This is a genomic window from Parasphingorhabdus sp. (assembly GCF_036963805.1).
GTDB lineage: Bacteria > Pseudomonadota > Alphaproteobacteria > Sphingomonadales > Sphingomonadaceae > Parasphingorhabdus.
In genome coordinates this window covers 576716-634386 of record NZ_JBALUN010000002.1, presented here as the reverse complement: position 1 = coordinate 634386, position 57671 = coordinate 576716, and the positions used below count along the sequence as shown (strand labels likewise).

58 protein-coding genes and 2 tRNA genes (2 of these 60 running past the window's edge) are annotated in these 57671 nt (G+C 50.4%); 37 read left to right on the top strand and 23 right to left on the bottom strand.

The annotated features are described in order from the left end of the window. On the bottom strand, positions 1-38 hold the 5' portion of the coding sequence (locus V7676_RS09725) for an HPr-rel-A system PqqD family peptide chaperone (protein WP_335659486.1). Its footprint begins 241 nt before the window's first position; only the first 38 of its 279 coding nucleotides appear in the window; it begins with the start codon at positions 36-38; its stop codon lies beyond the left edge, outside the window. A 122-nt stretch (positions 39-160) separates the two neighbouring features. Continuing rightward, complete coding sequence (locus V7676_RS09720) at positions 161-589, bottom strand: hypothetical protein (RefSeq protein WP_335659485.1); 429 nt, start codon at positions 587-589, stop codon at positions 161-163. A gap of 235 nt (positions 590-824) precedes the next feature. On the opposite strand from V7676_RS09720, the gene V7676_RS09715 reads away from it, so the two are divergent. The 7 genes from V7676_RS09715 to phoB all read left to right on the top strand — a co-directional run bounded on the left by V7676_RS09715 (position 825) and on the right by phoB (position 8314). Beyond that, positions 825-2060: a sensor histidine kinase gene (locus V7676_RS09715; RefSeq protein ID WP_335659484.1), complete on the top strand. Its 1236-nt coding sequence runs from the start codon at positions 825-827 to the stop codon at positions 2058-2060. 169 nt (positions 2061-2229) lie between these two features. Beyond that, the gene (locus V7676_RS09710; protein WP_335659483.1) at positions 2230-3273 is read left to right on the top strand and encodes a substrate-binding domain-containing protein; all 1044 of its coding nucleotides are present in this window, start codon (positions 2230-2232) and stop codon (positions 3271-3273) included. A 91-nt stretch (positions 3274-3364) separates the two neighbouring features. After that, positions 3365-4747: a phosphate ABC transporter permease subunit PstC gene (gene pstC / locus V7676_RS09705; protein ID WP_335659482.1), complete on the top strand. Its 1383-nt coding sequence runs from the start codon at positions 3365-3367 to the stop codon at positions 4745-4747. Beyond that, on the top strand, positions 4740-6008 hold the full coding sequence (gene pstA / locus V7676_RS09700; protein ID WP_335659481.1) for a phosphate ABC transporter permease PstA: 1269 nt from the start codon (positions 4740-4742) through the stop codon (positions 6006-6008). Before pstC ends, pstA begins: the two co-directional genes overlap by 8 nt. Before the next feature lie 53 nt (positions 6009-6061). Beyond that, positions 6062-6859: a phosphate ABC transporter ATP-binding protein PstB gene (gene pstB / locus V7676_RS09695; protein WP_335659562.1), complete on the top strand. Its 798-nt coding sequence runs from the start codon at positions 6062-6064 to the stop codon at positions 6857-6859. A gap of 29 nt (positions 6860-6888) precedes the next feature. Continuing rightward, positions 6889-7614, top strand: a complete 726-nt coding sequence (gene phoU, locus V7676_RS09690; RefSeq protein ID WP_335659480.1) for a phosphate signaling complex protein PhoU — start codon at positions 6889-6891, stop codon at positions 7612-7614. Between the two features lie 4 nt (positions 7615-7618). Beyond that, complete coding sequence (gene phoB, locus V7676_RS09685) at positions 7619-8314, top strand: phosphate regulon transcriptional regulator PhoB (RefSeq protein ID WP_335659479.1); 696 nt, start codon at positions 7619-7621, stop codon at positions 8312-8314. A 78-nt stretch (positions 8315-8392) separates the two neighbouring features. On the opposite strand, the gene V7676_RS09680 is transcribed toward phoB, so the two are convergent. The 3 genes from V7676_RS09680 to epsC all read right to left on the bottom strand — a co-directional run bounded on the left by V7676_RS09680 (position 8393) and on the right by epsC (position 10937). Beyond that, positions 8393-9748, bottom strand: a complete 1356-nt coding sequence (locus V7676_RS09680; RefSeq protein WP_335659478.1) for an OprO/OprP family phosphate-selective porin — start codon at positions 9746-9748, stop codon at positions 8393-8395. 128 nt (positions 9749-9876) lie between these two features. Next, positions 9877-10233, bottom strand: a complete 357-nt coding sequence (locus tag V7676_RS09675; RefSeq protein ID WP_335659477.1) for a DUF2794 domain-containing protein — start codon at positions 10231-10233, stop codon at positions 9877-9879. Then, positions 10233-10937 carry a serine O-acetyltransferase EpsC gene (gene epsC / locus V7676_RS09670; RefSeq protein ID WP_335659476.1) on the bottom strand — a complete coding sequence of 235 codons (705 nt, stop codon included), beginning with the start codon at positions 10935-10937 and terminating at the stop codon, positions 10233-10235. The genes V7676_RS09675 and epsC overlap by 1 nt, the downstream gene beginning before the upstream one ends. A gap of 153 nt (positions 10938-11090) precedes the next feature. Between epsC and V7676_RS09665 the strand changes: the two genes are divergently transcribed. Further along, positions 11091-12014: a hydrogen peroxide-inducible genes activator gene (locus V7676_RS09665; RefSeq protein ID WP_335659561.1), complete on the top strand. Its 924-nt coding sequence runs from the start codon at positions 11091-11093 to the stop codon at positions 12012-12014. On the opposite strand, the gene V7676_RS09660 is transcribed toward V7676_RS09665, so the two are convergent. The 3 genes from V7676_RS09660 to pgsA are packed head-to-tail and all read right to left on the bottom strand — an operon-like array spanning position 12011 to position 13278. After that, complete coding sequence (locus V7676_RS09660) at positions 12011-12454, bottom strand: molybdenum cofactor biosynthesis protein MoaE (protein WP_335659475.1); 444 nt, start codon at positions 12452-12454, stop codon at positions 12011-12013. The genes V7676_RS09665 and V7676_RS09660 overlap by 4 nt on opposite strands. Continuing rightward, positions 12451-12714: a MoaD/ThiS family protein gene (locus V7676_RS09655; protein WP_335659474.1), complete on the bottom strand. Its 264-nt coding sequence runs from the start codon at positions 12712-12714 to the stop codon at positions 12451-12453. The genes V7676_RS09660 and V7676_RS09655 overlap by 4 nt, the downstream gene beginning before the upstream one ends. Before the next feature lie 12 nt (positions 12715-12726). Continuing rightward, complete coding sequence (gene pgsA, locus V7676_RS09650; RefSeq protein ID WP_335659560.1) at positions 12727-13278, bottom strand: CDP-diacylglycerol--glycerol-3-phosphate 3-phosphatidyltransferase; 552 nt, start codon at positions 13276-13278, stop codon at positions 12727-12729. A gap of 175 nt (positions 13279-13453) precedes the next feature. Between pgsA and V7676_RS09645 the strand changes: the two genes are divergently transcribed. Then, positions 13454-14740, top strand: coding sequence for an MFS transporter (locus V7676_RS09645; RefSeq protein ID WP_335659473.1), 1287 nt, complete (start codon positions 13454-13456; stop codon positions 14738-14740). Between the two features lie 17 nt (positions 14741-14757). Here the strand turns inward: V7676_RS09645 and V7676_RS09640 are convergent, their stop codons facing one another. Next, on the bottom strand, positions 14758-14913 hold the full coding sequence (locus V7676_RS09640) for a hypothetical protein (RefSeq protein ID WP_335659472.1): 156 nt from the start codon (positions 14911-14913) through the stop codon (positions 14758-14760). A 325-nt stretch (positions 14914-15238) separates the two neighbouring features. Between V7676_RS09640 and V7676_RS09635 the strand changes: the two genes are divergently transcribed. The 5 genes from V7676_RS09635 (at position 15239) to V7676_RS09615 (ending at position 18684) form a co-directional block, all read left to right on the top strand. Beyond that, entirely contained in the window at positions 15239-15487 is a 249-nt protein-coding gene (locus V7676_RS09635; RefSeq protein WP_335659471.1) for a hypothetical protein, read from the top strand. Positions 15488-15645: 158 nt separating this feature from the next. Continuing rightward, entirely contained in the window at positions 15646-16188 is a 543-nt protein-coding gene (gene hslV / locus V7676_RS09630) for an ATP-dependent protease subunit HslV (protein ID WP_335659470.1), read from the top strand. Positions 16189-16245: 57 nt separating this feature from the next. Continuing rightward, positions 16246-17547, top strand: a complete 1302-nt coding sequence (hslU, locus tag V7676_RS09625; protein WP_335659469.1) for an ATP-dependent protease ATPase subunit HslU — start codon at positions 16246-16248, stop codon at positions 17545-17547. Between the two features lie 32 nt (positions 17548-17579). Then, positions 17580-17981: a GFA family protein gene (locus V7676_RS09620; RefSeq protein ID WP_335659468.1), complete on the top strand. Its 402-nt coding sequence runs from the start codon at positions 17580-17582 to the stop codon at positions 17979-17981. Between the two features lie 76 nt (positions 17982-18057). Continuing rightward, complete coding sequence (locus V7676_RS09615) at positions 18058-18684, top strand: peroxiredoxin family protein (protein ID WP_335659559.1); 627 nt, start codon at positions 18058-18060, stop codon at positions 18682-18684. Between the two features lie 12 nt (positions 18685-18696). Here the strand turns inward: V7676_RS09615 and V7676_RS09610 are convergent, their stop codons facing one another. Further along, complete coding sequence (locus V7676_RS09610) at positions 18697-21708, bottom strand: M16 family metallopeptidase (protein ID WP_335659467.1); 3012 nt, start codon at positions 21706-21708, stop codon at positions 18697-18699. A gap of 56 nt (positions 21709-21764) precedes the next feature. Here V7676_RS09610 and V7676_RS09605 point away from each other — a divergent pair, with 56 nt between their 5' ends. The 10 genes from V7676_RS09605 (at position 21765) to V7676_RS09560 (ending at position 29332) form a co-directional block, all read left to right on the top strand. Next, positions 21765-22337 carry a NifU family protein gene (locus tag V7676_RS09605; RefSeq protein ID WP_335659466.1) on the top strand — a complete coding sequence of 191 codons (573 nt, stop codon included), beginning with the start codon at positions 21765-21767 and terminating at the stop codon, positions 22335-22337. A gap of 149 nt (positions 22338-22486) precedes the next feature. After that, positions 22487-23113 (top strand): tRNA (adenosine(37)-N6)-threonylcarbamoyltransferase complex dimerization subunit type 1 TsaB, encoded by a 627-nt coding sequence (gene tsaB, locus V7676_RS09600; protein WP_335659465.1) that lies wholly within the window; start codon positions 22487-22489, stop codon positions 23111-23113. Between the two features lie 3 nt (positions 23114-23116). Continuing rightward, positions 23117-23629, top strand: coding sequence for a ribosomal protein S18-alanine N-acetyltransferase (rimI, locus tag V7676_RS09595; RefSeq protein ID WP_335659464.1), 513 nt, complete (start codon positions 23117-23119; stop codon positions 23627-23629). Positions 23630-23754: 125 nt separating this feature from the next. After that, positions 23755-24168, top strand: coding sequence for a MucR family transcriptional regulator (locus V7676_RS09590; RefSeq protein WP_335659463.1), 414 nt, complete (start codon positions 23755-23757; stop codon positions 24166-24168). Positions 24169-24284: 116 nt separating this feature from the next. Then, positions 24285-24707: a Fur family transcriptional regulator gene (locus V7676_RS09585; RefSeq protein WP_335659462.1), complete on the top strand. Its 423-nt coding sequence runs from the start codon at positions 24285-24287 to the stop codon at positions 24705-24707. After that, positions 24679-25479, top strand: coding sequence for a lysophospholipid acyltransferase family protein (locus V7676_RS09580; RefSeq protein WP_335659461.1), 801 nt, complete (start codon positions 24679-24681; stop codon positions 25477-25479). Before V7676_RS09585 ends, V7676_RS09580 begins: the two co-directional genes overlap by 29 nt. 9 nt (positions 25480-25488) lie before the next feature. Beyond that, complete coding sequence (gene miaB, locus V7676_RS09575; RefSeq protein ID WP_335659460.1) at positions 25489-26826, top strand: tRNA (N6-isopentenyl adenosine(37)-C2)-methylthiotransferase MiaB; 1338 nt, start codon at positions 25489-25491, stop codon at positions 26824-26826. Continuing rightward, positions 26826-27854: a PhoH family protein gene (locus V7676_RS09570; RefSeq protein ID WP_335659459.1), complete on the top strand. Its 1029-nt coding sequence runs from the start codon at positions 26826-26828 to the stop codon at positions 27852-27854. The genes miaB and V7676_RS09570 overlap by 1 nt, the downstream gene beginning before the upstream one ends. Continuing rightward, positions 27841-28350, top strand: coding sequence for an rRNA maturation RNase YbeY (gene ybeY, locus V7676_RS09565; protein WP_335659458.1), 510 nt, complete (start codon positions 27841-27843; stop codon positions 28348-28350). The genes V7676_RS09570 and ybeY overlap by 14 nt, the downstream gene beginning before the upstream one ends. Positions 28351-28372: 22 nt before the next feature. Continuing rightward, on the top strand, positions 28373-29332 hold the full coding sequence (locus V7676_RS09560) for a hemolysin family protein (RefSeq protein ID WP_442955425.1): 960 nt from the start codon (positions 28373-28375) through the stop codon (positions 29330-29332). On the opposite strand, the gene V7676_RS09555 is transcribed toward V7676_RS09560, so the two are convergent. After that, positions 29329-30009 (bottom strand): MOSC domain-containing protein, encoded by a 681-nt coding sequence (locus tag V7676_RS09555; protein WP_335659457.1) that lies wholly within the window; start codon positions 30007-30009, stop codon positions 29329-29331. The two genes, V7676_RS09560 and V7676_RS09555, sit on opposite strands and share 4 nt — an antisense overlap. Before the next feature lie 37 nt (positions 30010-30046). On the opposite strand from V7676_RS09555, the gene V7676_RS09550 reads away from it, so the two are divergent. Then, positions 30047-31228: a glycosyltransferase family 4 protein gene (locus V7676_RS09550; protein ID WP_335659456.1), complete on the top strand. Its 1182-nt coding sequence runs from the start codon at positions 30047-30049 to the stop codon at positions 31226-31228. A 6-nt stretch (positions 31229-31234) separates the two neighbouring features. On the opposite strand, the gene V7676_RS09545 is transcribed toward V7676_RS09550, so the two are convergent. Beyond that, positions 31235-31696 (bottom strand): hypothetical protein, encoded by a 462-nt coding sequence (locus V7676_RS09545; RefSeq protein WP_335659455.1) that lies wholly within the window; start codon positions 31694-31696, stop codon positions 31235-31237. Between the two features lie 117 nt (positions 31697-31813). On the opposite strand from V7676_RS09545, the gene V7676_RS09540 reads away from it, so the two are divergent. The 8 genes from V7676_RS09540 (at position 31814) to V7676_RS09505 (ending at position 41095) form a co-directional block, all read left to right on the top strand. Then, positions 31814-33133, top strand: a complete 1320-nt coding sequence (locus V7676_RS09540) for a replication-associated recombination protein A (protein ID WP_335659454.1) — start codon at positions 31814-31816, stop codon at positions 33131-33133. A gap of 12 nt (positions 33134-33145) precedes the next feature. Continuing rightward, positions 33146-34138, top strand: coding sequence for an NADPH:quinone oxidoreductase family protein (locus tag V7676_RS09535; protein WP_335659453.1), 993 nt, complete (start codon positions 33146-33148; stop codon positions 34136-34138). 118 nt (positions 34139-34256) lie between these two features. Beyond that, positions 34257-35507: a mechanosensitive ion channel gene (locus V7676_RS09530; protein WP_335659452.1), complete on the top strand. Its 1251-nt coding sequence runs from the start codon at positions 34257-34259 to the stop codon at positions 35505-35507. 99 nt (positions 35508-35606) lie between these two features. After that, on the top strand, positions 35607-36479 hold the full coding sequence (locus tag V7676_RS09525; RefSeq protein ID WP_335659451.1) for a hypothetical protein: 873 nt from the start codon (positions 35607-35609) through the stop codon (positions 36477-36479). Between the two features lie 41 nt (positions 36480-36520). Next, positions 36521-36596 (top strand) — tRNA-Thr (locus tag V7676_RS09520). 90 nt (positions 36597-36686) lie between these two features. After that, positions 36687-38423 carry a hypothetical protein gene (locus V7676_RS09515; protein ID WP_335659450.1) on the top strand — a complete coding sequence of 579 codons (1737 nt, stop codon included), beginning with the start codon at positions 36687-36689 and terminating at the stop codon, positions 38421-38423. Positions 38424-38586: 163 nt separating this feature from the next. Further along, the gene (locus V7676_RS09510; RefSeq protein WP_335659449.1) at positions 38587-39336 is read left to right on the top strand and encodes a nucleotide-binding protein; all 750 of its coding nucleotides are present in this window, start codon (positions 38587-38589) and stop codon (positions 39334-39336) included. Continuing rightward, the gene (locus V7676_RS09505; RefSeq protein ID WP_335659448.1) at positions 39323-41095 is read left to right on the top strand and encodes a hypothetical protein; all 1773 of its coding nucleotides are present in this window, start codon (positions 39323-39325) and stop codon (positions 41093-41095) included. Before V7676_RS09510 ends, V7676_RS09505 begins: the two co-directional genes overlap by 14 nt. Before the next feature lie 280 nt (positions 41096-41375). Here V7676_RS09505 and V7676_RS09500 read toward each other — a convergent pair whose 3' ends face one another. The 6 genes from V7676_RS09500 to V7676_RS09475 form a co-directional block, all read right to left on the bottom strand. Continuing rightward, a complete protein-coding gene (locus V7676_RS09500) occupies positions 41376-41540 on the bottom strand; it encodes a hypothetical protein (RefSeq protein WP_335659447.1) in 165 nt (54 codons plus the stop codon). A 300-nt stretch (positions 41541-41840) separates the two neighbouring features. Continuing rightward, positions 41841-44378, bottom strand: a complete 2538-nt coding sequence (locus V7676_RS09495; protein ID WP_335659446.1) for a TonB-dependent receptor — start codon at positions 44376-44378, stop codon at positions 41841-41843. A gap of 93 nt (positions 44379-44471) precedes the next feature. Next, positions 44472-44780, bottom strand: a complete 309-nt coding sequence (locus tag V7676_RS09490) for a TonB-dependent receptor plug domain-containing protein (protein WP_335659445.1) — start codon at positions 44778-44780, stop codon at positions 44472-44474. A 220-nt stretch (positions 44781-45000) separates the two neighbouring features. Next, on the bottom strand, positions 45001-47586 hold the full coding sequence (locus V7676_RS09485) for a TonB-dependent receptor (RefSeq protein ID WP_335659444.1): 2586 nt from the start codon (positions 47584-47586) through the stop codon (positions 45001-45003). A 189-nt stretch (positions 47587-47775) separates the two neighbouring features. Then, positions 47776-47860, bottom strand: a tRNA-Leu gene (locus V7676_RS09480). 93 nt (positions 47861-47953) lie between these two features. Next, entirely contained in the window at positions 47954-48715 is a 762-nt protein-coding gene (locus tag V7676_RS09475) for a prepilin peptidase (RefSeq protein WP_335659443.1), read from the bottom strand. 151 nt (positions 48716-48866) lie between these two features. Between V7676_RS09475 and V7676_RS09470 the strand changes: the two genes are divergently transcribed. After that, a complete protein-coding gene (locus V7676_RS09470) occupies positions 48867-50057 on the top strand; it encodes an acetyl-CoA C-acyltransferase (RefSeq protein ID WP_335659442.1) in 1191 nt (396 codons plus the stop codon). A gap of 90 nt (positions 50058-50147) precedes the next feature. On the opposite strand, the gene V7676_RS09465 is transcribed toward V7676_RS09470, so the two are convergent. After that, positions 50148-50669 (bottom strand): SH3 domain-containing protein, encoded by a 522-nt coding sequence (locus tag V7676_RS09465; RefSeq protein WP_335659441.1) that lies wholly within the window; start codon positions 50667-50669, stop codon positions 50148-50150. Positions 50670-50748: 79 nt separating this feature from the next. Between V7676_RS09465 and V7676_RS09460 the strand changes: the two genes are divergently transcribed. Both V7676_RS09460 and V7676_RS09455 read left to right on the top strand, forming a co-directional pair. Further along, positions 50749-51762, top strand: a complete 1014-nt coding sequence (locus V7676_RS09460; protein ID WP_335659440.1) for a 2-hydroxyacid dehydrogenase — start codon at positions 50749-50751, stop codon at positions 51760-51762. Positions 51763-51886: 124 nt separating this feature from the next. After that, positions 51887-53200 carry an ammonium transporter gene (locus V7676_RS09455; RefSeq protein WP_335659439.1) on the top strand — a complete coding sequence of 438 codons (1314 nt, stop codon included), beginning with the start codon at positions 51887-51889 and terminating at the stop codon, positions 53198-53200. A 69-nt stretch (positions 53201-53269) separates the two neighbouring features. Here V7676_RS09455 and V7676_RS09450 read toward each other — a convergent pair whose 3' ends face one another. The 4 genes from V7676_RS09450 to V7676_RS09435 all read right to left on the bottom strand — a co-directional run bounded on the left by V7676_RS09450 (position 53270) and on the right by V7676_RS09435 (position 57243). Continuing rightward, positions 53270-53599, bottom strand: coding sequence for a PilZ domain-containing protein (locus V7676_RS09450; protein WP_335659438.1), 330 nt, complete (start codon positions 53597-53599; stop codon positions 53270-53272). 83 nt (positions 53600-53682) lie between these two features. After that, entirely contained in the window at positions 53683-55086 is a 1404-nt protein-coding gene (locus tag V7676_RS09445) for an NAD(P)H-dependent flavin oxidoreductase (protein WP_335659437.1), read from the bottom strand. Positions 55087-55186: 100 nt separating this feature from the next. Further along, complete coding sequence (locus tag V7676_RS09440) at positions 55187-56323, bottom strand: glycosyltransferase family 4 protein (RefSeq protein ID WP_335659436.1); 1137 nt, start codon at positions 56321-56323, stop codon at positions 55187-55189. A 56-nt stretch (positions 56324-56379) separates the two neighbouring features. Continuing rightward, a complete protein-coding gene (locus tag V7676_RS09435; RefSeq protein ID WP_335659435.1) occupies positions 56380-57243 on the bottom strand; it encodes an alpha/beta fold hydrolase in 864 nt (287 codons plus the stop codon). 64 nt (positions 57244-57307) lie between these two features. On the opposite strand from V7676_RS09435, the gene V7676_RS09430 reads away from it, so the two are divergent. Beyond that, a protein-coding gene (locus tag V7676_RS09430) for a protein adenylyltransferase SelO family protein (protein ID WP_335659434.1) crosses the window boundary here: on the top strand, positions 57308-57671 show its beginning. Its footprint extends 1031 nt past the window's final position; the window shows 364 of its 1395 coding nt (coding positions 1-364); the start codon lies at positions 57308-57310; its stop codon lies beyond the right edge, outside the window.

Genomic DNA, 57671 nt, shown 5'->3' with positions numbered 1-57671 from the left:
AGCCCATCAGGTGCTGTGGCGCGATAAAGCTGGCTCATTGGCGGTTACACTATTCCTGATCACGGCCATTGGTTACGGCAGGGCATATAAAACGAGCCCGACTGGTAACATGAATATGTTAATAAGCCTTGGCTTTGAAGCCAAAAATCCGCGACATTTGCTATCGCGGCATTTGCAGGGAAGCGTAGCAGGTAAAACCGCTTTGGCCGGATTGCAGCCGGCGAATATAATTCACATAGGCTTTGGACTGGTCATAGGATGTACCCGGCAAGGACCGGCCATTCATCGCCCGTTTCACTTCTTCGCCAGTGAAATTACGACCTGCGGGCGGGAATGCGCCCGGTGTGTCTGGTGATACGATTTTGCCATCTGCGCCAATATAACCACCAGCGGCGTGATTGCCCGGCACCGGAATTTCGCAGTTTAACACGGAACCGGCAGTCTGTGCCAAAGCTGGCTTGATACTGATCACCGCCGAAGCTGTTACCGCACCCATCATCAAGGCGCGACGACGGGTTACAATGGCTGCATTATCGGAATCACTTGCGGATTCTGAAGGCTGGTCATTCGGGGTTAGGCTGTCCGTCATCGCGTAAATTTCCTCTGAATATCGCCCTTAAAGGGGAAAGTGATTAAATGCGAGTAAACAGTCATGCAAGAAAAGGGTCGTCCATAAACGGGACAAATTGGCCGTGATACTTAACAGTTCCGATCAAAAACAAACATCAACGGGTAAGCGAGCCACTGCAAATTCGACATAGTCATTGCTGTTTATGTGCAAACCCGCCAAAACAAGGCTACCGGATATTATCGCGACAGCAAACATGAACACAATTTCTCCATTTCGCCTGATTTTTGCGATCCTCCTCATTGTCGGAGGGTCGGTTCTTGCTACGCAAACCTCCGAACTCATGATGAAAATCATCATCACGTCGGTTTTTGGCATCATCGCACTCGCGATTATTGCATTGGAAGAGCATCCCCCCCAACAGCCAGATTTCAGCGCATTGGAACGCCAACGGAAACGAATATTATATCAAGGCCGATCCGAGGCCTACCAAGATGTCATAGACCCGATTACCGACCCGATTCTGCTTATTCGCAATGCAAAAGTCGCGGCAGCAAACCCATCAGCGAAAAATTTTCTCGGCAATCATATTATCGGTGAGGATGTACGCGTCGCCATCCGCCATCCCGCTGCCGCAGATCGGCTTGCTAATCCTAATGCCGAACATACCGGGGAACCCATTTTACTGGTCGGCGTAGGTAGCGCGGAGCAACGTTGGGAATTGCGCATCCATGCGCTTGATGACGGATTAAAGCTGGTTCAGCTGTCGGACCAAAGCAGCCGCTATGCAGCGGAACGTATGCGCACCGATTTCGTCGCCAATGCCAGCCATGAACTCCGAACGCCGCTCGCTGCGATCAAGGGATTTATCGAGACTCTAGAAAACCCAGAAGCGGGTAAAGACGAGAAAACGCGCACGAGGTTTTTGCAGATCATGTATCAGGAAGCTGATCGCATGCAGCGTTTGATCGAAGACTTAATGTCATTGTCCCGCATCGAAGCGGAAAAATTCCAATTGCCCTCCGAACCGGTCGATCTCGCCAAATTAGTCGCGGATGTGAAGGCTGATTTTCTTCACGGACGCGTCAAAAAAGACGATAATATTATAATTTCGATTCCCGATGATTTGCCGTCCATCCATGGCGATTATGCGCAGTTGTCCCAGCTGCTTCATAATTTGGTGAGCAACGCCTATAAATATGGACGCCGCGGTGCACCCATTACGATCACGATCAAACCCAATCGGAACGGCGCGATGCTGCGCTTATCTGTCACCGATCAAGGCGATGGAATAGCCGCAGACCATATCCCCCGGCTGACCGAACGATTTTACCGCGTCGACAAGGGACGCAGTAAGTCCATCGGCGGCACCGGTCTGGGCCTTGCGATTGTCAAACATATTACAGAGCGCCACGGCGGCAGGATGGAAGTGACGAGCGCGCTGGGCGTTGGCACGACGGTGGCGATCTTCTTACCCGTCATAAAGATGTAGAGTGATAACTCTCGACATGGCCAACGCGGCATGCTCAATGTCATATATCTGTCATAAAAATGTAATCGTTAGGACGCTGCTGAACTTTAAACCCCTGTTCAAGCGGTCGAAGATCAAACTCGATTCTTGACCAAGATTTTAACACTCCACAGAAAACGGGGACTATATAATGTTTAAGAAAATCGCTCTTTTGGCGGTAACCACACTTGCCTTGGCGGCTTGTCAAGATGAGGCTTCCGGCGGACAAGGCGGAACGCGCAGCGAAATTCGGATCGTCGGTTCTTCGACCGTATTCCCCTTTGCCAAAGCGGTATCCGAACAGTTTAGCGCAGGCGGCGCGAATACATCACCGATTTTAGAATCGACCGGTACCGGCGGCGGAATGAAATTATTCTGTGCAGGCGTTGGCGCAAGCACACCCGATGTTGCAAATGCATCGCGGCGGATGAAGGCCAGCGAATTTGATATGTGTAAAGAAAACGGTGTCACCGACATTGTTGAAATTCAGGTTGGCATTGATGGAATTGCAGTTGCTCAGGCTAATGAAGGTCCGGCAATTAAATTAACTCCAACGCAAATATACAAAGCCATTGCAGAACGCCCATTTGGTAAAAAGAATGAAGCGAAAAACTGGTCCGATATTGATCCATCGCTCCCTAAAATTGCGATTAGCGTTTATGGTCCTCCATCAACATCAGGCACACGCGATGCGCTGACCGAACTTATTATGGAAGTGGGCTGTAAAACAGACGCCACCACCAAGGCATTAAAAGACAGCAATGAAGACGAATATAACGCTATTTGTCACGATGTTCGTGCGGATGGTGCTTATATTGATGCGGGCGAGAATGACAATCTGATCGTCCAGAAGCTCAAGGCCAACCCAAACAGCGTCGGAATTTTTGGATATAGTTTCCTAGAAGAAAATACCGATTCTGTTCGTGGTATCAGCATTTCCGGCATTCAACCTGCTTATGATGCGATTGCATCCGGTGAATATCCCGGTGCGCGACCACTTTATATCTATGCAAAGAAACAGCATGTTGGTGTCATTCCGGGCCTACAAGAATATTTGGCTGCCTTCGTAAAAGCTGGCGGAAAAGACGGATATCTGGTGAAGGCGGGACTAATCGCATCGCCTGACGATATTCGGACAAAAATGGAAGCAACTGCGAAAGATTTGCCGACCCTAAAGGGTACGGAACTGAAATAACGACCTATCGGAATGAAAGGGGGGCCGCGCTAATGCGTAGCCCCTCCTTCCCGCTAATTTATTATTCTAATCTAGGATCAGTTATTTTACCGTGACAAACTCCATCCTCTTCTTACTGATCTTCTTTCTGGGGGCAATTGCGTGGTTTTTCGGCCGCGTAAAAGCAACCCGTTTTGTTAAGAGCAACACAAAAAAGGGCGGTGTTCATTCGCTTCCCAATTATCATGGTTGGTATGTTGCCTTATGGGCAATTGGCCCTGCCCTTTTATTTCTTTTGATCTGGAGTGCGGTTAGTCCGGCCCTGATTACCGATGCGGCATTGGTCAGCCCGGCCGCAGAGCAGTTGCCCGCAGATCCATTTGCGCGCGGTGCTATTCTTGCCGAAGCCCGTTCTATTGCATCGGGGCATCAAGTCCGTGCGTTTAACCCCCTCTCCCAGTCAATGGTTGAACCTTATAGAGCTGCGCTATCCTATTATCGCATGCTGGGAATGATTACGGCTTTGCTGCTAGTGTTTTCCTGCGGTGCTTTCGCGTGGTTGAAGCTAAAACCGGAACTTCGCGCGCGGACAAAAATCGAGCGCATTACCATGATGGCACTACTGCTGGCGTCGCTCATCGCGACCATTACCACTGTCGGTATATTTGCATCGTTGATCTTTGAATCAGCGCGTTTCTTTTCGATGGTATCTCCGATAGACTTTTTATTCGGAACCGAATGGAATCCAAAAGCCGTTGCCGGACCACGCGGAGAGACCGGTTTTGGTGCTATTCCGCTGTTTTGGGGCACCGTGTTTATCGGTGCGATCATCGCCATGATCGTCGCCATCCCGCTGGGATTGATGAGCGCCATCTATCTGACCCAATATGCCGCACCGAAATTCCGTGCATGGATGAAACCGATATTAGAGGTACTCGCAGGCGTTCCAACTGTTGTTTATGGGTATTTTGCAGCGTTGACCGTTGCTCCTGCATTACGCGACTTTGCAGTGTCGATCGGCCTTTCCGGTGCATCTTCGGAATCTGCGTTGGCCGCCGGTGTGGTCATGGGAATCATGATTATTCCTTTCGTTTCTTCTATGGCCGATGACAGTATCGCCGCCGTGCCTAGCGCAATGCGCGATGGATCTCTGGCTATGGGGGCAACCAAAAGCGAGACCATCAAAAAGGTTTTAATCCCTGCAGCTCTCCCCGGTGTTGTTGGCGGCGTATTGCTGGCCGTCAGCCGCGCAATCGGCGAAACAATGATCGTTGTCATGGCTGCCGGTTTGGCCGCAAATATGACAGCCAATCCGTTTTCCAGTGTCACCACAGTTACCACCCAGATCGTCCAGTTGCTGACCGGCGATCAGGAATTTGACAGTCCGAAAACACTCGCGGCCTTCGCACTTGGTTTAGTTCTGTTCATCGTAACCCTGCTGCTCAATCTCATCGCCCTCAGGGTCGTCAAAAAATATCGGGAAGCTTATGAATAGCACCACCGCCATTGAAAAAGACCGCAATCCAACCGATTGGCAGGGTGACGTGATGCAAAAGCGCATCCGCAGACGCTATGCCTCTGAGCGACGCTTTAAATATTTAGGTCTGGGCGCCATTATATTGTCGGCAGGTTTTCTGGCTTTCTTGTTGATCGTCATGGTCGGCAATGGTTTTCGCGGATTCACGCAGACCGAACTGCCGGTGGACATTGATTTTCCTGCAATGACAGGGGGGGCCTCCGCCAGTCAGTTTGAAGGCGTCAATGGCCAAGCAAATCTTCGGACATTGGGCGTGAAGGACATTGTGAATACAAGTGTCGAAATCCAATATGGAGAGGATGGCCGTGAACTGTTCTCCTCAGGCGCATGGCAAGGTGTGAGTGCCGCTATTTTGGCAAACCCCAAAATAGTCGAAACAAAGACTATAATCTACATGCCTGCGAATTCGGAAATTGATGTAGCCTATAAAGGTGACGGCACAGCAGAAGCAGAAAAGAAAGTTGCCGAGCTTGGTGACCAATTGAGCACCGCGTTCAACTGGAATTTCCTATATAATTCGGATGCAACGGATCCCATGCAGGTCGGAATATGGGGAGCGCTGAAAGGTTCGCTGATTACCATGTTCATCACCTTGATCATCGCCTTTCCTATTGGTGTGCTTTCCGCGCTCTATCTGGAAGAATATGCGCCGACCAATCGCCTGACCGATTTGATCGAAGTTTCGATCAATAACCTTGCCGCTGTCCCATCGATTATCTTTGGTTTGCTGGGCCTAGCGGTATTTCTCAATCTCTTCGGAATGCCTCGATCCGCCGCTCTGGTCGGCGGTCTCACGCTGGCGCTTATGACTATGCCAGTGATCGTAATTTCCGGGCGTAATGCTGTTAAAGCTGTACCGCCATCCATCCGTGAGGCCGCACTGGGCATTGGTGCAAGCCAGATGCAGGTTGTCTTCCATCATGTCCTACCGCTGGCCCTGCCCGGTATCCTGACGGGTACAATTATCGGTATGGCCCGCGCTTTGGGCGAAACCGCTCCGCTGCTCATGATCGGCATGCGCGCCTTTATCGCGACGCCGCCGAGCGGCATTGCGGAGCCCGCTACCGTACTTCCGGTGCAAATTTTCTTGTGGTCCGATGAGGTTAATCGCGGTTTTGTAGAAAAAACCTCCGCCGCAATTATTGTGTTGCTCCTATTTCTTCTTACAATGAATGCGCTAGCGATTTACTTGCGCAATCGCTTTGAAACCCGTTGGTAGATGATGATATGACAGAAGTTATCGACAGTACCCGTTCGAGTGAAAGTCCCAATATGACAATATCCACAGCCCCCGCCATTTCTCCCGGCGACGGACCGTTGAAAATGAGTACGCGTAATGTGAATGTTTTCTATGGCGAGAAACAGGCTATTAGCGACGTATCCATCGACGTCACAATGGATAATGTTACTGCATTTATTGGTCCTTCGGGCTGCGGAAAATCAACCTTTCTGCGCTGTTTGAACCGCATGAATGACACGATCCCCATTGCCCGGGTAACGGGTGATATCACATTGGAAGGCGAAGATATTTACGCGCCGCAAATGGACGTTGTGCAGCTTCGCGCCCGCGTGGGAATGGTTTTTCAAAAGCCCAATCCGTTCCCCAAATCAATTTATGACAATATTGCTTATGGTCCCCGCATCCACGGGCTGGCGACTGGCAAAGACGAGCTTGATAATATTGTCGAAACATCGCTTCAGCGGGCTGGGCTTTGGGGTGAAGTGCAAGATCGGTTGCATGATAGCGGAACCGCTTTATCTGGCGGCCAACAGCAACGGCTTTGTATCGCCCGCGCCATTGCCGTTGATCCCGAAGTAATCTTGATGGATGAACCTTGTTCTGCGCTTGACCCTATTGCGACAGCAAAGATAGAAGAGCTTATTCACGAACTTCGCGGGAAATATGCTATCGTTATCGTAACACATAATATGCAACAGGCGGCCCGTGTCTCGCAACGCACCGCCTTTTTCCATTTGGGGACGCTGGTTGAATATGGCGTAACATCCGACATATTTACCAATCCGACCCAGGAAAAAACACGGGATTATATTACCGGACGCTACGGCTAAGCGGATTGCAAAGGGAAGGAACCCGAAAAATGGCAAATACCGGCACAGAACATACCGTCAAAGCCTTTGACTCTGATATTAACGAACTGCGCGGAATGGTTGCGGAAATTGGCGGTCGCAGCGAACAAGCGATCGCGAAAGCCATGCGCGCGCTCGAAAAGCATGATCTGGTACTGGCAGCAGAAGTTGTCGCAGAAGATAAGCTTATCGATGATCTCGAAAAACGCATTGATGACCTGACGTTTCAGACCATCGCATTGCGGGCCCCGATGGCAGATGATTTGCGCGAATTAATTGCGACATTCAAAATATCGGGCGTTGTCGAACGAATTGGCGATTATGCCAAGAATATCGCAAAACGCGTCCCGGTCATCGCCAGCACGCATAAATTGGGTCCGGCTTCATTGCTGCCATCCATGTCAAACATTGCTTCACAATTGGTACGCGATGCTCTGGAGGCGTTTGCACGGCGCGATGCTGATCTGGCACTGGAAGTCAGTGAACGGGATCAGATTGTTGATGATTTCTACACCAGCATTTTCCGGGCTGTGATCACTTATATGATCGAAAATCCCAAAGATATTGGCGAAGCTGCCCATCTCTTGTTCATCGCGAAAAATCTGGAACGCATTGGCGATCACGCGACGAATGTTGCTGAAATGGTTTATTTTGCCGCAAAGGGCGAGCCGATGCCGGAACGCGATCGCGGCGACAACCCAACAGACCTGTTGGAAGAACCGACAAACGGAAGATAGAAACATGTCCAACGCTAAATTACTGTTAGTGGAAGATGACGCAGCACTTGCTGAGCTTTTGTCATGGAACTTCAAAAAAGAAGAATATGATGTCATTCATACGGCGGATGGCGAAGAGGCTTTGCTGCTCGTCAAAGAAAACCGCCCCGATGTCATTCTGCTCGATTGGATGATCGAAAACCTGTCGGGTATCGAAGTATGTCGTCGGCTACGCCGCTCTCCCGAAACCGCCAATATTCCGATCATCATGCTGACGGCGCGCGGAGAGGAAGAAGATAAAATTCGCGGTCTCGAAACCGGTGCCGATGATTATATCACCAAGCCATTCAGCCCGCGCGAGTTAATTGCTCGCGTCAAAGCTGTTCTGCGAAGGGTACGTCCTGCCCTGGCTGGTGAAAAACTGGCTTTTGGTGATCTGGAAATGGACACCGTTGGTCACAAGGTCAAGCGCGATGGCGATACGATATTGCTAGGTCCGACCGAATTCCGTCTTTTACGCCATTTTCTGGAACATCCCAACTGGGTTTTTTCCCGCGAGCGTTTGCTCGACAGTGTATGGGGACAGGATAGCGATATCGAGTTGCGGACCGTTGATGTGCATATCCGACGTCTCCGCAAAGCCTTAAACGCGAACGAGCGCCCGGATATCATCCGGACGGTACGATCTGCCGGCTATGCTCTGGATACGGAAGCAGCTTAACCCAAGGTTCCTATTTATTACTGACATAAAAAAGGCCGGATAAAACCGGCCTTTTTATTTATACCTGATCGCCCAAAACTAGAAAACGATTTGCGCCCGCGCTCCGATAACATCGACCGAATAATCATCAGGCGCACCGGTAACAATGCCTAGCGCATTTCCGTAAGACAGATGGCCGTAGTTCACGAGGAAGCGGACATAATCCACCGGCGTCCAAATTAGCGACGCCATATAACCATCCTGCGTGCCGCCAATTATGCCAGCGTCTGTCAGGTCAAGCCGGTCATAGCGTATATTCACCTGCCACGCACCGGAACCGCCGGAACCGACGGGATTTTTTACCTTTATCCCTTTGAACATACCGCCTTTATATTCGCGTGTATCGTCGGTCAGGAACATTCCCGCTTCAACTGATCCACCGAAAAATGTCGGATTTACCAACCCCGGTCGGCTTACCTTTGCCCAATGGCTTTCGGCGGCCGCATGGAACCGGCCCGAAATAACAGCCGCTTCCAGACCATAAGTTAATTGCTCATCCGCCGTCATATTACCGGTATCAATGAACCGCGTATCAACACTGTGGATCAAAGGCCGCTGGCGAAAACGCAAGCTGGGGATGGTATCGCCAAGATTGGTCCAATGAACAGAACCGCCAAGATGTAGCTGGGCATTACCTAGCTTTGGCGCGAAAACAACCCGGCTATCAAGGTTGATGCTATCATTGCCCTCGTTCAGATCATCGATATTATCCGTGAATACGCCGCCTTGCAGCAATAGATCGCCAGTTTTATATGCACCGGATATGCCGACTTTACGCTGGAAGCCAAAGGCATCTGTAAAGGCCGAGCGCTCGATAAAGCTCGTATCGTTACTACTTGATAGTTCTTCCAATGACTGGAAATTATTATGCTGTCCGAGGGTCACCGTTAAGCCACCTGCTTCATAGTCGAGATAGGCATCGGTTATTTCAACGCCATCCAACAGATCGGCTTCAAGCTTATATCCGAATCCGCCAGGAATTGAGCCTTGCACACCGAGCCTTACGCGGCGTGCCTCGTTCGAAAAGCCTTCACCCGCAATATTGATTGTCGATGGCACCGAAGAAAGATTGTTAAAATCATAGAGTATCCGGCCACGCGGTTTAAAGCTCCAACCATCGTCGGTTTTAATTTCTGGTGCACCTTTAAATTTGATGCTCGTATTACCTTGTGCCTGCGCGACTTTTTCAACCTGGGCAACCTGCTCGCCTTGCTGCTGCTGCACGGTTTCTACATTTCCAAGCTGCGCACGCAAACTCACAACTTCCTGCTCTAACTGATTGAGCCGTTCCAAAAGCGCCGCAGCGTCTTCATTGGAAATTGGTGCGGCGGAAACTTGACTAGGTACCAATGCCATGATGGCAGCGCCCGCAACAAGTGTAGTTCTAAATTTCATTTCGATACATCCCGACAAGTTTCATGTGAATGTTGACGGCTTTATGATGTTTAGGTTTCGAAAAAACGTCACTTTTATTGCAGTTTTCTTACGAAGCCTTGGCTAAGCGATTAAACCAAGGAAAATGGCTATTCTGACACGAGCTTCATCAACCTGCGTTCCATTGGGGCGAGTACGCCGGTCAGATCATGACCGCGCTTCAACATCTGGCCATGCTCGCCGTGCAGCGTCCACATGCCCTGTTTATTGCGGTCAGCCGGGCGCTTCTCAATCCGCATTTGCGGTCTTTCCGATGCTCTACGAAAGGCTGCAAAAATCGCAGCATCCTTGCCCATATCCATGGCATAATCGCGCCAATGGCCGGCTGCGACCATCCGACCATAAAGGTTGAGAATATGTTCCATCTCTTTCCGTTCGAATCCTACTTGAACGGCAAAATCTCGCCTATTGGGAAACGATGAAACGTTATTATTTTCAGGCCGCATTAAGCGCTATCTCGTTTACTTTCCGATTCCTGTTTATCGGTCTTTTCACGGCCTTTCGCAAAAGCAGCGATGCGTTTTTGGAGTTGTTCCATTTCACATTGCAAAATTTCCAGCTTCTGTGTCGATGGATCATAAGTCTCGCTGCACGGCGTTCCATAAGGCGTGAATTCTTCTTGATATTGCTCGACTTGAACCAAAATCGAACGCGCTCTTACGCCGACCATCGTCGCCCCTTCGGGAACATCCTGTGTCACAACGGCATTGGCACCAATGCGGGCTCTTTTACCCACTGTGATTGGCCCTAATATCTGAGCGCCGGAACCCAAAATCGCATCATCCTCAATCGTGGGATGCCGTTTGCCGCCGACTCCATCGGTAGGGTTCGTTCCACCCAAGGTTACACATTGATAAATGGTAACATTATCGCCGATTTCCGCTGTCTCACCGATAACCGAAAATCCGTGGTCGATGAACAAATGACGGCCGATTTTGGCACCGGGATGAATATCAATCGCCGTAAACAGACGCGAAAAATGGTTTACAAACCGCGCGAAAAAATACAGTTCCCCCTTGAAAAGCCAATGCGCCAAACGGTGCAGGCCAAGCGCCAAGACCCCCGGATATAATAATACCTCCCAGCGGGAGCGAGGGGCGGGGTCACGCGCCTTTATGGAATCCAAATATTCACCCAGTTCCCGAAACATGCTTTTCTCCGGTGATTTTACAAATCATAAACTAAGGTGCCCGCAGCTATATTTCCAGTCCTTTCTTGCAACTCACCTAAAAGTCACTCTTTTAACGCTCGCATTTATCACCATATTGAATTAATATCCGCCTATTCATCGAAAGGGTTCATGATGTCGAGCTATCTGCCAACACTCAAACAACTGCACTATCTGGTTGCACTCGAAGAACATGGTCATTTCGGACGGGCTGCAGAGTCCTGTTACGTCACCCAGTCGACATTATCCGCCGGTATTAAAGAGCTGGAAACATTGCTGGACGTGATGTTGGTGGAACGTACACGCCGCGTTGTCCGTTTTACCGAGCTTGGCAAACAGATGGTCGAAAAATCGCATCGTATTTTGCGCGAAGCCGAAGAACTATCGGACATGGCTCGGTCGGCTGGCCAACCACTGGTCGGCGATGTCCGCATGAGCGTGATCCCGACTATTGCTCCCTTTCTTTTACCGAAACTGCTCCCTCGCCTCCGCAAAGAACGGCCTCAACTTAAACTTTATCTGAAAGAAGAAACCAGTCAGGCGGCGTGTGATTCCCTGAGTCACGGTCATGTTGATTGTGTTTTGCTCGCGCTGCCTTTCCCGTGCGGTGATGTCGAATCCGAAATATTATTCGAAGACGAGATATTCGTCGCATTCCCAAAAGATGATCCACGCGATCCGCCCAAACTTGTCGATCCTGCGCTGATTGATGAAAGCCGTTTGCTATTACTGGAAGACGGGCATTGTTTAAAAGATCATGCCCTCGCCGCCTGTAACCGCCCGGAACTACGGGCCTCTGCCCGGATGATCGGGACGTCACTTCATACATTGGTGCAGATGGTCGACAATGGTTTGGGTCTGACACTATTGCCCAAAATGGCAATTGATAGCGGCATTCTAACTCATACCGATATTATCGCACGGCCGCTTAAATCCGATCGGGCCGTTCGTGATATCGCTCTGGTATGGCGCAAAAACAGCCCGCGCACGGAAGAGTTTAAACTGCTGGCCGAAATCATGCGTCAGAATAATAGCTGGGTGGTAGGAAAAGCGGCCTAATCATTCCAGCTGGTAGCGGCATCTACATCCGACTGCCGCTCTTCGACCCAGTTCTCACTGCCATCAAGTCTGATTTCTTTTTTCCAAAACGGCGCGACAGTTTTTAACTGATCCATAATGTATGAACAGGCTTCAATCGCTGCTTGCCGGTGATCCGAGCAGGTTGCGGCCAGAACGATTTGCTCCCCCACTTGTAACTGCCCTACCCGATGGATAATCGTAATCCCGTGCAGGGTCCATTTTTCTGCAGCTTTGTCCGCGATCTTGCGCAAAGCTTTTTCGGTCATCGCTGGATAATGTTCCAACTCCAACGCAGCCAGTTTGCCGCCGCCCCTCACCTGTCCAACAAAATTGGCAACAGCACCGCCGCCTAGTGCCGCAAGAGCTTTAATCTCTTCGCCAGCGTCAAAATCGCCTTCCATGACCAATATTTTGATCATCCGCCGGTAACCGGCGGGAATATTGCTAATTCCTTGGCATTACCTAATGGGGCGTCCAGTCCGACAAAATCCTGATCCAACGCAAAACGGAGCTTCTTAAGATCGGAAAAAACATCCTGATAAAGCGCATCACTCGCCTTCAGAGAACCAATGAGTTCACCAATAGTGTGAACCGTCTCAGGGCAAACGACTGTTTCCTGAGCGCGGCCAAGCCGCTCTTTGACCCAAGAGAAATATACGATATCGAGTTGATGCGGCATTTTCGCGACCAATTAATCCATATGTTTCAGGCCGACCCGAAGATAATCCCAACCGGTAATCATCGTCAATATCGCGGCCGCCCATAGTGTCCCAATGCCAACCGTCTGAATAATTTCAAACTGCGGCAATCCCCCTGCTAATATAACCGCGCCTAACGAAACAAGCTGGAATGTAGTCTTCCACTTGGCAAGCTTTGACACCGGCACGCTCACCTGCAAACTTGCCAGAAATTCGCGCAAGCCCGATACGGCGATTTCGCGGAGAAGAATAATAAGCGCCGCGATGACATTATAGCCTTCAATGTCACCCGTCGCACAAAGCATCAAAATAACCGAAGCCACCATTATTTTATCAGCAATCGGGTCCAGAAAAATTCCCAGCTTGGATACAGTGCCCTGGGACCGTGCAAGATAGCCGTCGAAATAATCCGTGATGGCCATCAGGACATAGAGCACCGTTCCTAACAGATATCCCAGTTTCCATTCCGGCCACCAGAGCAAACCGACCAGAAATGGTACGGTGAATATACGCGAAAGCGTCAAAATATTTGGAAGATTCAACATATTGTCCAATGCCATAACGCGGTTTCGGCCAAAGTTAAATAATATCCTCATCATCCTAACGATTGTGAGGATATTTTCGGACATTCAACGCCTTGCGCTATTAGGCAACATCGCTAGTGTAACGAACAAATCAGTCTGCCTGTCTGACTTGGTTCAACAACAGGAAACCTCCTAAATGACATCAGCAATTCGATTACTGGCCAAACGGCGGTTTTGGCCACTTTTTGTTACACAGATGCTTGGAGCGTTTAATGACAATCTGTTCAAGTTTTCGATGGTCATATTAGTAACATATGGAATCTACAAAGACCCGACTCAGGATTTCCAATTCAACGCACTGGCATCTGGAATTTTTATCCTGCCATTTTTCCTGTTCTCGTCGCTCGCCGGGCAATTGGCCGATAATTATGATAAAGCGCGGATTACCCGGCTAGTTAAATCTTTGGAGATTGCAATTGCAGTGATCGGGGGAGTCGGCCTTTGGATTCAATCGATCCCGATCATGTTAACCGCCTTATTTCTTCTCGGCCTACAATCGACTTTTTTTGGGCCAATTAAATATGCGATCCTGCCGCAGCATTTGGAAAAAGACGAAGTTCTGGCCGGCACGGGTCTTGTTGAGGCTGGAACCTATATAGCAATATTGGCCGGCACGATTTTGGGCGGCGTCATCATAGATGAAAATGGAAATGGTGTTGAACTTGCAGTTATCTCAGTATTTATCGTGGCCATAATTGGCCGCGTCGGTGCACAATTTTTGCCGAGTGCTCCGCCACAAAAGGCGGTCGAGAAAATTGATTTTAATTTTGTTCGTTCATCCATCAAACTCATTTCCGCGACGCTGCATATACGGCGACTTTACCTTGCCATAGCAGCGATCAGCTTTTTCTGGGCGATTGGCTCTATATTAATCATCCAGTTTCCGCCACTGGTCGAAAATGTACTAACGTCTGCGCCCGCTGTAGCCAGCTTATTTCTGGGGGTTTTCTCTATCGGGATCGCTATTGGATCCATCCTGATAAACCAATTGCTTAAAAGCAAGGTATCCGCCCGCTATGCACCGTTCAGCGTTATTGCCATGGGTGTCTGTGTCCTTATATTATTCTTCATTGCACGCACTTGGGAAGGGCTACCCAATGGCGAGTTATATAATTTCCACACATTCATGATGCACGACGGGGCGTGGGCACTGCTTGCTACATTGGGCGGCGTATCTATTTTCGGCGGTATGTTTGTTGTACCGCTCTACGCGTTTCTGACAACGACAGTCGACATCAGTGAAACCGCCCGGACGATCGCTGCCAATAACGTAGTCAATTCAGGGTGCATGGTTCTCGGCGCATTGGCCGCTTTGGGATTGAGTCTGTTAGGCGTCTCTACCACTGAACAATTATTGTTAGTGGCGGCTATGTGCCTCGTTGCAGCGTGGCTTGGCCAACAGTTGCATCTCGCCTGTGATTAGGTGTGAATCACACGCAATTAAAAAATGAACAGATAAAAAGCGGTAAAAAATGCCGAAAAACTGAGTATAAAAAGACTCACATCTTCATTCATCCATTTTTTGGGCGGCGTTTCGACCTTCTCAATCGCCGAATCGCCGTCGGTTAAAGCCAATGCTGCCAATGGCAGACTCAAGCGAAAAGGGTGCCTAGCGCCTTCATTACGGAGTACAAGTGCACGTGTTCTGGTGTGTGTCATGGAGAGAAGTTAACAATTGATTAGGGATTTAATCCACCAGAGAATTGCCATTTTCTAGTTCTGTCTTAAGATGAGACAGTTACTTCGGTTGTTGTTCACCTGGATCTTGGGTCCAAAACGGACCAAAAGGCACATTGTGTGATCTTTGCAACAACCGCCAATTTTATAGACGTTTGAAGTCATACGCAGTTGATTTCAATCGATTGTTATGGCACTGCGCGGTTCGTATTGAGTGAAATGCGAAACCTTGAAGGAGCATATTATGCGTTTCGGTAAAATTGGTATGGCTGCAGTTGCAGCCGCATCTTTGGTTGCTACACCTGTGTTTGCACAGGCTGTTCAGCCAGTTTCTAAAGTTTCTCAGGCTGTTCGTGCTAACGCATCTACAGACAAAGAAGAGAAGCTTGCAGGCGGATCAGGCATCATCATTGCTGTTCTGGCGGCTGCTGCAGTAATCGGTGGCATTGTCATCGCTGCTGATGGAAGTGACGATTCACCAACCAGCCCCTGAACTCAGGTGCTGAACAAATTTTAAAGATGGCGGCTTCCGGGCCGCCATTTTTTTTGCCTGTCGTTTAGCTAAAGATATGCATTAAGCCCAACACAGCGGTTGCACTTGATAGCCAGATTTCCCATATCCTGATTATGACAGAAAATCAGCAGCATGGCATGCAACAATGGCATGGCACCACCATCCTCTCCGTCCGTAAAAATGGCAAAGTGATCGTCGCTGGCGATGGTCAAGTTTCCATGGGTCAAACCGTGATGAAGCCCAATGCCCGCAAAGTCCGGCAATTACACGATGGCTCCGTCATTGGCGGATTCGCAGGCGCTACGGCAGATGCGTTTACTTTGTTTGAGCGCTTGGAAGCAAAATTAGAGCGCCACAATGGCCAGTTGATGCGCGCAGCGGTCGAACTTGCCAAAGACTGGCGCACCGATAAATATTTACGCAATCTTGAAGCCATGATGATCGTCGCTGACAAAGAGGTTACGCTTATTCTAACCGGCAATGGCGATGTATTGGAACCAACCAAAGGCATTGCCGCAATAGGGTCTGGCGGGAACTTTGCCCTTGCCGCAGCACGGGCATTGATCGACTATGAAAAAGATGCAGAAAAGCTTGCACGCAAAGCCATGGCAATTGCTGCGGAAGTCTGCGTTTATACCAACGACGAGGTCACGGTTGAAACGCTTGACAGCAATGATTAAATTTCTTGCGCCACTTCACCCAAGATTTTCCCAAATTGATTCCACCAAAGGTTTGAAATGCTAGATAATCTCACCCCGAAGGCCATTGTTAAGGCGCTCGACGAACATATTGTCGGACAGACAGAAGCCAAGCGCGCTGTCGCTGTCGCCATGCGTAATCGCTGGCGGCGTCAAAAACTGCCCGCCGATTTGCGTGAAGAAGTCACACCTAAGAACATCCTTATGATCGGGCCGACTGGTTGCGGTAAAACAGAGATTTCCCGCCGCCTTGCCAAATTGGCCGACGCTCCATTCATCAAGATTGAGGCCACGAAATTCACGGAAGTTGGCTATGTCGGCCGTGACGTCGAACAAATAGCGCGTGACCTTGCCGAGGAAGCTGTACGATTGGAACGCGAACGCCGCCGGTCAGCGGTGCGCGAAACAGCCACGGATGCGGCGATGAAACGCTTACTCGATGTATTATGCGGCGAAAATGCCAGCGAAGCGACCCGGGAAAGTTTCCGTCAGCGGGTGGTCGACAATCATATGAATGATACCGAAATCGAAATCGAAGTCGAAGATACGCCCAATGCCCCCATGGATATTCCCGGCATGCCTGGCCAAGTCGGGATGATTAACCTGTCTGACATGATGGGCAAGGCATTTGGCCAAAATGCCCTGAAGCGCCGGAAGATGCGGGTCGCCGATGCATGGGATAAATTAATCGAGGAAGAATCAGACAAGCGGCTCGATGACGATGACATCGCCCGCACTGCGATAATTGATGCGGAATCAAACGGAATTGTATTTCTCGATGAGATAGACAAAATCGCAGTGAGTGATGTCCGCGGTGGATCGGTTAGCCGCGAAGGCGTGCAGCGCGATCTCTTACCGTTGATCGAAGGTACTACCGTTGCGACCAAATATGGGCCGATGAAAACAGACCATATCCTATTTATTGCATCGGGTGCCTTCTCCATCTCCAAACCCAGCGACATGTTGCCTGAATTACAGGGAAGGCTACCCATTCGTGTGGAATTGCGAGCTTTAACGGAAGCCGATTTTGTACGTATTTTAACCGAGACAAAGGCAAACCTGCCCAAGCAATATATTGCTTTACTGGGGACCGAAGAAGTCACCATAGAAATCACGCAGGATGCGATCGAAAAGCTTGCCCAGATTGCCGCCAATGTGAACGAAACAGTCGAGAATATCGGTGCGCGGCGTTTGCAAACGGTCATGGAAAAGCTACTCGAAGATATCAGCTTCGATGCAGAAGATCGCAAGGGCGAGACGATCATCGTCGATGCGGCCTATGTGGACGCCCAATTGGCCGATGTCGCCAAAGATACGGACTTGTCCAAATATGTGTTATAAGAGCATCTGATCTTTATTTCACGGAGAGAGAAATGGTTCAGGGCGGATGTTATTGTGGATCGGTGCGTTATGAAGTTTCTCGCGATCCGATTAACCAGTCTATCTGTCATTGTCGTGATTGCCAGAAAAGCAGCGGCGCGGCGTCTGTGGCATGGATCATGCTGGCACAAGATGGCTTCTCATTGACCAAGGGGGTGCTTAAAACCGTTAAAGGTGCAGGAGGAGCAGAACGGTTCTTTTGTCCGGAATGCGGCACCGGTATAGTTTATAAAAACCAGAATATTTTACCCGGATTGGTCGACGTCCAAACTGTTACCCTAGATGAACCAGATAGCTATATTCCTGAAATAAATATTCAGATGGCCGATCAAATTTCCTGGGAAAAAACTGCGCATGAACTTCCGGGATTTGAACGTTTTCCACCCCAAGAATAATTCCCATATTTGTAACCTGAATGCGGTTTAGGGCGAATTGTTTTGCAGAAACTTTAGGAGCATCATTTTGAAACGCATGGCATCTCTCTTCGCCTTGGCCCCTGCACTCGCTTTCACATCATGTTCGGAACCGGAAAGCCCGCCGGATAACAGCGCTGAAGCTAATGAAATAGCAGCCCCTGTGACGGACGAAGCGTCTTCCGAAATTCCATCAATTGACGTGGGACTTAAGGTCGGTGCAACCGCGCCGCTGGATGCAAAGTTCAACTCCGGGGACGGAAGCGAGACGTTAGAATCATTATTGGAAGACGGTCCAGCGGTTCTAGTGTTCACCCGTTCTGTGGAATGGTGCCCCTTCTGCCAGACGCAACTTAAAGGCATTAACGCAATCGTGGGTGACCTCGAAAAGCGCGGCTATAAATTATATGGCATAAGCTATGATAGCCTCGATAGTCAGGACCGGTTTTCTAAAAACCAGATGCTGCAATATAAAATGCTGTCAGATGAAAAATCCACGACAATCGATGCCTTTGGCCTCCGCGATCCGCAATATACAGAAGGAAAGGCCGTTGGCGTTCCCTATGCCTCTGTCATGGTGATCAATAAGGACGGCAAAATTATCGCCAAATCCGTATCAGGGGACTTTAAAAAGCGGCCAACCAACGAACAGCTTCTGGCATTGGTAGACGCTATCCAGAGGTGATGCATCGCCGGTTTATCGAGATGCCCCAGAAACTGCCGCTTCTTTTGTGATTGCAGCTTTCTGATCCCCTTCGGGGAGAACGACCAATTTCCATTTCGTCGTATCCTTGAGATATTTCTGCGCCAATTGCTGCACTTCCTCCGGCGTAATCACAGTATAATCGCTCAGCAATGTGCTCAATACCGTGAACTTCTCAGGATTAAAGCTCGCACCTTCTAGCTGGCTCATCCAGAAACTATTGCCGCTGCTCGCCCGCGATATAAGCTGGCGAAGCGGCTCCACGATACGCGTCAATTCATCCGGGCTGACCGGCTTTTCACGCAGGTCTTTTGCAATAAGTTCCGCGACACTGTAAAACCGATCAACATTATCTGGCGTTAGCTGACTGGAGGCGCTGATATAACCGCCGGTTTGAAAAGCGACTGGCCAGCTATTGACCACTTGAGGGCTATAGCTAGCGCCTTCCTTGGACCGCAAAATCTCAAACATACGATCATTAAAGATCGATACCAGAACTTCCAGCTTTCTGCTTTCCCGAATATTTTCCAGTCCACCACCGGTGGGCCAAGCAATCACGGCGGCCGCCCGTTCTGCATCGCCTTTGTGAACCAATATTTCAGGCCCCGCCTTGGGTTCTGGAAAAACCGGAGATTTTCCGTTATCAGACACAGGATCAACCTTACGTTTGCTCAGCGCACCAAAGGTTTTCAAGATTGCTTCGACGGTTTCATCCCGTTCAAAATCCCCAAATAGCATCAATTCAACAGGACCACTGGCGAGAACCGGTTTCCAGAATTTCTTAAAAGCCTCTGGTGTGAGAGATTCAAAATCCTCTTTATCCGGTGTTTTCCAGCGGGGGTCTTTACCGCGCACGAGCCATTCCAAATCGCGCTGCAACACCGCCTGCGGCGAGGCTGAAAAACTGTCATAGCCGATCAGGGAAGCAGCACGTCCGCGAATAACAGGCGCTTCGTCCCACCGGGGATATTGCAGCTTGGCAGCAATTAGATGGAGCTGATCCTCAAGATCGGCAGCTCTTGTATCCGCTTTAATCTCATAGGCATCGTCATCAATCTCGAAACCAAGGCCGATCCGGCGGCCTGTCGTAATCTTATCCAACCCTTCCTGTCCCAATTTGCCCACACCGCTAGCCATCAAAGCCATGGCACCAGTCCAGGCCAATCCTTCATCGTTAGAATTCAGACCACTATATCCTGTACCAAAACGCGCATTCACCATGATCTTGTTGCGTTCGGCCGAGTTGGGAAATAACAGCACCCGAACACCGTTGGACAGAACCAGTTTTTCAATATTAAACCGCTTATTCACCTCCGACGAGACAAGCTTACCCTTGCGGCCAATACGCGGCAGCGCCTCAAAACCGAGTTCAGCCTGCTTAACCCTCGCATTGCTTGCCGCTTTGACATCCTCTTTCAAGGCCGCCGCCAACTTGCTGTTGCCATTTTCCACCACAGTAGGCGACGTCATCAGAGCCCGTGTTGCGACACCGTCGAACAGCTTTTGCGTCGATTCCAAAAGGCGTTGCGGCGTATAAAGGTCCCGCATAGCCCGAAACACGTCCAGCGCGGTTTGCGGCGTTGCGACTGTTTCGTGAATATCGACGGCATTGATAATATCATCGGCCTGTTTGCGCGCGGCCTCTGTCGCATAGCCCTCAGCACCAATGGCCAGAGCGGCATCAAATTCGGAAATTTCGCGAGCAATATCTTCTTCAGAAGGTGCCTGTGTTGTGGCATCTGCAATCACCGACCGGACATCTTTTAGCGCCGTACTCCAATCGTCGGTTAAGGGGACGATACTGACAAATGTCCCGTCGACAGAGCGGCTAATGTCATCTTGGTTCACATTGGCCTGCAAATAGCTTCCACCTGCCCTTGCCCGTCCCTCCAACCGGCGGTTGATCATTTGCAGCGCAAGCAAATCAATCAGCAACTGTTGGTTATATTCAATCGTGTCATCAACCTGTCTCCACGGTCGAACAGTCACCATGGATATGAAACGCGGCAAGGTCGGCTCAATCAAGACCCTGCTAATATCTGCTTCAGGATCAGGATCGCCGAACTCCGGGGCGATACCGGGAGTACCCTTCCCCTTCCACTTAGAGAAATGCTTTTTCAGCAACGCTTCAAATTCCGTCGGTTCACCATCTCCGGCAATTACAACGACGGTATTTTCCGGCCGATACCAACGTTGATGGAACATCTGAAGCATCTGGGGAGTCGCAACGCCCAAGGTTTCTGGCGTACCAATCGGCGCACGGGTGGCCAGCCGCTGGTTAGCCATGAATAGCTCGCGCGTCGCATCTTGAATTTTCGTCTGTGGGCCCTGACGCTCTTGTAACTCTGCCAAAACAACTGGACGTTCGGCATCAATAGCTGTGGCATTTAAACCCGGCGCGCTGACCATGCCGGATATAATCTTGATGCTTTCATCCAGACTGGTCGGATTTGCGTTGGGAAGATCAAGTTTGTAAACTGTCTGGGTCGGCGTTGTTTCCGCATTGCTGTCGCTGCCAAATGTGGCGCCTAACCGCTGCCAAACCCGCTTCGCTTCGCCATCGGGTACATGTGCCGAACCACGAAAAGAGAGATGCTCCATAAAATGGGCAAAGCCTTGTTCGTTATCCTGCTCCATCAGCGATCCGGCATCAATCCGGACCCGGATAGATACCTGCCCTGGTGGAACACCATTATTTTTGACGGCGTAGCGCAGACCATTTTCGAGTATGCCAAACGTCCAGCTCTTATCGACGGGAACATCGCTACCTTGATATAACCAAGGCTGTTCCGCGCTCTTTTCTGCTGCAACCTCATGCGCCAGTGCTGGCGTTTTAAGGGGCGAGAATGAGAGACCGGCGGCAATTGCAAAGGTAGCAAAAACACGCCCCGAAGCGCTGAGATATTTGTTCATGGCATAGTTATAAGCAGCCCCTATCTTACTGGCCAGTGAATAAAGACCTGCAAACTCGCGCCACCGGTTGATTATGGGCATATTATATTTCACCGGCAGCAATCCAATTTGACCTTGATAGAAGGGACAAAAGCTCCCACATATCCATTATGTTGATAGAAACCGAAAAAACACCCAATCCATCCACGCTCAAATTCCTGATGGGCCAAACAGTCATGACCGACGGGACCAGAGATTTTGCTTCACCTGAAGATGCAGATATATCCCCTTTGGCGGAGGCATTATTCACCTTAGGCGATGTCACCGGCGTATTTTTCGGTTCGGACTTTGTATCCGTTACCGCAGACGCCGGTTCAGATTGGTCGGATGTAAAGCCCCAAGTGCTGAGCATATTGCTTGATCATTTTTCTGCGGGCCTCCCCCTGTTCAAGCCCGGCTCAGCCGGTGAAATCCAAGTTCCGCCCGAGGAAGAAGTCCATGATGATCCTGAAGATGCAGACATTGTCGCGCAGATAAAGGAATTAATCGAAACCCGTGTCCGCCCTGCGGTAGCCAATGATGGCGGCGACATTATCTATCGCGGCTTTAATCAAGGCGTTGTGTTTTTGAAAATGCAGGGCGCTTGTGCAGGATGTCCTTCTTCAACAGCAACACTGAAACATGGTATCGAGTCTCTGCTCAAGCATTATGTACCGGAAGTGGTTGAAGTCCGGGCCGCATAGACCGACCACAGTCCGAACCAATACATAAGGGGGACATATGCATCAACCATTTGATCAAGCTGTATTCGGCTGGAGCCTCCCCCGCTCCATCGACCGCGCTTCGTTTGCAACAGATATAACCCGATCATCTGACTGGTAGCGCCAGACCAATGGACAAATATATCCTCTCTATCGACACGGCAACTACTGCCTGTTCGGTTTCCTTGTTCAAAGACAAGCAAGTTATTGCCAGCGCCTATGAAGAAATCGGACGCGGTCATGCCGAAAAACTGGTGCCCATGATTGCACAACTGCCTGATCAAGGACGCGCCAACCGGATCATCGTCAATTGCGGACCCGGCAGCTTTACCGGCGTTCGTATCGGTCTATCAGCCGCAAAAGCATTAGCTATGGCTTGGCAGGCGGAGATTTCTGGATATCAATGCCTGCATCTTGTTGCAGCGCAGGCTTTAGCCGAAATGAAACACCCAAGCCCTGTCTTTATCGTTATGATTGGCGGCCATGGGGAATATTTCGTCCAGAATTTTGCCGCGGATGGGAATGCAATAGATGGTCTGCTTTCGCTGTCTCCCGACGCCGCCCTGCTTCAAGCAAAATCTGACCATTATGCAGGCTCGGCTGCAAAATCTCTGGCTGCTCTAACAACGAGTGCCTCCTATTCTACCATCCTTCCGAACGCGGCAAAATCAATGCTATTGTCAGAGTATTATAATTTTGTGAATGCCACACCAATTTACGGCCGTGCGCCTGACGCACTGCTGGCTAAACAGTCTTAGCCTATGCCAAAACTCGACATTTATCCTGAAAATGAAACGACCCAGGCAGACCAAAATATCATCTTAGAGCGTGAGTTTGGCGGATTCGATAAATTGCATTTCGTTATGCCGATCATGCAGGTTGCATTTTCCAGTCATTACGGGGAATCATGGAACGAGCATCAATGCCAGTCCATGCTCTCATTACCCGGCACACAATTGCTGATCGCCAGTTATGCCAATCAACCGTGCGGTTTTGCCATCACAAGAGCGGTGGCTGGAGAAGAAGAATTATTGATGATCGCCGTAGATCCGCAATATCAAAATAAGGGCATTGGTCTTCTCATCCTGAAGCAGCTCATTACCGATGCAGTCAAAACCGGGACTGATGCTATTTTTTTAGAGGTCCGGTCCAATAACCCGGCCCAGAGTCTTTATCAGAAACTTGGTTTCGAGCAGATTGGACTTCGGCCCGCTTATTATACGGGTAAGAATAAAGAAAAATTTGATGCGATTACCTATAAAATCTCTTTATGAAGACCAAACCACCCTAAAATCGACAATTTTTCTGCCTGGATCATTGATAATTTCGATCGATCATGCGAGGATATAGCGGGCAAAAAATGCTCAAAACCATAAAATGGTCGCACCAAGAGGTATAAATGACAGAGAATGATAAAGCTCTGAATGAGACGTTAATTGCGCTCACTTCAGATATAGTTGCAGCACATGTGAGTAATAATAGCGTAGCTGTTTCTGACTTGCCGCTCATCATCAACAACGTCCACGGCGCATTATCGGGACTTTCCGGAAAAACTGCGCCACGGGCTCTCCCCGAACCGGCAGTACCAATTAAATCATCTATTAAACCCGATTATGTGGTTTGCTTGGAAGACGGCAAAAAACTGAAAATGCTCAAGCGGCATTTAATGACCCATTATGGCATGACGCCAGATGAATATCGCGTCAAATGGGGCCTACCAAGCAATTACCCCATGGTTGCGCCCAACTATGCCGAGCAGCGCCGAGTACTGGCGAAGGCCATTGGCTTGGGCAAGAAAAAGAAATCGAGCTAAACTACCCGTGGGGTTCGGTTCCATCAATAGCTAACCCATGGACCAACCCCACTATTTTCCCGTTGCTTTATTCTCTTGCGAGAATAGGGTATTATGCAACTATCAGGATAAAAAAAATGCCGGACAAAATTGATCTTGAGAAGCTTTGCGCAGAAAAAGGACTACGGATAACCGATCAACGCCGCGTTATCGCCCGCGTCATATCTGATGCAGCAGATCATCCCGATGTGGAAACATTGCATGAGCGTGCTTCTGCGGTTGATCCCCGTATTTCTATCGCAACGGTTTATCGGACCGTTCGTCTGTTTGAAGAAGCCGGAATACTTGATCGCCATGATTTTGGAGACGGGCGCGCGCGCTATGAAGCAGTGCCCGAAGCCCATCATGATCATCTAATTGATGTTGAGACCGGCAAAGTTATAGAATTTGTCGATCCCGAGCTGGAAGCGTTACAAAAACAAATAGCTGAAAAGCTGGGATACCGATTGGTCGATCATCGCATGGAGCTTTATGGCGTATCCTCTGACCGAAAAAAATGAAACGGACCAACTCTCCCTTTCACTATTCGGGGCAATACTTATAGGATTACGCGCGTTAGCAATCGTGCTGAGTTTAGCGATTTGCCTGCCAATCCATTTGCTGTGGCGGTTTTTCCGGTTACCTTCGCCATGGCCCCGTTTCTTCCTCTGGCTGGTCGCGACCAATTGCGGTGCGGTTATAGGAACAAGAGGCAATCGACTCAAACAGGATGTATTTTACGTTTCCAACCATATTAGCTGGTTTGACATCCCGGTTATTGCTGGCGTTACCGGCTGCACTTTTGTGGCGCAAGATGGCATTGCAAGCTGGCCGGTTATCGGGTGGCTATGCCGTATCAACAAAACAATTTTTGTATCCCGCACCGACCGGATGCAAGTGGGAGACCAGATTGGCGTTATCCGGGAAGCCATGGAAGAAAAATATCCAATAACCGTGTTTCCTGAAGGCACAACTACGGACGGGTACAGCCTATTGCCCTTTAAACCCTCATTATTCCAAGCCATGGCACCGCCCCCTAAACCGACCATGATCCAGCCCATGTTGCTTGATTACGGCAAGGTCAGCGGAGACATCGCATGGATAGGTGATGAGACCGCGGCAGATAATGCAAAACGTCTGTTCGCACGCATCGGTATCATTCCAACAACCCTGCACTTCCTCGAGCCTTTCGACCCGGCTGATTTTGGTAATCGAAAAGCCATTTGCGCTGAGGCAGAGCGGCGAATTACAGAGGCGCTTTCCGCTTCCCTGACTGGAGCACCCGTTGTATAGGCAACGTATATGAATCGATCCAATCCTAAGAAATTCCGCGTCAAATCTTATGGCTGCCAAATGAACGTCTATGATGGGGAGCGCATGTCCGAAATGCTTGTCGATCAAGGCATGGCAAGCGCCGCAGATGGCGAAGATGCTGACCTCGTAGTGCTCAATACCTGTCACATCCGTGAAAAGGCAGCAGAAAAAGTCTATTCCGACATCGGACGGCTGCGCGGGAAAGATGGCAAAAGCCCAATGATTGCAGTCGCTGGCTGTGTAGCACAGGCAGAAGGAAAAGAAATTTCCCGCCGTGCGCCCAGCGTCGATATTGTTGTCGGCCCACAAGCCTATCACCGGCTCCCGGAACTGATAGAACGCGCCAAAACTGGTAAGAAGGCTTTGGATACAGACATGCCCGCTGCGTCAAAATTCGACGCTCTGCCAACCCGCAAGAAACAAGCCCGCCCATCAGCATTTCTGACGGTACAAGAAGGTTGCGACAAATTCTGCACCTATTGCGTTGTCCCTTATACCCGCGGAGCAGAAATTTCCCGTCCTTGGAGTGATTTGGTCAGCGAAGCACAAGCTTTGGTTGACGGGGGCGTTAGGGAAATCACTCTGCTGGGACAGAATGTAAACGCCTGGACCAGTGAAGACGATAAGGGCCGGATGCAAGGTCTGGACGGTTTGATCCGGGTCTTGGACGGCATCAATGGCTTAGAACGCATAAGATATACAACCAGCCATCCGAACGACATGACGGACGCGTTGATCGCTGCCCATGGTGAAATACCGGCGTTAATGCCTTACCTGCACCTTCCGGTACAGTCAGGCAGCGACCGGATATTAAAGGCAATGAACCGTTCGCACACGACCGAAAGCTACCTTGAGATCATCGGACGCATCCGCAAGGTGCGGCCAGACATCGCCATTTCTGGAGACTTTATTGTCGGCTTCCCGGGCGAGACCGATGCTGATTTCGAAGAAACTCTGGCAATCGTGCGCGCCGCCAATTACTCGCAAGCCTATTCGTTCAAATATTCACCCCGCCCCGGAACGCCCGCTGCTGGGATGGAAGGTCAAATAGAACCGGCAGTTATGGACGAGCGGCTCCAACGGCTCCAAGCTTTACTCAACGAGCAGCAGCATGACTTTAATAGACAGGCATTAGGGCGTCGCACCGACATATTATTGGAGCGCAAAGGGAAGCTTGATGGGCAACTGGTAGGCAAAACTCCTTGGTTGCAATCAGTTCATATCATCGCCCCCGAACTTGCCATTGGTGACATGGTTGATGTGACCATCGAAAGTGCCGGTCCGAATAGCTTACAAGGTAAAATGACACAGAGAGAAGCTGCTTAATGGTCAAAAAACATAGCGCTGCAGATAAAACCAATCTCGTCACACTAGACGTAGAATTTGATAATCCCCAAATATTGGGTGAACTGTTCGGCGAATATGACCGTAATATCGTGGCGATTGAAAATCGGCTCGGCGTCTATATCGCAGCACGCGGGACCAAATTAAAGATTGAAGGTGAAGAAGAAGCCGCGACTCAGGCGCGCGACGTTCTGACCGGTATTTATAACCGGCTCGAAGATGGCCAGGAAATTGATGGCGCTGTCGTCGAGGCCATTATAGGAATGGTTGCTGACCCGCGGGTGGTCAAGGCAGCCAAGCCCAATAACATCGAAAAATCTGCGAAAACCGATGTATCCGCGCCACCCAAAGTAATGATCAAGACGCGCAAGAAAACAATTTTTCCTCGCTCCGTCCGTCAGGCGGATTATATGGAAAAACTGGCCCGTGATGATATGATCTTTGCGTTGGGGCCAGCAGGTACCGGCAAAACCTATTTGGCGGTGGCACAAGCCGTCTCGCAGCTTATCACTGGTTCGGTGGACCGCCTGATCCTTTCTCGTCCCGCCGTTGAAGCGGGCGAAAAAATTGGCTTTTTGCCGGGTGATCTGAAGGAAAAGGTCGATCCCTTTTTGCGGCCATTGTATGATGCACTCTATGACACATTGCCAGCCGAACAGGTTGAGCGGCGGATCGAGAGTGGCGAAATTGAAATTGCGCCCATTGCATTTATGCGCGGCCGGACGTTAGCCGATGCCTTCGTGATTTTAGACGAAGCGCAAAATACTACCGCCGCGCAAATGAAGATGTTCCTCACCCGTTTTGGTATGAATAGCCGGATGGTCATTTGCGGCGATCCGAAGCAAATCGATTTACCAAGCGGTGCAATCTCTGGTCTTGCTGATGCAGTACAAAAACTGGAAGGTGTCGATGGTGTCAGCACAGTTCAATTCGGCGCATCTGATGTTGTCAGACATCCGTTGGTCGGCAAGATCGTCGAGGCTTACGAAGGCAAAGATGTTACAGATTGAACTTAGCACGGAGCCGGAATGGCGCGATATAGCGGACTGGCAAAAACTGGGCGAACAGGCGGCAGGTGCCGCGCTTTCAGTCACTCCTTATGCGGAGCTTGCACAGAAAAATTTTGCACTCGAAGTCAGTATTAAATTATCCAACAATGATGAGGTACGGCAGCTAAATGCCGCCTATCGCGGAAAGGACAAGTCCACCAATGTATTGTCATTTCCGTTAGTAGCACGCGATTTGCTTGGCTCGCTGTCTAACAGCGATGACGGAGAAGTATTGCTGGGTGATATCATCATGGCCCATGATGTCTGTGAGAAGGAAGCAAAGGAAAAGGGGATTCCCATGGTCAACCATGCGTCCCATCTTCTTGTGCATGGCGTTTTACATTTATTGGGCTATGATCATGAAATTGAAACCGATGCTCTGATAATGGAGGCTTTGGAAGTTAAAGCGTTGCAAGACTTGGGCATTGCCAATCCCTATGCCGATGAACATTTATAATAGAGTGATCAAGAATAATATTATGTCAGACGATAATACGAGTAATTCCAGCGGTGGCAGCGGTCGATCATCGTCCGCATCTCGCAATGATGATGAAGAACCCGGACGAATATGGCGCAGCCTGAAAGCAATGGTTTTTGGGCAAGCGGAAGATAAACCGCTGCGCGCGCAACTCGAAGAAGTTATTGACGAGCATGAAAGCGATGGCGAAGCCGATAAAAACGGCGTCCCTGATATCACTCAGGTTGAGGTGGAAATGCTCCGCAATTTGCTTCACTTCGGTGATCATTGTGTTGATGATATCGCAGTTCCCCGCGCTGACATCATCGCGATAGAAGAAAGCGCACCGTTTAGCGAATATGTCGAAATATTTTCCGAACATGGTCACAGCCGTATCCCGGTATTTCGCGGTAATCTCGATACGATCATTGGTATGATCCACATCAAGGATATTTTTGCGCTAGTCGCAAAAGGCGGGACTCCTCCAACCGATATTACGCCCTATCTTCGCCAGCCCCGATTTGTGCCTGAATCCATGGGTGTATTAGATTTGCTCGCAGAAATGCGGGCAACGCGGACCCATCTTGCGATAATATTTGATGAGTATAACGGTACCGAAGGTCTTGTTACTATTGAAGATATTGTCGAAGAAATCGTCGGTGAAATCGAAGACGAACATGATGACGAACCCGTACCAATGCTGAAGCTCTTGGACGATGGCATCTGGGAAGCGGACGCGCGGGCCGAACTGGATGATGTCGGCAAAGACATCGATCCGGCGCTGGCTGAGATTGATGAAGATGTCGATACCATAGGAGGCCTGTCATTTGTATTGGCTGGCCATATTCCTAAAACAGGCGAAATGCTCGAACATCCCAGCGGTTGGTATCTCGAAATATTGGAAGCCGACGACAGGCGCGTTACCAAGCTGCGCTTGTTGCCGCCTAGACATAAGATGACCGCCGCCACAAGCAACGATTAACTTTTAGCAAGTTGAGCCGCACGCTTCCGCCATGTATCTGCTAATATAGGCATATCGGCTAGTCGAAGCAATTCGGCACCCTGCCCCTTATGTTTGCCCGCGATCAGCACATCGAATAGCCGATTTAGCGGCCAATCGGGATAGACGCGATCTTGCTGGACAAAGCGATCGCCTGCGCGGACTTTCCCAGGTTCTAACACTCTAAAATAACTACCCGACATACTTGTCTTAATCACCGTCTTCATGACATCGGGATATCCAAAATGATGATTGAGTTTCCAACACGGTTGGCGCGCATGACTGCATTCAATTAATGCTTCACCGAGACGAAAAATATCGCCAAGATGTAGCTTGTCTTCCGTCAGCCCAGCGCAACTGAAATTCTCTCCAAACGCGCCGGGGTGGTTTAAAATATCCAATTCCGGATATTTTTCTTTCCAGAATGCATAATGCTCGATCGGATAAAGATGCACCGCTTTATCTCGCCCACCATGATGCAACAGATCAGCGACTTGATTGCCGACCAACCCAAATAGTCCAAGCTCAACGGTTTCGAAAACCGGCTGCTTGACGATGGCACTCATCTCGCCATCTGCGCGGAACGGCTTTGGTGTGCCGATCAGCAGATGATCCAGTTTCGTTTCTATCATCAACAATTTATATCCGCTCAAGTTCATATTGGCAATTTGCGATTTATTATGCTTGAAGGCGAAAATGGAAATCAGTGACCTTCGCATTGCCTTGTACAGTGGCAATTATAATTTCGTACGCGATGGCGCCAATCAAGCGTTAAACCGACTAGCGGAATATCTTTTACGCAAAGGGGCTGCTGTACGAGTTTATTCCCCGACTACTGATACCCCTGCCTTTGAACCCACTGGCGATTTGATCAGCGTTCCCTCTTTCGCATTTCCCGGACGCGCGGAATATCGGTTTCCCACCCATATTTCCGGTAGTGCGAAACGTGATCTGGCGGCCTTTGCCCCTAATATCATGCAAATTTCAAGTCCTGACCGGGTTGGGCACCGGATGGTAAGCTGGGCACGGAACCGCAACATTCCGGTTCTGGCATCCGTTCACACACGATTTGAAACCTACCCCCGCTATTATAATCTGGCTTTTCTGGAGCCAGTTATCGAAGCAATTTTACGCCGCCTTTACCGGCGCTGTGACGCACTGGTCGCACCATCCGAATCCATGGCCCAAGTGCTCCGTCAACAGCGGATGAACTATGATGTCGGAATCTGGTCACGCGGCGTCGATAAACAAATGTTTAATCCTTCGAAGCGTGACCTGTCTTGGCGGCAATCCTTTGGCATTACGGACGATGAACCGGTCATCGGCTTCCTCGGACGGCTAGTTATGGAAAAAGGGCTAGATGTTTTTGCCGACACAATCGACGAATTGAAACGACGCAAAATAAAGCATCGCGTCATTGTGATCGGTGAAGGTCCGGCAAAACAATGGTTCGAAGAGCGGATGGAAGATGCAATTTTCGCCGGTTTCCAGCAAGGCCATGATCTCGGCCGAGCGGTGGCCAGCATGGATATGCTGTTCAATCCGTCGATTACAGAAACTTTTGGCAATGTAACACTGGAGGCCATGGCCTGCGGTCTTCCCGTCGTCGCGGCAAAAGCCACCGGTAGCCAAAGCTTGGTCAAAGACAAAGAGTCCGGCATGCTTGTCACACCGGGCGCAATTCGCGACTTTGCCGATGTGCTACAACTCTATTGTCAGGATGAAGCTATCCGCAAGGTCCATGGCGCAGCCGGCGAACGCCGCGCCGATGAATTTAGCTGGGACCAGATAAATCAGGCAGTGGCCGAAACCTATATCCGCCTGATCCGTCAACGCCAGTCTGGTCAAAGCCCTATAAAACAGGCCACTGTTCGATAGGAGAGTTTAACGCAGGATACCCTTTGCCGTCATCCTGCGCGCGTACCAGATCAGAAAAATGACGGACAACCAGATCGCGGACGTAAAAATCAGGATTCCCGGTGTGCTCAAACTTGCGGGCATATCGGAAGCCATTTGATAAATAGAGGATCCGATCAGGCCTAAGAAAGACAGCAGAAATGCGCCCGTGGCATAACGGCTGCGCAACAATAATAGTAGTGAGCCGACAAACGCACCCCAAACGCCTAGCGCCCATGCGGCATTTGCCCAAGCTGGAAAGGCGTAAAAATAGTCCAACTGCTCCGGCGTAAAACTGCTCATATAGGATTCGTTCCGCGTTTGCGTCATCGTATAATCCAGCGCCCCGCCAAAATTCCACAGGGTTGCCAAGATACCAATCAACCAAAAATGCCGTGGGGCGACGACCCTGTCATGGCCGTTAGCCAAATTCTCCATTGCTTCAGTCATGCTATTCCTCCCTTATTTTCTCGATCACTATAACATAAGCTTTTATGCCGACAAAATTTGGACATAAGCTAATGAACATGCTGCTTTTTGGATGAGAAAATGCCATAATGGCACGCAATGGATGATTTTTTTACGAATGACGCTTCCCAGCAGGCAAACGAGCAGCTTCCTGCCAACGCGCCGCTAGCCGAACAACTCCGGCCCAAAAATCTAGGCGATGTAGTCGGCCAAGACCATCTGGTTGGGGAAGACGGTGCTCTTAAACGCATGATAGTAGCGGGGAGACTTTCCTCGATCATATTCTGGGGACCGCCGGGGACCGGAAAAACCAGCTTGGCGCGATTGCTTGCCAATGAAACTGATTTATATTTCACTGCCATATCGGCAGTGTTTTCGGGCGTGGCAGACCTAAAAAAAGTCTTTGCGGAGGCCGAGCAACGCCAACGGATCGGAAAGCAAACCCTATTATTCGTCGATGAGATTCATCGCTTCAATCGTTCTCAACAGGACAGTTTTTTACCCTATGTGGAAAAAGGCACAGTAATATTGGTCGGCGCAACAACCGAGAACCCGTCATTTGAGCTTAATGCCGCCCTGCTCAGCCGGACGCAGGTCTTGATCCTCAACCGGCTCGACAGCCCGGCATTAGGGCAATTGCTGACTAAAGCGGAGGAATTGACTGGAAGCGATCTGCCCATAACAGATGGCGCCCGCGAAGCGTTGATCGCCAGCGCCGATGGCGACGGGCGCTTCCTGCTCAATCAGGCGGAAACACTGTTTTCGCTCGACATCCCTGAACCACTTGATCCCGCAGCCCTCGCGAAGCTGCTGCACCGGCGCATGGCCGTCTATGACAAAGATCGCGAGGGCCATTATAACCTAATTTCCGCATTGCATAAGTCGCTGCGCGGTTCGGACCCTCAAGCCGCGCTTTATTATCTGGCGCGGATGCTTGTTGCTGGAGAAGAGCCACTTTACGTGCTGCGTCGTATCGTCCGTTTTGCGAGCGAAGATATTGGCATTGCTGACCCGCAAGCCTTGGTTCAGGCACTCGCCGCAAAGGATGCCTATGATTTTCTGGGTAGCCCGGAAGGCGAGCTCGCCATAGCCCAAGCCTGCCTCTATTGCGCCACTGCCCCCAAGTCCAACGCTGTTTATAAGGCACAGAAAGCTGCTTGGAAATCGGCCAAGCAAACGGGGTCGCTGATGCCGCCGCAAAATATCCTGAATGCGCCAACCAAACTGATGAAAGATATCGGTTATGGCAAAGACTATAGCTATGACCATGAAAGTGACGACGGTTTTTCGGGCGACAATTATTGGCCCGCAGAAATGGAACCAGCGCAATTCTATGAACCGGTTGATCGCGGTTTTGAACGGAAAATTCGGGAACGATTAGCTTATTGGGACAAATTGAAACATGAAATTGACCGCTGAAGTTATCAGTTCATGACCAACACATACCGCGCCGCCATCTGCACCGCATTAACCGGCCCCGATTCCATCCGTATCGAAAACCGGGAAACCGTGCCGTTGCAAGCAGGAGAAGTCCGTGTTGCCGTAAAAGCAGCAGGCCTCAACTTTCCTGACTTGCTGATGACTTACGGGAAATATCAATTCCGTCCCGACCCGCCGTTCATTCCCGGACTGGAAGTGGCAGGCGAAGTCATTGAGTTCGGGAGCGGAGTGACCGAATACGTGATAGGCGACCGCGTCATGGGCGGGAGCAAGGGCAATGGCTTTGCCGAACAGATTGTCCTGCCCGACACAGCGGTCCGGCCCTTATCCGCTGCTCTGACTTTTAGTGAAGGAGCTTGCTGGCACGGTGCCGCGATTACCGCTTGGCACGCGCTAAATGACAAAGCCGCTTTGCTCGAAGGAGAGAGCATTCTCATCCTTGGAGCGAGCGGCGGTGTTGGCATGGCAGCGGTCAAACTCGCCAAGCATAAAGGCGCGCTGGTAATTGGCACAGGTTCCCATGAAGAAAAGCGCAAAGCGATCTTGAATGCTGGGGCAGACCATTGCCTCGATCCTGCTGACCCTGATCTGACAGCCAAAGTAAAAGACCTAACCGGCGGCAAAGGCGTTGATGTGGTATTTGATCCTGTTGGCGGCGATCTCGCGATAAAGGCAACCCGTTCCATCGGATGGGGTGGTCGCTATTTGATCGTGGGCTTTGCGAGTGGCGAGATCCCCTCCTTTCCGGCCAATCATGCCCTGATAAAGGGATATAGCCTGATCGGACTACGTGCCGGCGAGAGTGCAAGACGCGATCCGGAGCTGGCGAGACGCAGTGAACAGGCCCTCCACTTACTGGCTGATCAGGGTATAATGCGCCCTCATATATCGCACAGCTTTGCGTTGAACGATGCAGCCGATGCGCTGCGTTTACTTGAGCAACGCGCCGTTATCGGGCGGGCAGTCATCACCATGAAAATCTGAAGAAGGTTACATATAATTACCCTCCAGTCGCGGCACCCAAATAATCTTGACTGTATTTCAAACGGATAACGTGCTAGAGTTCCCTTAGTGATTTTAATAACACAAAGGGGAAGCAATAATGGATGGACTGAGAATTGGCAATTATGCGCTCGATACTGAGCTCATGATAGAATTAGGAGAGAAGTTGGGCCTCGCGCTTGTCGCTCTCCTCGTTACTTGGGGTTTGGCTAAAGCCGCAAAATGGGCCTTTGCCAAGCTTGTTGATAATGTCTCCTTCCTACAGCGGGACACTTCCTCCGGTACCTCGGTTGGAGAATCCCTCGGCAAGATCGTCTCTTTGCTTATTTGGCTATTCGGCCTGCTCATCATACTTCGTGTGCTGGGCCTTGGCGGCGTAGATGCTCCTATTCAGACATTACTGAACAGTGTCATGGAATTCATCCCGAACCTATTAGGTGCGGCGATAATATTCTTCATCGGCTTGGTCGTGGCACGCATTGTCCGGGACCTTCTCGTTACAGCACTGCAAACCGTCGATTTCGACAAATGGGCTAATCGCGGCGGCGTCGATACCGTTACCGGCAACACTCAGATCAGCAAAACATTGGGCACGATTGTCTATGTTCTGATCATCATTCCGATTGCAATCCTATCGCTCGAAGCGTTGGAACTTGAATCAGTCTCCGGTCCTGCCAGCGATATGCTGCGCATGATATTGGCTGCAATTCCTAATATTATCGGTGCGGCGATCATTCTTGGCATCGGCTATCTGATCAGCAAATTCGTGGTTCAGATCATCAAGGAAGTCCTGCCAGGTCTGGGTGTTGATCAATCGGTTGCGGCCATGGATATTTTGCCAACCGGAACATCGCTCACGACCATTTTGGCTCGTGTCGCGCAAATCGCCATCATGTTGTTCTTTGCCATCGCGGCAACGCGCATGTTGGGCTTTGCAGACCTCACCGTCATTCTTGATCAAATTCTTGAACTTGGTGGCCGGGTCATCTTTGGCGGCGTCGTTATCGGAGTTGGCTTCCTGATTGCGAACCTCCTGGCACGCGTCATCAGCGGAACAGGTGAAAGCCCAATGGCGGCGACCATCGTTCGCTATGCTGCAATCGTTTTGTTCACCTTCATGGGCCTTCAGTTCATGGGCGTGGGTGAAGAAATTGTTGAAATGGCATTCATGGCACTTGTCATTGGCGGCGCAGCAGCTGCTGCTCTCGCCTTTGGTTGGGGTGGACGGAATGTGGCGGGTAAAGTCTTGGAAGACTTGCATGCCAATCCACCGAAAGCGCCTATAGCTAAACCTGCTGCACGCAAGCCTGCCGTTCGTAAGCCAGCGGCCCGCAAACCAGCTGCCAAATAATAGTCAGATAGACAGCGAATAGATTGAGGGCGGGTCCATTGGGCTCGCCCTTTTTTGTGTCCTATTTATTTCCCGCACATCTTGAGTTACAAATCATTCATGCGCCGTTTTACCCAATTTACCTGCATTGACTGGTCCGGCGCGAAGATTGAGCGGCCCAATGGCATAGCGGTTGCGACTATCGGACCGGAAGGACCGCCAGCCCTCCTGTCCCCCGATCCACGATGGTCCCGCGAAGATATTCGCGACTGGCTGCTAAGGATAGCTGCAGAACAGCAAGACATGCTAATCGGCTTTGATCTGTCCATGGCGCTGCCATATTATGACAGAGGATGCTATTTTCCGGCATGGGATGACAGTCCATCCCATGCAACCGACCTTTGGCAACTGGTGGAACGATTATCTGCGGCGGATCCTTATCTCAATATCCTATCTTTCCTCGACCATGCTCAGGCCCGACGCCATTTCCGTCACAGCCGCGACTATGTCGGGGACTTATTTGCAGGTGGAGCGGGACGGTTACGTGTCGTGGAACAGCATCAACGCGAAACCGGTCAGGCCAATAGCGCCAGTTGTTTCAATCTGGTTGGAGCCGCACAAGTCGGTAAATCCAGCCTTACCGGCATGCGGATGCTGCATCAGTTAAACGGTGCGATTCCGGTTTGGCCTTTTGACCCGGTTCCAGACCGCGGGCCAATGATCGTAGAGATTTATACCACGATAGCCGCCCTCGCTGCCGGATTGCCGAAAGGCAGAAGCAAGATACGTGATCGCGCCGGTCTGGAAATGGCCTTAGAGGCTTTGGACACCGCTCTCCCAGCAAAATTACGGCACTATGATGATCACAGCACAGATGCTTTAATTACCGCCGCGTGGATGAAGCATGCCAGCGCGGATGAAAGATTGTGGCACCCGCCAAAGCTAACGAATGAAATAGCGAAAAAAGAGGGCTGGACCTTTGGAGTTTTTTGAAGCAAAGAGCGCTCGGTATTGGCTATCGCCACCAAACCAGCGCCGAATTAGCTCAGCTGGTAGAGCAACCGCCTTGTAAGCGGTAGGTCATCCGTTCGAGTCGGATATTCGGCACCAGCCTTCCCTGCAAGGCGCAAAAAACTAACAAACCATTGATTTGCTTAACTTATCCTCAACTTTGAGGGTACATAGAAGGGTACAAAATCGGTGGGAATTATTTTGAAATATATCCAGAAAAACCCCCAAGCTGGGCTTCTATATTACCGCAGGCTGTTCCCAGCCGCCTTGCGCCAGTACATTCCTAGTCAGCCACAGCACCTCAAGCGGTCCTTGAAGGCAACCGCTATTGATGCCCCCGGCGCTCTGGCGCGATACAAAGAGGCTCATGATGAATATGAGCGGCTGGTGGCGTTGGCCCGCAAGGTCCAGACAGGAACCTACGATACCCTTGATGAGCCGATGATTATTTATCTTACAGCCAAATTTGAAAGCGCATGGCGGACAAAAGCCGATGAAATCCGCTGGCAGCGCGGGGAAGCCAAGGACCGGCAGGATGAGGGTGTAGACTACTTGCTTGATGATTTCCGTCACTGGAATGCCGATGGTGATCTGGAAGCAATCGTGCCGTTTTGGACTAAGGACGCAACCGCCCTTGTAATAGCGCAAGGCCTTATACTGGACCCTCACAATACTGACCGATTCAATCGGCTCTGCGCATCGCTCAATGAAGCCGCTATTGTCGTCTGCGAAGCAATCCGCGTAGGCAAGCAGAACCAGCAAAAGGAACTCCCTCCCTCGCCGCGCCTCAATGTTCCGCAAACGTCCGGCACGATAGCAAGCAAGAGCTTTGAGGCTTTGGCCTTAGAGACGATGGATTTGGCTCATGTTCGCGTTTCTGAATATACACGAACTGAAATCAAAACGTCCCTCAGGTTCTTTCGGGAAGCGTTCGGGAAGCCTGTACCTGCCGAAATTACCCGCGCAATGGTCAACGAGTGGCTTGAATTGTTAGCCAAGCGGCCTTCCCGGCTCCCAAAAGAACACCGCCAGACCCCGCTTAGGGAATTGGTCGAAATCTATGAGGGCCGCACTGATATCCCGTTTCTGATGCCTCAAACCCTTAAGGGCCGTTCGGTGTATCTAGCAGGTAGGTGGGATGCTATTGCAGCGGCTGGCGGAATGGTGGAGGGGCAGTCCAACCCCTTTAGGGGCCACAAGTTTCAACGCAACGCAGCCTCAAGAATGGTCAAGGGTTTCAGCGCTTCTGAATTGAGGGCTATATTCTCGCTACCCATATTCACGGCTGGTGAAAGGCCTGACGGCGGAAAGGGTGAGGCCAGCTACTGGCTCCCTCTCCTGATGCTCACGACCGGAGCGCGGCCCACTGAAGTTGCTCAGCTACTGACCGGCAATGTTTGGCAAACGGATGGTGTGTGGTTGATAAAATTTACTGATGAAGGCGAGCATCCCGCAATAGGGCCTAAGACCTTAAAAACTGCAAGGACTGAGAGCGGAAAACGTACCTTCCCGGTCCCCTCACGCTTGTTGGACCTCAAATTCATTGAATATATCGACCACCTCAATGCTTCAGGAGAGGTTGCGATGTTCCCGAGGCTAAACCCTAAGTCCGCCGCTGGCAATGATCTCCATGCTAGCTACGGTGTTTGGTGGGGAGAATACTTGCGAGAGATGGGTATCCTGCCAACCGGAGTTACCCGCCAGCCGTCTAAGGGGTTTCGCCATGTTTGGCAGACTGCAGCGCTCAACGCTAAAGTTCCCAGAGAAGCCCGAGAGTACATCATGGGCCACACAGATAGCGGCGGTAACGCACAGCGTTTCTACGGAGATTGGACGGCGCTAGGTGAGTATATACACGTGGTGGACCCCGAGGGTCCCGACTGGAGCAAAGTGCTGCGCTGGGCAAATAACGATCAAGCGAAATAATTATTAAATATACCCGTGCACCGTTTGCCGTCATTCATTGATCCCAATGAAACGCGGAAGCTTGACAAATGGGGCTGCTACAAGTGAGGTGCCTACTTGCGACTACAATAAGGAAGTTTGATTTGAAATACTGCAACATCGAAATGTTCTTGGATTCGCGGCAGTGAAAAAGCCAAATCTATTTATTGGTTCAGCCGGTGAGAGCCTTGACTTGGCCTATGCAGCTCAAGAAGGGCTGGAAAGAGACCTTCAGGTTACCGTTTGGACACAGGGAGTTTTCCAGCTTTCAAGGTCTACAATGGAATCCCTGATCGATGTACTGAACGAGGCTGATTTTGGCCTTTTTGTTTTGTCACCGAACGATGTAACGAAAATGCGGAATTCAGAAGTGTTGACGGTTAGGGACAATGTCATTTTTGAGCTTGGGCTTTTTATAGGTCGGCTCGGGCGTGATAGATGTTATATGTTGGTACCTCGCGGTATAGAAGACCTTCATTTGCCAACTGATTTGCTGGGCATAACACCCGCAGAATTTGATGCAGAAAGGGAAGACCAAAATTTGGCTGCTGCACTCGGACCCGCGTGTCAGCGCATACTACGATCAGCCAGAAAACTAGGTCATTTTGAACCACTTCCACCCGCCAATGCTGAGGAAGAGGTTAACGCGAGCGGTTTATTGTCAGACCCTCATGATTGTACTAGTGCCATTCAAGCGTGGATGGGTAGTCGGCCTTCCGGACTCAACACCGGCCTGATTCGCTTCCATGACACCGACCGCGAGTTGGGCCTGACACCCGGTTCTACTGAGCTGTACATTGAAGCGGCGGCTAAGGAATGGGGGTACAGTATGGAGCGTAGGGGACCTCAGACGATCTTGTTTAATAGTCGCTCTCGCGGCCTTGGCGGATATTAGGCCGGTTAAAGTAGGGGCGCTTTCCTCTAAAGCAGCGGCCTCCCTCCCCAACGCAGCACTTAACGCCTCAGCTAATGGTGCCCTCTATGGGGGCATTGGGGGCGCACTGAATGAAAGCGGCGATGGTCGCCTACAAAACGCAGCCGGTGGTGCCATAGGCGGTGCCGTTGGTGGTGCGGTATTGGCTCCCCTCCTCCGTGGAGGCATGGCCACAGGAACATTTGCTAGGCAGAACATCCCCGGAGTGGACCAAGCCGTCTCCTCCGTAGGAAACGTCTTTAACAAGATGGCGAACCGCGCCCCCGATAGACCCGCAGCACAACAGCAAGCACAGCGTATCATCGCTGATGAAATGGGCAACGGCACGATAGCTACAGGAATGGGTACGGGATCAGTACCACTGACAGCCGAAACCGTAACCGATGAGATAGCCAAGCGGGACCTTATGGGTATCCCTGCGATGCCTGCCGATCTTAGCGAACAGCTACGGCGCATAACCAGCTGGTCCCTTCAGGGCCGTGGAGCTATGACAACCAAGGCCCGAGCGGCCTTAGGGGAACGCCAAGCCAAACAGGGCCAGCGTATCCGTGACCATGTCCAATCTGAATTAGGTCCGGCAGTTGATCCCATTAAGGCGGTCGATGATATCCGGTACCGAGCATCGGCAGAGGCAGCTCCTAACTACCGGCAGGCATATAATGAGGGCATGACGGTTTCCACGGAAATGCAGGAAATCATGAAGACCCCCGCTTTCAAACAGGAAGCAGCCAAGGCCTTTAAGGAAATCCGAGACTACGGCGGGAACCCTAAAGACTTCGGATTTATCCAACGTCCTGATGGCTCCGTTGATTTTGGTGAAACACCCTCTCTTGAGGCAATCGATATGATCATCAAGAAAATACGGATGGATATCCCTCGGAACCCCTTAACGGGACGCCCGGAGCTGGACAGTTCAAACTTCCGTGCCAGCGGCATGGCTTCAGGTCTTGATGAAGAGGCCCGAAAAGGTTCTCCACTGTTTGACACCGCGAAGTCGAAATATGCCGATGAAATGGCGATACGCGATGCATTGGAGCAAGGCCAGAACGTAGGGAAGATGTCGGGTCACGAGATCGCAGCATCCACACGAGCTATGCCTGAACACGCCCAAGAGGCATGGATAACAGGTGCCAGAACGTCCCTTGCGGATAATGCGGTTGCGGCGGGTCAAAAGCCTACAGCGAACGTAGCGCAAAACACCCGCAACAAAGTCGGATTATCCGGTGCAGGTTCCGCAGCTTCTCCCGGCGATGTCGTCAAAGTGGACGCTATTGAGAACCTGACAGGAAAGCCCGGATCAATGGGCCGTCTGGATGACCGTTTAGAAGCGGAAGACCAAGGCTTCAAAACCTTTAGTGAGGCCTTTCTGAACAGTAAGACAAATGCCCGCGAAAGTCTCGATGAGAACCTCATGGCAGGCATAACCCAGACTGGACGCGATCTGTTGTTTGGTAATATTGCATCAGCCGTGGGCGGCGTCTTATTCCGTGGTACCGCCAAAGGATCGTTCAAATTCAAACAGGATGTACAAGATTCCATAGCTGAAATATTGACCGAAACTAAGCCGGATAACATCAAAGCGGCCTTTGAGGCAATTCAACAACGAGCCGCTCACGACCGTAAGTTTAGTGCCCTCCTGAATAAGGCAGGCGTCCAAGTAAGCCGTCTCTCAGCCACGCAATTAGGCGGCGCTGATGGTGATCCCATCCAAACCGAATAGCTGCTACAAAGACTAAAGGGACCTCTTTTTCAGTTCACAGGCCCCTTAACACCCCTGCAAGACTTAACCGTCTTGTGGGGGTATTTTTTCTATCTGTAGTTCCGCATCTCTATTGCTCCACCAATAACCAGCCAAAGTGTGAGCACTACCATAGCGATGGCGATGGCCCCCACGACTGGCAAGTTCACAAACCACCCCCAAGCATCTGATAGGGACCAAAGGTAAAACGCCGGTCTTTCCATAACTATCCTCTCGTGTTGTTAACGTATCAGCCAATCGGCTATAGGGCCTCCCCATTAGCCGTCTCTGCGCCTTTCAATCCCATTAGGGCCTCAAGGTCACCCCAAGTAATTATCACGCTGTGCTGGCTTCCTCCGTTGTCTTTTTGAATGATGGCCAAAGTGTCACCCATGTTCTCCGCATATCCATCTTCTAACTTTAACATATTTGCAGCTTCCTTCATTCCAGTGTTTTAACCAAATGCACTTCCCGCCTAAGGTTCTGTATTGAAAAGGGTACAAAAAGGCGGTACAAGCCCACCTGAAGTAGAGTTATTATTTGTTGAAAATCAAGGGTTTATTTCAGAGAGGGCCTAGTCGGATATTCGGCACCACCCCCACTATCGTCCCGGTCTATCCGATAGGGATTTGGGGCTCCCCTTTTTTAAGGGAGAACGCATTCTCTCCTTTCCAAAAAAAGGCCCCACCGGTTTCCACGGCAGGGCCTTTCTTCCGTGACGATTCTGTTAGAATTTCATACCAGCGCCAATACCGTAACGGCGTGGATCCAACGTAAAGATATTCGTATATAGTCCAGATGAGGCATCGGTCACATATTGGCCCGTAATACTGTTGCTATCGAACAGGTTTTGAACAAACCCGCGAACATACCAACGGTCATCGGGTCCATTAAGCTGAATTTGCGCATTGGCTTGCGTAAACCCTTCGATGCGATCCGGATTACCGTTAAAAATGCTGCCATAGCTATTTCCAGTGTAGGCCAAATCAATCCGTGGAACCAAGCTCATGCCATTGTCGAAATTGGCGGTATATTGGGCACCAATCGAAAACTTGACGTTGGGTGCCTGAGGTAGCTCGTTGCCGTTGATATTAACCGGCACACCGGAACCCAGAACCTCGTATGGAAGCCCGCCAGCGGCTATTTGTCCGGCAAGGACTGCACAGATGCCATAGGCCCCTGTTGATGCAATCCCGCTATCAGATGGGAATGCTTGAGGTGCGTTCAAACCAAGGCCAGCATTTACCGCTCCGACAAAGCCGTTCACACCGGCAACGTTACCCGCGACCGTAGGAACAACAGCACAATTTGAGGCGTTTTGCAGATCTTTGATGATCACGGCATCGCTCCGTCCACCGCCCGGGTCTCTTGGATTAGACAGGAACTTATCTTCCGACACTTTGGTCTTCAAATAGCTGAAGCCCATATTAATAACCCAATCTGGATCAGGCCGAACAATAGCCTCTGCTTCGAAACCGTAAATATCTGCCCCAACATTATCATTAACCGACGTTCTTGCTACAATACGACTCAGCTGCAAGTCTTTATATTTATAGTAAAAACCTGTCAGATTAAGCTGCAAAGCCCCGTCAGCGAATGAATTTTTCAGGCCGACTTCAAATGCGTCGACTTGCTCTGGACGGAAGGATTCGTTGACGGTAAAAATCGGCTGTAAAGGTGGATTGATACCGCCTGATTTATAACCGCGCGAATAAGATACATAGAGCAAGCTATCATCCGAAATCTTATAATCGACAACTGCCCTGCCCGTAATCTTGTCAAAAGCGACGCTACGGCTTTGAAATGCATCGCAACCGGCAACAGAACCAACGGCCCCGACTGGTGAGGTAGCCGTACAAGCCGTAGACAAATCTCCATCGAACGATGCACCAAGTGGCGTATCGTATATATCCCCCGTTTGACTATAGGGGATAAAGAAGCCGCTATTGAGCAACCCAGACCGTGCCCGGACAGATTTTTTGTCATTATTATAACGCACACCAACCGTAAATTTCAGTCGATCACTCACATCAAAATAAGCTTCACCAAAAAGACCGTAAGATTTTAACTTAAAATCGTCGGTATTATTGCGGAAAAAAGACTGTCCTTGATGGGATGGCGCCAATCCTCCTACCAAAGATCCGAACGACCCTAATATAGCTGACGAATAATCGAGGCCAAAGGCGTTTACATAATAGCTATTTTCTGAAACCTCGGACTCTGCATAGATGCCACCAAGCAAGAAGTTAAAACTGCCTTCCAAATCGCTGCTAATAATAGCTTCGGTCGACCATGCGGATCCTTTTTGGATAGAACGATCAAATTGAAGAGGTTCGCTGCCACAAATGGCATTGCCGCCGAACGCGCCAAGCCCTGTTGGATCTGTATCGGATGTACAATATACGCCGCCTGCTGGTCCTCCTGGGTTTAGGGCATTGGCCGCAGCGGAAAAATAAGCTGCTGGAAGGCCGGGGATCAAGCCGGCACCAGCCGCTGCCAAAGCTCCCAACCCACTATTATACAGAGATTTATCGCCTACATTCAGGTTATAATCCTGCCGAGAGTCAACTTTTGTTTCCTGATAAGTTCCCGAAATCTGGGCGCTAATCGGTCCAAAGTCATGTTCAATCTTGCCTTGGAATATCAATTCACTGGTAAAATATTCGGGCGTGAAGGCTGTGTTAACAACGCGAGGATCACTGGGAGTGACCGAGTTCGCGTAAATATTGGGATCATTTTCCAGACTTCCGAGTGCGAAATCTGTCGGAATACCTGCGATTGCCAATAACTCTGTAGAAGCAAAAATTGCCGCCAGTGAAGCATTCGCATTAACCGGGGAAGCATCCAAACGGTTGTTCAGACAACCCAACACGCCGGTCGGATCAGTCTGACATAATTGCTTCTGGATACGCAGCCGGTCGTCGTCTTCGCGGAAATAGGAAGCCATTAAATCGACCGTCGTATCTGCCCCGGGTTCCCAACGGAGTGAACCCCGAACAGAATAAAGGTCGCGACCATCTATACTGCTATTATCAAAGAGATTTTTTGTGAAGCCATCGCGATTAATATACACGCCAGCAAATCTTGCTGCGAGCGTATCACCTATGGGTAAGTTCAACATGCCTTTTAGTTTAAAGGATTGATAATTCCCATATTCACCGTCAAGCGCGCCTTCAAATTGATCAATTTTTGGTTTTCCGGTAACGACATTAACCACTCCAGATGTTGCGCTGCGGCCAAATAAGGTGCCCTGCGGACCACGCAAAACTTCGATGCGCTCGAGGTCATAGAATTCTGTTTCAAAAAGCCGCGTTTGGAACAGCGGAGACTCATTGAGATGAATCGCGGTAGCCGAATCTCACGTCACGCCTGTACACAAATCACCGATTCCGCGGATGGTAAAACTGGACGTCGTGAAGTTAGTTTTAGTAAATGTAACGTTCGGAAGCGTTAATTGAAGATCACTGGAATTCTCAATCTGCTGCGCTTCCAATGCTTTTGAATCAAAGGCGGAAACGGCGATCGGTACTTCTTGGAGACTTTGTGCCTGACGCTGTGCGGTCACGATGATGACATTGTCATCGACCATCTCATCAACTTGCGCCCATGCTGGTGAAGCCACTGCGGATATAGCTGTGGCGGCTAATAGTAACGATTTACGCATCATTCTCTCCCAATCCCGAAACGTTTTTCTAGAGAGCGACGCTCTTTGCTCACCCCCAAGCCAACCAATCTTCAACTAATTCATCAAACAAGTCTATACTGAAATTAAAAAAATGCATCTTATAGTTACATTTTTGCATCTTTGTCCCAAAACTTGATGCAAATTTGAAAAAAGCCCCGCCAGTTTCTCGGCGGGGCTCTAATTTAATCGAAGCGAGTTTCAACTAGAATTTATAGCGTGCCGACACACCATAAGTCCGCGGTTGGTTTGGATAGCCGGAGAAACTTCCCTCCTGGCCAACCGCAGGGAATGCCGTCGTCAGATAGTCTGCACCGGTCAGGTTACGGCCCCAAATCGTGAACTTCATATTTTCATTATATGACATTGTTGCCGAAGCGTTCAGCGCATTAACCTCACGGGTAAAATTAATTGCTGTTGGATCAGCTGGATTGTCATCGAAAAGGTTAACCTTTGATTCATAGTGATAATCAGCACGAAGGTTCAGGCCCAGAACGTCGCTAAGGACAATATCATAGTCAACGCCCAATGTTGTAGACAATGCCGGAATGGTCGATGGGGTTGTTCCCGAAATATCACCATTAATGCTGTTCACGAAACTATCATAGACGGGATCGAGATAAACCATCGCGACACTGAATTTCAGACCGTCAATTGGCGTGACGTTACCGTCGAACTCGATACCCTTTGTGGTTTGCTTGCCCGCGTTGGCCAGTTCGAAACCCGTCCCATTAAAAACATTCGATTGGAAGCCTTTGATGGACTGGGTGAATAACGTCAGGTTAAACGCTGCGACATCCCACTGCCCCTTTATACCAACTTCATAGACCGTCGCATTCTCCGGCCCAGCAAAGCGTGAACCAAATGTCTGGTTTGGCTGCAACAATCCAGCTGCACCCAAGGCAGTAGCATCAGCTGCGAATGGACGACTGTCTCGCGACAGGTTGATCGAGCTTGCCTTAAAGCCGGTTGCGTAGCTTGCGTAGACATTCAGGCTTGGCGCTACTTCATAAGCCAAACGTGCTGTGTATGTTAACTTGTTGTCCTTCGTACGGCCATTTTCAACCGAGTTTGGCAGATTGACCAACGGCGGCTGAAATTGGAGATCACATAGGCCTCTTGGCCCAGAATTTGCTTCACAATTGCCCAGTGGATTGGACAATATCCGATCAGGCCCGACACCCATTGTCTGGTCATAATTCGGGTTGACCGAGAGGAATGCAGCCGTGCCAGCATCAACGCCCGCACCCAGCAACAATTGCTCACGGAATGCAGCATATTGCGGCGCATCAAAATCAATTGCCGCAAATGCCTCGGTTGCAAGAATATTGTTTGAGAATTTTTTACTGTCATTAGTATAGTTCAAACCACCGGTGAGAACCAAGCCATCGGTAATTTCAAAATCCACTGTACCGAAGAACGAAAAGGCTTCGTTCTTGAAAGTATAGGCTTCATCATAGCCTGTGCCGCTTGCGAAGAAGCGATTGGCATAAACAGCCGGAGAAGCCGCCAGACCTGCCGCAAAATCACTGCCACCAAGTGCCCCTTCCAAAGTATTAAAGTTCAATGCTCCGCCGGTTGCATCATCTATTAATGCGTTACCGTAGGCACGGAAATCGTCACCGAATTCGATGTCGTTTGCTATATCGATATTTTCGTTGAAATAATAACCGCCCAATAGAAAATTGATTGGGCCTTCAAAATCGGATGCAACGCGCAATTCCTGCGTGAACGTCCGGATTTCAGTTTCGTTAATATTCTGGCTGATCAAATCGGCGCCGGTGAAGTCAGAATCCTGGTTGTTGAAGGAATCGACGCCGCGATAGGCAGTGATCGACGTCAGGCCGATCGCACCCAGATCATAATCAATCTGCGCTGATCCACCGTAGTTTTTAATCCGGTTTTCGGAAGGAATGTTGGTGTAAACATCATAAGAGAAAGGGTTTTCTGCATCAATGCCAATGCCGCCGGCCAATGCATTTACGATTGCTCCGGTTGGTCCATTGATAAGGTTGCCTGCGACACAACAATCTTCGTCAATATGATCATAATCAGCGATCAAGCGGACGGACAGATCATCAGATGGTTCAATAAGCAATTGCCCGCGAAAACCGTAACGGTTGCGTTCGTTGACGTCTGAGTTCAGGTTTAAGTCCCGCGCATAACCATCACGCTTGTTGATATTGCCCGATAGGCTGAATGCGATATTATTGCTAATCGGCCCGGTTACACTGGCCTTCGCAATGATTGCGTTATAATTGCCGTAGCCGAGTTCTGCAGAGCCGCCGAAATCAAATTGCGGTTTCTGCGTTACAATGCTGATCACACCGGCCGACGCGTTCTTGCCAAACAGGGTAGATTGGGGACCGCGTAAAACTTCAACGCGCTGAAGATTTGGTAGGTCGCCAATTTGCGCAGCAGAACGTGACCGATAAACCCCATCAATGAATACGCCAACGGAAGGTTCGATGCCCGCGTTGTTTGCACCATTACCAAATCCGCGAATGATGAAGTTGGTATCGGCGGAGCTTCGCTGCTGGTTAACGCGAAAAGTCGGAGCAATAGTTTGGAGATCGTTCAAATCGCGGATCTGTGCTTTCGCAATATCTTCCGCGCTAGTCACCGTCACAGCTACAGGAATTTCTTGTAATGTTTGTTCGCGTTTGGTGGCGGTCACGATGATGACATTGTCATCAAAAACCTCTTCTTCCTGCAAATCCTGTGCGTAAGCAGGAACAGCAGATATCAAACCGCCGATAGCAGTTGCGGTCAAAAATTTGGTTACTCTCATTATATACTCCTAAAAACTCACTTGCGGGACGGATCAAACTAAAGTCGCCCTCTTTACTAAACTCAGTATCGTTAGAAATACGTCAAGAGTCTGCCGCTTCTCAAGCTTCTCAGCCCAATAAGTATATTATTATGGCGAAGCCATCCAAATCGTTGCAATATAGCAACAAATGTAACCAAATATCTGTGTTGGTGCCCCTGGCCCGACTCGAACGGGCACTCCTTGCGGAACTGCATTTTGAGTGCAGCGCGTCTACCAATTCCACCACAGGGGCCGATTTGCTTTGCCGCAGACTGGCATGTGCAAAATCGACGCCCTGTTAGCCGAGTAAATTTTTGCTGGCAACCCTCTGTTTACCGGTTTTCTTTTAGAGAAGATTTCCACCGATCATTATCTGGGCGATCCAAAGCGGAAAGGCTGTTATCGCCATGAAGCTGCCAAGCGGTAAGGCGCTATCTGCGCTTATCGCCTGCCCTCTTATCTGCATTGTCATCGCCGACAATATACCGATAAGTGCTGCCCCCAAAATTACGAGCGGCAGTGCAGGCCATCCCAACCAGCATCCGATAGCTGCGAATAATTTCGGATCGCCGCCGCCCAAGCCCTCTCGACCGCGCAGCTTTTGATAGCCCCAACCGATCAGGAAGAGGGATATAAAACCGACAAGGCCGCCTATTAGCCGATTTATAAAATCTGGATCATCCACTGCGACAGATGCGGCCAGTCCAATCGCAGCTAACAATAGAGACAATCGGTCCGGTAACCAGTGATGCTGAGCATCTAACGCCGCCAATGTGAGCAATAACCAACCGAATATTGCGCCAAGCATACCGTCAATGCCCGGTGCAACAAATAACGCCAAGCCACCAATCAGCCCCGCGCTTAGCTCTATGATAAGATGATCCGATTTGATTGCCACACCACAATTGGCGCATTTCCCCGATCGCAACAAATAGCTAATCACCGGTATCAAATCGATGGCGCGCAATTGCTTCTCACAACTGTCGCAGCGAGAACGCCCTGAAACGACCGATTGTCCCAATGGCCAACGGATGATGATAGTCGCCAAAAAACTGCCGATTATGAGTCCGAATAGGATTCCGGCAATAGGATAGACAAAGGTTGGCAACACGGGCTCCCGCAAATCATGAACCAGGCGATTGGCATGACATCGAGAGATGTTCAATCCTGCGATTGAAAAATCTAGAAGCTGCGCCTATGTCGAGGGCCGATAATCAATGCTGCCAAACGGCGCCAATATCTTTTGAAAGGTAAGCTTTATGTCTCAATCCGATCCTGTCGTTATATTGTCCTACGCCCGCACCCCGATGGGCGGAATGCAGGGTGTTTTGAGTGAAGTCAGCGCTCCGGATCTGGGCGCAGTGGCCGTTCGCGCGGCTGTCGAACGTGCCGGAATTGATGGCGCAGATGTCGAGCGCATCTATATGGGCAATGTTCTTTCCGCAGGCCTCGGCCAGGCGCCGGCCCGTCAGGCCGCCGTTCTGGCCGGTTTGCCGCAATCGGTCGAAGCGACCACGCTTAATAAAATGTGCGGTTCAGGCATGCAGGCGACCATAATGGGCGCCGAAGCTCTGGCTGCGGGTTCCATCGATTTCATTGTCACCGGCGGGATGGAAAGTATGACCAATGCGCCCTATTTGCTCCCAAAAATGCGGAGCGGCGCACGATTAGGGCATACACAGGCGATGGACCATATGTTCTTGGACGGGCTTGAAGATGCGTATGAAAAAGGCCGTGCAATGGGTAGCTTCGCCGAGGAAACTGTAGGCGAATATCAGCTAACTCGGGAAGCACAGGATGAGTTTTCTATCGAATCTCTTGCCCGCGCCAAAGCAGCGGTCGAAGGCGATGCTTTTGATGACGAGATTGTCGCTGTCGAGGTTAAGACCCGTAAAGGCAGCGTCACTGTCGACAAGGATGAGCAGCCTCTGAAAGGCAACCCCGAAAAAATTCCACAATTGCGCCCTGCCTTCGCCAAGGACGGCACAATCACGGCTGCGAACGCGTCATCCATTTCCGATGGTGCCGCGGCAATGGTTTTATCACGCGCCAGCGTGGCCAAAGCCAAAGGCCTGAAACCTGAAGCGATAATCGTCGCCCATGCGGCCCATGCCCATGCGCCTGCAAAATTCACCACCGCGCCGGTGTTTGCCATTCAGAAACTTCTGGAAAAAGCTGGCTGGGAAGCTGACGATGTTGATCTATGGGAAGTCAACGAAGCCTTTGCATGTGTCGCTATGTTCGCAATGCAGGATATTGGCATTCCGCACGAAAAACTGAATGTTAACGGCGGCGCGACTGCGCTTGGCCATCCTATCGGCGCCAGCGGCGCGCGGATCATGGTCACCTTGATTGCTGCGCTTAAAAAACAAGGCCTGAAAAAAGGTGTTGCGGCCCTGTGTATTGGCGGCGGCGAAGCAACCGCAGTGGCCATTGAATTGGTTGACTAGCCCTTATCCAAACAAACAAAAAGGGGCGCGAAACTTTTAGTTTCCGTCCCTTTTTTTGCTTGGCTTGTAGCCAACTATGAGCGTGCCCGATTATTTCAGGGGTTCATCACCCCAGATCATATCCATATGAATATAGCCGCGCCGTCCGGTAACATCGAACAAGCACCAACTATTTTCACATTCGGTAATCCGCCCGACCACACCGGGTTCAACACGCCATATCGTTTTGGCATCTGATCGCGGCCGTGATCGCAAAACCTGCACCGTTCCTTTTTTGCCGATTACCAAGGCCGTTCTAGCTGCGCTCAAAAGCCGGGCATGCATCCAGCCTTGTGCTCCGTCCGGGTCTTCGACCTTGCGCCATGCCTTATAGCGCTCAACGACTTTGACCGGCAGGCGTTCCCTCTTGTAAATCCACATAGTCGGGTATTCGGTACTGGGGCCGGTGCGCATCCGCGCCACAGGCTCATCTATAGACGCCCAATAAGGCGGCGGCTGTTGCGCAATACTCGGCGATGCAGCCATCAAGGTCGAAACCAAGAGCCCCACAGTCGATAAAATTCTTAATCCCGAATAACGCATGTTCAAACTATTATTTCCCCGATGGCTCATAGCCTTAAACTGAAAACCAAGCGCGCATCAAGCGCCACCTGCTTGACCTGTTGTAAAATTCAGGCATAGCAATTGCCTTATGGCTGAAACACCTCGATCCGAAAAACCCAGACCCGCGAAACCGCGTGTAATCATAACTCGCGAACTGGCCGATGTCGTCCACAACAGGATGCGCGAACTGTTCGATGTGGTGCCTAATCTAACTGATAAAGCCTTTACCCGCGATGACTTAATTGCAGCAATGGCTGATTGCGATGTTCTGGTTCCCACAGTGACCGATCATATAGATGCCGAGATGATTGCCGGAGCGCCGGAGCGCCTGCAACTCATTGCCAGCTTTGGTGCAGGCGTCGACCATATTGATCTCGCTGCCGCACGAGCACGCAAAATTCTGGTAACAAATACGCCAGGTGTTTTTACCGAAGATACCGCCGATATGACCATGGCGCTGATCCTGTCCGTCCCCCGGCGGCTGGCAGAGGGCGAGAAACTCATGCGCTCGGGACAATGGGAAGGCTGGAAGCCGTCTGGCATGCTCGGCCATTGTATCGGCGGCAAAAAGCTCGGGATTATAGGCATGGGCCGTATTGGTCAGGCTGTCGCCCGGCGGGCATCGGGTTTCGGCTTATCGGTCGTCTATCACAACCGGCGTCAATTGCCGCCAGCGGTCGAAGAATCACTTAACGCCAGCTATGTTGCCGATCTGGATGAGCTGATCCAGACCTGCGATATTATCACCATCCATTGCCCACGCACTCCGGAAACACATGAACTGATCAATGCTGACCGGATTGCGATGATGAAGCCCTCCACTTATTTGATCAACACCGCGCGCGGTGACCTGATCGATGAAAACGCGCTGATAGAGGCGCTCCAGCAAGGCAAGATTAGCGGCGCAGGACTTGACGTATATGCGCAAGAACCAGCGGTTGATAAACGCCTACTCAAACTGAAAAATGTTGTCCTTCTCCCTCATATGGGTAGCGCCACGTTTGAAGGGCGTGAAGCATCGGGCGAACGAGTAATCGCGAATATCCGCGTTTGGACCGACGGACACAGACCACCTGATCAAGTTTTGGAAGGCTGGGCTTAAGGCTCTTCAAAACCGCATGTGGTTCTTCGCAGTTGAGTCCGCCCCCGCTCTAGACTAAAAATTGCAGATTATGATTCGGGTGCGCACATAAACATAATAAATAATATTGTTTTCAGGGGATTTCATGAAATATCTCAGTAAGTTTGTAGTCGGGGGACTGGCAGCCATTCTCACAACGGGTCCAGCATCTGCTCAGGAATTTATCGATCCGGCTACAGATGTGGCAAATACCGGCGATACAGCTTGGGTGTTAACCGCGACGGCACTGGTCCTTCTCATGACTCTCCCCGGTTTAGCGTTATTTTACGGTGGTCTTGTTCGCTCCAAAAACTTCCTGTCCGTGCTCGTACAGTGCATGGCGATTGCCGCAGTCGCTTCTGTTTTATGGGTCATAGTGGGCTACACACTGGCTTTTGGCCAAGTCACCAACGGCTTTTTGGGTAACGGCATCAATTGGATGTTCGGAAACCTTGGCAACGTGCGCGAAGGTACTGCCATTCCCGAATCCGCCTTTGCCATGTTCCAAATGACTTTTGCGGTCATTACCCCCGCTCTGATGGTCGGAGCATGGGTCGACCGTGCCCGCTTCGGCTGGGTTATTGCCTTTTGTTCACTCTGGTTGCTGGTTGTCTACGCGCCCGTCACCCATTGGGTTTGGGGTGGCGGCTGGCTCTCAGGACTTGGCGTCCTCGATTTTGCGGGCGGTATTGTGGTTCATACCACGGCTGGTATTTCAGCACTGGTCGTCTCGATCATGATGGGCAAACGCATAGGATGGCCTAAAACGCTTATGCTGCCACATAGCCCTGCGCTGACGGTTGCTGGTGCTGGCTTGCTATGGGTAGGCTGGTTCGGGTTTAATGGCGGCTCCGCATTAACCGCTACGGATGATGCATCTTCAGCGATTATCAACACCCATGTCGCGGCTTCTATGGCAGCCTTGGTGTGGATATTGATAGAGCGGATCAAGGTTGGCAAATCCACCGCAGTCGGCGTTGCAACCGGCGCTATTGCTGGCCTTGCAACCATTACCCCTGCGGCCGGTTTCGTCGGTCCCGGCGCGTCCCTCATCATCGGTGCCTTAGCGGGTTTCGTCTGTTTCTTCGCCGTCGGGCTGGTCAAACACGGTTTCAAAATTGACGATAGCCTTGACGTTTTCGCGGTCCATGGTGTCGGCGGTATGCTCGGATCCCTTCTGCTCGCTCTATTTATTAGCGAGAGCATGGGCGGCATAGGCTATGCGGAGAATATGGCCTTTGGTAGCCAGTTTGTTGCGCAGCTAATCGGTGTTGGCGTGGTGGCCATCTGGTCTGCAATTGCGACGGCGATCCTAGCCTTTGGTATCAGCTTCGTCCTGCCGATGCGGGTGAATGAAGATGACGAGCGCGATGGTCTGGATATTGCCAGCCATGGCGAACGGGCATGGGACCTGGATTAAGCTAGAAAAAGCGGTCTATGATAAATTAGGACGCTAGCTTTTCGAGGTTTTAAATCACTAATACGGGATTTAGCCAGAGATAGTCAGTGATCGCAAAACTGCTGTATCAAGCGCATCGACAAAGCGACATCCGACCTGTTTTGTCTTCTGCCAAACCATTGTGGCAATGACCGGCGCATGTTCATCAACCGTAACGGTGACTTTTTCGCCTTCTTTAAAAACCGCATCCACTTCAAACCGGCATCCGTAAATCGAAATATCCAGCAACGTGGCCGGAATTGATTTATTACCGTTGCGTTTCAACGAGGCACTGGAAATTGCCATAGTATGACGCGGCGTTGCGCGACGGTTTAATGCCGCTGGCTCTACTTTGCGATACCGTGTTGACTTCAACGCCATGCCGCCCTCCTGATAAATTTTCCCACCTGTATCGGAACGTAACGGGAAAATAATATCAAAAGGTTAACGGCATTAAAGGACGTTCACTCACCGGTTAGAATGCGATCAACCAATTGCTTGACGGTTGGCACAAAACCATTGGAGTAAAACGGATCTTTGCCAAAATTATAGGCGCCATGTCCCGCAAACATCAGATGTTCTTCGATCGGTGATCCGTGGACAATTTCCTGCAGGGATTTCTGAATACAGAAGCTGCGCGGGTCAGCGAGCCGGCCCGTGCTGAAATTGTCATGGTCCTTCCAAGCCGAAAATCCGCAATGCGACAGACAGCCCATGCAATCCGCCTGATCCTTGCGGATCATCTTGGCTTCTTCGGGTGTGGAGAAGATAATCGTGTTGTCGGGCGTTTTGAGTGCCATCGTAAACCCCAGACCGTCCCATCCCCGCGCGCGGAGCAGATCATTACGTGTAACCCAGAAATTCTTGCCTTTCACACCAACATCTAATTGATGGGTATGCTCACCTGCTTTCTCGGTTGAATAGGGAATCTGGCGTTCGGAACGGGATTCCAGACTACGCAAAAATTCATTTCGTACCGCTGATGAATAGAAACCGGTAGGCGAGAATTTGTGCAGCAGCACATCGCCTTCCTTGATCTTGATCAGCTCGTTCTTCCAGCTTTCCGGAATAGGGCTTTCCTGCGTCAACAGCGGGCGTGTACCGAATTGGAAAGCAATCTGACCCAATTCGTCATTGTCGATCCAATTGTCCCAATCCTTTAGCGCCCAGACACCGCCAGCCATAATGATCGGCACACTGTCCGCTATACCTTCGCCGCGCATGACGTCGCGTAGAGCCTTTACACGCGGATAGGGATCTTCTGGTTTGCGCGGATCTTCCGCATTGCTGAGGCCGTTATGCCCGCCAGCGAGCCACGGATCTTCATAGACCACCGCGCCCAGAAGATCAGGCACTTTGGAATAAGCGCGTTTCCATAAGGCACGAAATGCGCGCGCGGAGCTGATAATCGGGAGATAATTAACACCATATTGCTGGGCAATTTCTGACAGTTTATAGGGCATGCCCGCGCCGCAGGTTACGCCAGCTACCATGCCTTTGGTCTGTTCCAGAACGCCGTGCAATATTTGCTGTGCGCCGCCCATTTCCCACAAGACGTTGATATTGACCGCGCCCTTGCCATTGGAAATTTCATAGGCCTTGGTCACTTGCTGGACAGCGCCTTTAATGGCATATTCCACCAGCTCTTCATGGCGTGCGCCGCGCGTCTTGCCGTGATAGATTTGCGGGATAACATTGCCATCATCATCATAGCTGTCAGCATTGACCGCAGAGACGGTTCCGATACCGCCAGCTGCCGCCCACGCGCCAGAACTTGCATGATTGGTCGCAGCGACCCCTTTTCCACCCTCGATCAACGGCCAAACTTCGCGGCCGGCATATTGGATAGGTTTAACCCCTTTGAACAATATAATCTCCTATAAACCCCAAGCGCGCCTTATAGACAGCGCTTGACAAATTTGTGCGAAAAAATGAGTAAAATCACAAACTATTTTCAATCAGAAAAACCTAAGCAAATTTCGGTCTCCCGAGCGCGTGGCCATAAAGCAAAGCGTAACGCGCCAACATCTTGGTTTCATTATATTCCGCCTGCGCCTTCATACGGTTTTGCGCACCTATATCTTGTCGCAACTGTTCATGCTGCACCAAAGTGGTCAGCGCTTCGGTAAATTGTGTTTCATCATCTGCAGGCTTAATGAAACCTTGGCCAGCTTGACATACCATAGATTTAACGTCTCCGACATCTGTCGCGACAACCGGCAGTCCGGCCGCCATAGCTTCAATCAATGAAATCGGGAATTGTTCGCTATCTGATGATAGCGCGAATATATCGAATAAGCCGATATAACGCGCTGGATCTGCTATAAAGCCAGGCATCAACAACCGGTCCGCCATTCCGCAGCGCTGCGCCTCAGACAAGATTATTTCTTTTTCCGGTCCCTCACCGACGATAACCAACCGGACATTGTCACCCGCCGCCGCACAAGCGCGAACCAATCGCGGCAGATTTTTGATCGCTCTTAGCCCCGCTAACGTTCCTACTACAACTTCGCCTTTGGCTTTTTTAAAACCCGGCAGAGCACCGCGTTGCGCCTTTTTATCAAAGCGTTTTACATCAATGCCATTGGGTATTCGTTGCACTTTTTCTGCTGGTTGTTTCCAGACGGATTTCGCAATAGCTTCCAAGCGCTCCGACGGCACGACCAAAGCGGTACTGCCACCGAGCGCGAATTTCCGGAACATATTACGCTTCCAGTTCAACCGTTTGCGCTCGTCTTCGTTGAAACCGTCTTCATGGTGGATCAATGGAGGTAATCCCTCAACGCGGTCGAATAATGTCCGCGCCATGACCCCGTCCATAGATCCCCAATTATAAGACAGGATCAAATCAAAGTTCCGATAGTAGTCGATCAGTTTGCGATAGCGTTTCAACGACGGTTTACCCGCAAGCGACGGCGCATCCTTGGGAAAGCTGACTTTTATCTTAGCATCAATGGCATCGCGCGCCGATAGGCTTTCGGGTTCAGCTGACAATATCGTATGTTCAGCCTGCGCACCGAAATGATTCATCAACCGAACGGCGCGCGCCTCTTTGCCGCCTAGATTAAACGTGCTGTGCAGATGCAAAATTCTGGAAGGTTTCATCAGATATATCGGCTATTTCTAGTGTTGGGCCAAACGTTAGGCTTATCGTTAGATATTCAATCGATGCGTTGAAGCAATGCGGCAATTGCGTCAAGCGATGTAGGCTCTTCCAAAGTGGGGGCGTGGCCGACCCGCGGAACTGTAACCAGTTCGGCCTTGTTCAGTTTTTCAAGCATTTTCCGGGCCGTTGCATCACTAAACAAGTCGGACGATTCTCCCCGCAATATAAGCGTCGGGACATTGCTCAACGTTTCCAAAGCCCGCCAAAGCACGACATTACTGCCACCTTTGCGCTCAAACGGCTCCGATATTTTCATATCATAATCGAGTTTAATCCGTCCGGAGCTATTCATCCGATAGAGCTTTTTCGCATAGGCTATCCAGTCATTCAAACGATAGTCCGGATGTATGTCACCGCTCTCTTCCGCTTTGTCGCGCGCGGCATGGGCCCATGTATCGAAACTGCGGCCCTGCCCAACATTTTCCGAAATTCGGTCCAATCCGCTCTGATCTATCTCGGGGCCGATATCGTTAATCACGACGCCAGCGACTTTTTCGGGATGGCTTGCCGCCATAATCATCGTGACAACTCCGCCCAGTGAAGTCCCGATAAACACTGCTTTTGGTAGTTTAATTTCGTCCATCAACGTAACAATGTCGTTCACATAAGTTTTCACATTATAGGTGGCGCTGTCCTTTGCGTAATCGCTATCGCCGCGCCCACGCAAGTTGACCATAATGATACGGCGGTCGCCTTTCAGCCAGTCACCAAGATGCGCGAAATCACGGGCATTTCGCGTCAGACCGGGGACACAGATGATAGGCGTTTTAGCATCATTACCAGGATAGTCGCGGTAATGCAGCGTTAAACCGTCTTCGGATTCCCAATATCGGTCTTCATAATCTTGCGTTTGGGTCATAAATCTTGTGCGTCCCTTCCGGTTCGGCCTTGCCGCGTCCGCTATTCATCCCCACTATTGAACAATGGCATATAAACCGCAAGCTGAACCCGCGAAAGCACCCTATCGCCCCGACCCCCGAATTACGCAACTGGGCAAAAAAATTGGAGACCCGGTTCAAGCCGCTGAATTTCCACGCCATATATTGCGGTTTCGCAATGACCGATGGGATCAAACTATTGGTCTATCCGATCTGACGGAACAGGAATGGCTCGATCATTTTGGACGTTTCGAACCACTTTCCGATAATCTGGACCCGCCTTTGGCGCTGCGTTACCATGGCCACCAGTTTCGTAATTATAATCCCGATATCGGTGACGGGCGCGGGTTTCTATTTGCCCAAATGCGTGACCATGAAGACCGGCTGATGGACCTTGCCACTAAAGGGT

Excerpts from the sequence above, each read along its gene's own strand:
- V7676_RS09660 (WP_335659475.1), bottom strand. The coding sequence starts at position 12,454 with ATGATCAAAATATTGGTCATGGAAGGCGATTTTGACGCTGGCGAAGAG.
- epsC (WP_335659476.1), bottom strand. The coding sequence starts at position 10,937 with ATGTTTCGGGAACTGGGTGAATATTTGGATTCCATAAAGGCGCGTGAC.
- tsaB (WP_335659465.1), top strand. The coding sequence starts at position 22,487 with ATGGACAAATATATCCTCTCTATCGACACGGCAACTACTGCCTGTTCG.
- V7676_RS09710 (WP_335659483.1), top strand. The coding sequence starts at position 2,230 with ATGTTTAAGAAAATCGCTCTTTTGGCGGTAACCACACTTGCCTTGGCG.
- ybeY (WP_335659458.1), top strand. The coding sequence starts at position 27,841 with ATGTTACAGATTGAACTTAGCACGGAGCCGGAATGGCGCGATATAGCG.
- V7676_RS09490 (WP_335659445.1), bottom strand. The coding sequence starts at position 44,780 with ATGATGCGTAAATCGTTACTATTAGCCGCCACAGCTATATCCGCAGTG.
- phoU (WP_335659480.1), top strand. The coding sequence starts at position 6,889 with ATGGCAAATACCGGCACAGAACATACCGTCAAAGCCTTTGACTCTGAT.
- V7676_RS09635 (WP_335659471.1), top strand. The coding sequence starts at position 15,239 with ATGCGTTTCGGTAAAATTGGTATGGCTGCAGTTGCAGCCGCATCTTTG.
- V7676_RS09470 (WP_335659442.1), top strand. The coding sequence starts at position 48,867 with ATGTCTCAATCCGATCCTGTCGTTATATTGTCCTACGCCCGCACCCCG.
- V7676_RS09535 (WP_335659453.1), top strand. The coding sequence starts at position 33,146 with ATGACCAACACATACCGCGCCGCCATCTGCACCGCATTAACCGGCCCC.
- V7676_RS09570 (WP_335659459.1), top strand. The coding sequence starts at position 26,826 with ATGGTCAAAAAACATAGCGCTGCAGATAAAACCAATCTCGTCACACTA.
- V7676_RS09715 (WP_335659484.1), top strand. The coding sequence starts at position 825 with ATGAACACAATTTCTCCATTTCGCCTGATTTTTGCGATCCTCCTCATT.
- V7676_RS09665 (WP_335659561.1), top strand. The coding sequence starts at position 11,091 with ATGTCGAGCTATCTGCCAACACTCAAACAACTGCACTATCTGGTTGCA.
- hslU (WP_335659469.1), top strand. The coding sequence starts at position 16,246 with ATGCTAGATAATCTCACCCCGAAGGCCATTGTTAAGGCGCTCGACGAA.
- V7676_RS09435 (WP_335659435.1), bottom strand. The coding sequence starts at position 57,243 with ATGACCCAAACGCAAGATTATGAAGACCGATATTGGGAATCCGAAGAC.
- V7676_RS09655 (WP_335659474.1), bottom strand. The coding sequence starts at position 12,714 with ATGCCGCATCAACTCGATATCGTATATTTCTCTTGGGTCAAAGAGCGG.
- V7676_RS09455 (WP_335659439.1), top strand. The coding sequence starts at position 51,887 with ATGAAATATCTCAGTAAGTTTGTAGTCGGGGGACTGGCAGCCATTCTC.
- pstB (WP_335659562.1), top strand. The coding sequence starts at position 6,062 with ATGACAATATCCACAGCCCCCGCCATTTCTCCCGGCGACGGACCGTTG.
- pstA (WP_335659481.1), top strand. The coding sequence starts at position 4,740 with ATGAATAGCACCACCGCCATTGAAAAAGACCGCAATCCAACCGATTGG.
- V7676_RS09465 (WP_335659441.1), bottom strand. The coding sequence starts at position 50,669 with ATGAGCCATCGGGGAAATAATAGTTTGAACATGCGTTATTCGGGATTA.
- V7676_RS09500 (WP_335659447.1), bottom strand. The coding sequence starts at position 41,540 with ATGTTAAAGTTAGAAGATGGATATGCGGAGAACATGGGTGACACTTTG.
- V7676_RS09645 (WP_335659473.1), top strand. The coding sequence starts at position 13,454 with ATGACATCAGCAATTCGATTACTGGCCAAACGGCGGTTTTGGCCACTT.
- V7676_RS09620 (WP_335659468.1), top strand. The coding sequence starts at position 17,580 with ATGGTTCAGGGCGGATGTTATTGTGGATCGGTGCGTTATGAAGTTTCT.
- V7676_RS09680 (WP_335659478.1), bottom strand. The coding sequence starts at position 9,748 with ATGAAATTTAGAACTACACTTGTTGCGGGCGCTGCCATCATGGCATTG.
- V7676_RS09560 (WP_442955425.1), top strand. The coding sequence starts at position 28,373 with ATGTCAGACGATAATACGAGTAATTCCAGCGGTGGCAGCGGTCGATCA.
- V7676_RS09605 (WP_335659466.1), top strand. The coding sequence starts at position 21,765 with ATGTTGATAGAAACCGAAAAAACACCCAATCCATCCACGCTCAAATTC.
- V7676_RS09530 (WP_335659452.1), top strand. The coding sequence starts at position 34,257 with ATGGATGGACTGAGAATTGGCAATTATGCGCTCGATACTGAGCTCATG.
- phoB (WP_335659479.1), top strand. The coding sequence starts at position 7,619 with ATGTCCAACGCTAAATTACTGTTAGTGGAAGATGACGCAGCACTTGCT.
- V7676_RS09585 (WP_335659462.1), top strand. The coding sequence starts at position 24,285 with ATGCCGGACAAAATTGATCTTGAGAAGCTTTGCGCAGAAAAAGGACTA.
- V7676_RS09580 (WP_335659461.1), top strand. The coding sequence starts at position 24,679 with ATGGCGTATCCTCTGACCGAAAAAAATGAAACGGACCAACTCTCCCTT.
- miaB (WP_335659460.1), top strand. The coding sequence starts at position 25,489 with ATGAATCGATCCAATCCTAAGAAATTCCGCGTCAAATCTTATGGCTGC.
- V7676_RS09450 (WP_335659438.1), bottom strand. The coding sequence starts at position 53,599 with ATGGCGTTGAAGTCAACACGGTATCGCAAAGTAGAGCCAGCGGCATTA.
- V7676_RS09555 (WP_335659457.1), bottom strand. The coding sequence starts at position 30,009 with ATGAACTTGAGCGGATATAAATTGTTGATGATAGAAACGAAACTGGAT.
- pgsA (WP_335659560.1), bottom strand. The coding sequence starts at position 13,278 with ATGTTGAATCTTCCAAATATTTTGACGCTTTCGCGTATATTCACCGTA.
- V7676_RS09590 (WP_335659463.1), top strand. The coding sequence starts at position 23,755 with ATGACAGAGAATGATAAAGCTCTGAATGAGACGTTAATTGCGCTCACT.
- rimI (WP_335659464.1), top strand. The coding sequence starts at position 23,117 with ATGCCAAAACTCGACATTTATCCTGAAAATGAAACGACCCAGGCAGAC.
- V7676_RS09460 (WP_335659440.1), top strand. The coding sequence starts at position 50,749 with ATGGCTGAAACACCTCGATCCGAAAAACCCAGACCCGCGAAACCGCGT.
- V7676_RS09675 (WP_335659477.1), bottom strand. The coding sequence starts at position 10,233 with ATGCGGCCTGAAAATAATAACGTTTCATCGTTTCCCAATAGGCGAGAT.
- V7676_RS09550 (WP_335659456.1), top strand. The coding sequence starts at position 30,047 with ATGGAAATCAGTGACCTTCGCATTGCCTTGTACAGTGGCAATTATAAT.
- V7676_RS09525 (WP_335659451.1), top strand. The coding sequence starts at position 35,607 with ATGCGCCGTTTTACCCAATTTACCTGCATTGACTGGTCCGGCGCGAAG.
- hslV (WP_335659470.1), top strand. The coding sequence starts at position 15,646 with ATGCAACAATGGCATGGCACCACCATCCTCTCCGTCCGTAAAAATGGC.
- V7676_RS09720 (WP_335659485.1), bottom strand. The coding sequence starts at position 589 with ATGACGGACAGCCTAACCCCGAATGACCAGCCTTCAGAATCCGCAAGT.
- V7676_RS09540 (WP_335659454.1), top strand. The coding sequence starts at position 31,814 with ATGGATGATTTTTTTACGAATGACGCTTCCCAGCAGGCAAACGAGCAG.
- V7676_RS09615 (WP_335659559.1), top strand. The coding sequence starts at position 18,058 with ATGGCATCTCTCTTCGCCTTGGCCCCTGCACTCGCTTTCACATCATGT.
- V7676_RS09440 (WP_335659436.1), bottom strand. The coding sequence starts at position 56,323 with ATGAAACCTTCCAGAATTTTGCATCTGCACAGCACGTTTAATCTAGGC.
- V7676_RS09545 (WP_335659455.1), bottom strand. The coding sequence starts at position 31,696 with ATGACTGAAGCAATGGAGAATTTGGCTAACGGCCATGACAGGGTCGTC.
- V7676_RS09485 (WP_335659444.1), bottom strand. The coding sequence starts at position 47,586 with ATGAGAGTAACCAAATTTTTGACCGCAACTGCTATCGGCGGTTTGATA.